Annotated in this window: 48 protein-coding genes and 1 tRNA gene (1 of these 49 running past the window's edge); 27 read left to right on the forward strand and 22 right to left on the reverse strand. The window is 65.1% G+C overall.

Annotation, left to right across the window (positions count from 1 at the left end):
* The 7 genes from ACN0T5_RS02300 to ACN0T5_RS02330 form a co-directional block, all read right to left on the reverse strand.
* Positions 1–988 (reverse strand): BMP family protein (locus ACN0T5_RS02300; RefSeq protein WP_417767001.1); only part of this gene is annotated, 988 nt, incomplete at its 3' end.
* 368 nt (positions 989–1,356) lie between these two features.
* Entirely contained in the window at positions 1,357–2,949 is a 1,593-nt protein-coding gene (murJ, locus tag ACN0T5_RS02305) for a murein biosynthesis integral membrane protein MurJ (protein WP_417767002.1), read from the reverse strand.
* 52 nt (positions 2,950–3,001) lie between these two features.
* Positions 3,002–5,833, reverse strand: coding sequence for a [protein-PII] uridylyltransferase (locus tag ACN0T5_RS02310; protein ID WP_417767003.1), 2,832 nt, complete (start codon positions 5,831–5,833; stop codon positions 3,002–3,004).
* A 165-nt stretch (positions 5,834–5,998) separates the two neighbouring features.
* Positions 5,999–6,370 carry a helix-turn-helix domain-containing protein gene (locus ACN0T5_RS02315; RefSeq protein ID WP_417767004.1) on the reverse strand — a complete coding sequence of 124 codons (372 nt, stop codon included), beginning with the start codon at positions 6,368–6,370 and terminating at the stop codon, positions 5,999–6,001.
* Positions 6,367–6,957, reverse strand: a complete 591-nt coding sequence (locus ACN0T5_RS02320; RefSeq protein WP_417767005.1) for a Smr/MutS family protein — start codon at positions 6,955–6,957, stop codon at positions 6,367–6,369. Before ACN0T5_RS02320 ends, ACN0T5_RS02315 begins: the two co-directional genes overlap by 4 nt.
* The gene (locus ACN0T5_RS02325) at positions 6,954–8,057 is read right to left on the reverse strand and encodes a murein transglycosylase A (protein WP_417767006.1); all 1,104 of its coding nucleotides are present in this window, start codon (positions 8,055–8,057) and stop codon (positions 6,954–6,956) included. The genes ACN0T5_RS02320 and ACN0T5_RS02325 overlap by 4 nt, the downstream gene beginning before the upstream one ends.
* Positions 8,058–8,142: 85 nt before the next feature.
* Positions 8,143–8,859, reverse strand: coding sequence for a Tim44/TimA family putative adaptor protein (locus ACN0T5_RS02330; RefSeq protein WP_417767007.1), 717 nt, complete (start codon positions 8,857–8,859; stop codon positions 8,143–8,145).
* A 323-nt stretch (positions 8,860–9,182) separates the two neighbouring features.
* Between ACN0T5_RS02330 and ACN0T5_RS02335 the strand changes: the two genes are divergently transcribed.
* The 3 genes from ACN0T5_RS02335 (at position 9,183) to polA (ending at position 14,056) form a co-directional block, all read left to right on the forward strand.
* Positions 9,183–9,740 carry an FxsA family protein gene (locus tag ACN0T5_RS02335; protein ID WP_417767008.1) on the forward strand — a complete coding sequence of 186 codons (558 nt, stop codon included), beginning with the start codon at positions 9,183–9,185 and terminating at the stop codon, positions 9,738–9,740.
* 134 nt (positions 9,741–9,874) lie between these two features.
* Positions 9,875–10,972, forward strand: coding sequence for an acyltransferase family protein (locus tag ACN0T5_RS02340; protein ID WP_417767009.1), 1,098 nt, complete (start codon positions 9,875–9,877; stop codon positions 10,970–10,972).
* Between the two features lie 81 nt (positions 10,973–11,053).
* Positions 11,054–14,056, forward strand: coding sequence for a DNA polymerase I (gene polA, locus ACN0T5_RS02345; RefSeq protein ID WP_417767010.1), 3,003 nt, complete (start codon positions 11,054–11,056; stop codon positions 14,054–14,056).
* A 51-nt stretch (positions 14,057–14,107) separates the two neighbouring features.
* On the opposite strand, the gene ACN0T5_RS02350 is transcribed toward polA, so the two are convergent.
* Positions 14,108–14,566, reverse strand: a complete 459-nt coding sequence (locus ACN0T5_RS02350) for a MarR family winged helix-turn-helix transcriptional regulator (RefSeq protein WP_417767011.1) — start codon at positions 14,564–14,566, stop codon at positions 14,108–14,110.
* A 108-nt stretch (positions 14,567–14,674) separates the two neighbouring features.
* On the opposite strand from ACN0T5_RS02350, the gene hmgA reads away from it, so the two are divergent.
* The 7 genes from hmgA to ACN0T5_RS02385 all read left to right on the forward strand — a co-directional run bounded on the left by hmgA (position 14,675) and on the right by ACN0T5_RS02385 (position 21,163).
* Positions 14,675–15,997 (forward strand): homogentisate 1,2-dioxygenase, encoded by a 1,323-nt coding sequence (gene hmgA / locus ACN0T5_RS02355; protein WP_417767012.1) that lies wholly within the window; start codon positions 14,675–14,677, stop codon positions 15,995–15,997.
* Complete coding sequence (locus tag ACN0T5_RS02360) at positions 15,994–17,004, forward strand: fumarylacetoacetate hydrolase family protein (protein ID WP_417767013.1); 1,011 nt, start codon at positions 15,994–15,996, stop codon at positions 17,002–17,004. The genes hmgA and ACN0T5_RS02360 overlap by 4 nt, the downstream gene beginning before the upstream one ends.
* Positions 16,997–17,539: a hypothetical protein gene (locus tag ACN0T5_RS02365; RefSeq protein WP_417767014.1), complete on the forward strand. Its 543-nt coding sequence runs from the start codon at positions 16,997–16,999 to the stop codon at positions 17,537–17,539. Before ACN0T5_RS02360 ends, ACN0T5_RS02365 begins: the two co-directional genes overlap by 8 nt.
* Before the next feature lie 73 nt (positions 17,540–17,612).
* Positions 17,613–18,572, forward strand: coding sequence for an MBL fold metallo-hydrolase (locus ACN0T5_RS02370; protein ID WP_417767015.1), 960 nt, complete (start codon positions 17,613–17,615; stop codon positions 18,570–18,572).
* Between the two features lie 62 nt (positions 18,573–18,634).
* Positions 18,635–20,263 carry an FAD-dependent oxidoreductase gene (locus ACN0T5_RS02375; protein WP_417767016.1) on the forward strand — a complete coding sequence of 543 codons (1,629 nt, stop codon included), beginning with the start codon at positions 18,635–18,637 and terminating at the stop codon, positions 20,261–20,263.
* Positions 20,264–20,273: 10 nt separating this feature from the next.
* A complete protein-coding gene (locus ACN0T5_RS02380; protein ID WP_417767017.1) occupies positions 20,274–20,495 on the forward strand; it encodes a DUF2783 domain-containing protein in 222 nt (73 codons plus the stop codon).
* 107 nt (positions 20,496–20,602) lie between these two features.
* On the forward strand, positions 20,603–21,163 hold the full coding sequence (locus tag ACN0T5_RS02385; RefSeq protein ID WP_417767018.1) for a VOC family protein: 561 nt from the start codon (positions 20,603–20,605) through the stop codon (positions 21,161–21,163).
* 82 nt (positions 21,164–21,245) lie between these two features.
* Here ACN0T5_RS02385 and ACN0T5_RS02390 read toward each other — a convergent pair whose 3' ends face one another.
* Entirely contained in the window at positions 21,246–23,990 is a 2,745-nt protein-coding gene (locus ACN0T5_RS02390; RefSeq protein WP_417767019.1) for a M10 family metallopeptidase C-terminal domain-containing protein, read from the reverse strand.
* A gap of 55 nt (positions 23,991–24,045) precedes the next feature.
* Complete coding sequence (locus ACN0T5_RS02395) at positions 24,046–24,558, reverse strand: hypothetical protein (RefSeq protein WP_417767020.1); 513 nt, start codon at positions 24,556–24,558, stop codon at positions 24,046–24,048.
* Between the two features lie 325 nt (positions 24,559–24,883).
* Here ACN0T5_RS02395 and ACN0T5_RS02400 point away from each other — a divergent pair, with 325 nt between their 5' ends.
* Together ACN0T5_RS02400 and ACN0T5_RS02405 are read left to right on the forward strand one after the other, a co-directional pair.
* On the forward strand, positions 24,884–25,258 hold the full coding sequence (locus ACN0T5_RS02400) for a DUF6152 family protein (protein ID WP_417767021.1): 375 nt from the start codon (positions 24,884–24,886) through the stop codon (positions 25,256–25,258).
* Positions 25,259–25,287: 29 nt separating this feature from the next.
* On the forward strand, positions 25,288–25,791 hold the full coding sequence (locus ACN0T5_RS02405; protein WP_417767022.1) for a DUF2214 domain-containing protein: 504 nt from the start codon (positions 25,288–25,290) through the stop codon (positions 25,789–25,791).
* 35 nt (positions 25,792–25,826) lie between these two features.
* Here ACN0T5_RS02405 and ACN0T5_RS02410 read toward each other — a convergent pair whose 3' ends face one another.
* Positions 25,827–26,852: an amino acid ABC transporter substrate-binding protein gene (locus tag ACN0T5_RS02410; protein ID WP_417767023.1), complete on the reverse strand. Its 1,026-nt coding sequence runs from the start codon at positions 26,850–26,852 to the stop codon at positions 25,827–25,829.
* A 79-nt stretch (positions 26,853–26,931) separates the two neighbouring features.
* Positions 26,932–27,927: a N(4)-(beta-N-acetylglucosaminyl)-L-asparaginase gene (locus ACN0T5_RS02415; protein WP_417767024.1), complete on the reverse strand. Its 996-nt coding sequence runs from the start codon at positions 27,925–27,927 to the stop codon at positions 26,932–26,934.
* A 235-nt stretch (positions 27,928–28,162) separates the two neighbouring features.
* On the opposite strand from ACN0T5_RS02415, the gene ACN0T5_RS02420 reads away from it, so the two are divergent.
* Positions 28,163–28,864: a GntR family transcriptional regulator gene (locus ACN0T5_RS02420; RefSeq protein WP_417767025.1), complete on the forward strand. Its 702-nt coding sequence runs from the start codon at positions 28,163–28,165 to the stop codon at positions 28,862–28,864.
* Between the two features lie 16 nt (positions 28,865–28,880).
* Here the strand turns inward: ACN0T5_RS02420 and chrA are convergent, their stop codons facing one another.
* Together chrA and ACN0T5_RS02430 are read right to left on the reverse strand one after the other, a co-directional pair.
* Entirely contained in the window at positions 28,881–30,098 is a 1,218-nt protein-coding gene (gene chrA / locus ACN0T5_RS02425) for a chromate efflux transporter (protein ID WP_417767026.1), read from the reverse strand.
* 326 nt (positions 30,099–30,424) lie between these two features.
* Positions 30,425–30,790 (reverse strand): winged helix-turn-helix transcriptional regulator, encoded by a 366-nt coding sequence (locus ACN0T5_RS02430; protein WP_417767027.1) that lies wholly within the window; start codon positions 30,788–30,790, stop codon positions 30,425–30,427.
* A 161-nt stretch (positions 30,791–30,951) separates the two neighbouring features.
* Here ACN0T5_RS02430 and ACN0T5_RS02435 point away from each other — a divergent pair, with 161 nt between their 5' ends.
* From ACN0T5_RS02435 to ACN0T5_RS02465, 7 genes are all read left to right on the forward strand, one after another.
* On the forward strand, positions 30,952–31,275 hold the full coding sequence (locus ACN0T5_RS02435; protein ID WP_417767028.1) for a putative quinol monooxygenase: 324 nt from the start codon (positions 30,952–30,954) through the stop codon (positions 31,273–31,275).
* 543 nt (positions 31,276–31,818) lie between these two features.
* Positions 31,819–35,232 carry a type I restriction-modification system endonuclease gene (hsdR, locus tag ACN0T5_RS02440; protein ID WP_417767029.1) on the forward strand — a complete coding sequence of 1,138 codons (3,414 nt, stop codon included), beginning with the start codon at positions 31,819–31,821 and terminating at the stop codon, positions 35,230–35,232.
* A 66-nt stretch (positions 35,233–35,298) separates the two neighbouring features.
* A complete protein-coding gene (locus ACN0T5_RS02445; RefSeq protein ID WP_417767030.1) occupies positions 35,299–36,843 on the forward strand; it encodes an N-6 DNA methylase in 1,545 nt (514 codons plus the stop codon).
* A complete protein-coding gene (locus ACN0T5_RS02450; protein WP_417767031.1) occupies positions 36,840–37,763 on the forward strand; it encodes a GIY-YIG nuclease family protein in 924 nt (307 codons plus the stop codon). Before ACN0T5_RS02445 ends, ACN0T5_RS02450 begins: the two co-directional genes overlap by 4 nt.
* Complete coding sequence (locus ACN0T5_RS02455) at positions 37,760–39,097, forward strand: restriction endonuclease subunit S (protein ID WP_417767032.1); 1,338 nt, start codon at positions 37,760–37,762, stop codon at positions 39,095–39,097. The genes ACN0T5_RS02450 and ACN0T5_RS02455 overlap by 4 nt, the downstream gene beginning before the upstream one ends.
* Positions 39,094–39,441 (forward strand): hypothetical protein, encoded by a 348-nt coding sequence (locus ACN0T5_RS02460; RefSeq protein ID WP_417767033.1) that lies wholly within the window; start codon positions 39,094–39,096, stop codon positions 39,439–39,441. The genes ACN0T5_RS02455 and ACN0T5_RS02460 overlap by 4 nt, the downstream gene beginning before the upstream one ends.
* On the forward strand, positions 39,438–39,938 hold the full coding sequence (locus ACN0T5_RS02465) for a hypothetical protein (RefSeq protein WP_417767034.1): 501 nt from the start codon (positions 39,438–39,440) through the stop codon (positions 39,936–39,938). Before ACN0T5_RS02460 ends, ACN0T5_RS02465 begins: the two co-directional genes overlap by 4 nt.
* Positions 39,939–40,231: 293 nt before the next feature.
* Here the strand turns inward: ACN0T5_RS02465 and ACN0T5_RS02470 are convergent.
* From ACN0T5_RS02470 to ACN0T5_RS02485, 4 genes are all read right to left on the reverse strand, one after another.
* Positions 40,232–40,308: transfer RNA gene (locus ACN0T5_RS02470), tRNA-Arg, on the reverse strand.
* 188 nt (positions 40,309–40,496) lie between these two features.
* Positions 40,497–41,711 (reverse strand): tryptophan synthase subunit beta, encoded by a 1,215-nt coding sequence (gene trpB / locus ACN0T5_RS02475; RefSeq protein ID WP_417767035.1) that lies wholly within the window; start codon positions 41,709–41,711, stop codon positions 40,497–40,499.
* Positions 41,708–42,400 (reverse strand): phosphoribosylanthranilate isomerase, encoded by a 693-nt coding sequence (locus tag ACN0T5_RS02480; RefSeq protein ID WP_417767036.1) that lies wholly within the window; start codon positions 42,398–42,400, stop codon positions 41,708–41,710. The genes trpB and ACN0T5_RS02480 overlap by 4 nt, the downstream gene beginning before the upstream one ends.
* A 14-nt stretch (positions 42,401–42,414) precedes the next feature.
* Positions 42,415–44,697, reverse strand: coding sequence for an NADP-dependent malic enzyme (locus ACN0T5_RS02485; protein ID WP_417767037.1), 2,283 nt, complete (start codon positions 44,695–44,697; stop codon positions 42,415–42,417).
* A gap of 208 nt (positions 44,698–44,905) precedes the next feature.
* Here ACN0T5_RS02485 and mutS point away from each other — a divergent pair, with 208 nt between their 5' ends.
* Entirely contained in the window at positions 44,906–47,638 is a 2,733-nt protein-coding gene (gene mutS, locus ACN0T5_RS02490; RefSeq protein ID WP_417767038.1) for a DNA mismatch repair protein MutS, read from the forward strand.
* A 65-nt stretch (positions 47,639–47,703) separates the two neighbouring features.
* Here mutS and ACN0T5_RS02495 read toward each other — a convergent pair whose 3' ends face one another.
* Complete coding sequence (locus ACN0T5_RS02495) at positions 47,704–48,591, reverse strand: methylated-DNA--[protein]-cysteine S-methyltransferase (protein WP_417767153.1); 888 nt, start codon at positions 48,589–48,591, stop codon at positions 47,704–47,706.
* A gap of 220 nt (positions 48,592–48,811) precedes the next feature.
* Between ACN0T5_RS02495 and ACN0T5_RS02500 the strand changes: the two genes are divergently transcribed.
* On the forward strand, positions 48,812–50,902 hold the full coding sequence (locus ACN0T5_RS02500; protein WP_417767039.1) for a hypothetical protein: 2,091 nt from the start codon (positions 48,812–48,814) through the stop codon (positions 50,900–50,902).
* Between the two features lie 34 nt (positions 50,903–50,936).
* Here ACN0T5_RS02500 and ACN0T5_RS02505 read toward each other — a convergent pair whose 3' ends face one another.
* Entirely contained in the window at positions 50,937–51,491 is a 555-nt protein-coding gene (locus ACN0T5_RS02505; RefSeq protein WP_417767040.1) for a DUF2244 domain-containing protein, read from the reverse strand.
* 22 nt (positions 51,492–51,513) lie between these two features.
* Here ACN0T5_RS02505 and nth point away from each other — a divergent pair, with 22 nt between their 5' ends.
* Positions 51,514–52,269 (forward strand): endonuclease III, encoded by a 756-nt coding sequence (nth, locus tag ACN0T5_RS02510; protein ID WP_417767041.1) that lies wholly within the window; start codon positions 51,514–51,516, stop codon positions 52,267–52,269.
* An 85-nt stretch (positions 52,270–52,354) separates the two neighbouring features.
* Here nth and irrA read toward each other — a convergent pair whose 3' ends face one another.
* On the reverse strand, positions 52,355–52,765 hold the full coding sequence (irrA, locus tag ACN0T5_RS02515; protein WP_417767042.1) for an iron response transcriptional regulator IrrA: 411 nt from the start codon (positions 52,763–52,765) through the stop codon (positions 52,355–52,357).
* A 431-nt stretch (positions 52,766–53,196) separates the two neighbouring features.
* Between irrA and fabA the strand changes: the two genes are divergently transcribed.
* The 3 genes from fabA (at position 53,197) to fabI (ending at position 55,937) form a co-directional block, all read left to right on the forward strand.
* Positions 53,197–53,697, forward strand: coding sequence for a 3-hydroxyacyl-[acyl-carrier-protein] dehydratase FabA (gene fabA, locus ACN0T5_RS02520; RefSeq protein WP_417767043.1), 501 nt, complete (start codon positions 53,197–53,199; stop codon positions 53,695–53,697).
* A gap of 184 nt (positions 53,698–53,881) precedes the next feature.
* The gene (fabB, locus tag ACN0T5_RS02525; RefSeq protein WP_417767044.1) at positions 53,882–55,105 is read left to right on the forward strand and encodes a beta-ketoacyl-ACP synthase I; all 1,224 of its coding nucleotides are present in this window, start codon (positions 53,882–53,884) and stop codon (positions 55,103–55,105) included.
* 10 nt (positions 55,106–55,115) lie between these two features.
* Positions 55,116–55,937 (forward strand): enoyl-ACP reductase FabI, encoded by an 822-nt coding sequence (gene fabI, locus ACN0T5_RS02530; RefSeq protein ID WP_417767045.1) that lies wholly within the window; start codon positions 55,116–55,118, stop codon positions 55,935–55,937.
* Between the two features lie 68 nt (positions 55,938–56,005).
* Here fabI and ACN0T5_RS02535 read toward each other — a convergent pair whose 3' ends face one another.
* Positions 56,006–56,572, reverse strand: coding sequence for an SH3 domain-containing protein (locus tag ACN0T5_RS02535; RefSeq protein WP_417767046.1), 567 nt, complete (start codon positions 56,570–56,572; stop codon positions 56,006–56,008).
* A 348-nt stretch (positions 56,573–56,920) separates the two neighbouring features.
* Here ACN0T5_RS02535 and ACN0T5_RS02540 point away from each other — a divergent pair, with 348 nt between their 5' ends.
* On the forward strand, positions 56,921–57,476 hold the 5' portion of the coding sequence (locus tag ACN0T5_RS02540) for a 2-hydroxyacid dehydrogenase (RefSeq protein ID WP_417767047.1). Its footprint extends 431 nt past the window's final position; the window shows 556 of its 987 coding nt (coding positions 1–556); the start codon lies at positions 56,921–56,923; the stop codon falls past the right edge of the window.

The raw sequence follows: 57,476 nt of genomic DNA on the forward strand, positions 1-57,476 counted from the left end.
GCTCGGCGTCGTTGACATTGACGCGGAACAGGCCGTCGAGGATTTCCTTCTCGGTCGCGCGCGCGGCCTTGAGCGCCTCTGGATCGGCAAGCGTCTCGTCAACGACGAAGCTGCCGCCACCATAGGACATGAAGGAAAACTGGCCGTAGTCGGAAGGTTCGAACGCATCGCCGGCGACCGCCTCGATCACCCGGTCGATGGTCGGCTCCATGTGCCACAAGGCGCTGGCCAGGATGGTGCCGGGATAATCGCCGGAGGTGTCGATGACGTTGCCGATCGCCAGGATGCCCTTCTCCTTGGCCGCATCGGAGACGCCGAAGCGCTCGGCGTAGAGAATGTCGGCACCCTTGTCGATCATCGCGAAGGCGGATTCCTTGGCCTTGGGCGGATCGTACCAGGAGTTGATGAAGGTCACGAGGAACTTGACGTCCGGGTTGACCGACAGCGCACCCTCCATGAAGGCGTTCATCAGGCGGTTGACCTCGGGAATGGCGTAGCCGCCGACCATGCCGATGACATTGGACTTGGTCGCCTTGCCGGCGATCATGCCGGTCAGGTAGCTCGGCTCGTGGATCCAGTTGTCGAAGACGGCGAAATTCGGCTTGGCCGGACCGAACGAGGAGCCCATCAGGAAGGCGGTGTCGGGATATTCGGCCGCCACGTTGCGCGCCGCCCGCTCGACGGCGAAAGCCTCGCCGACGACCAGGTCCATGCCGGCCTCGGCATATTCGCGCATGACGCGCTCATAGTCGGTGTTGGCGACATTTTCCGAATAGGTATAGGTGACGTCGCCGCGCGCCTCGGCCGTCTTGAGAGCCTGATGGATACGGCCGACCCATTGCTGCTCGACCGGGACCGTGTAGATCGCCGCCACCTTCAGCGGCTTGTCCTTGGCTGCCGCCGGCAGACCGCCGGCAACGAGCGCGATGGACGCGGCCAGGCCGAGAACGGCGCGGCGCGTCCAGGCAAAATGCTCATTGAATGTCATGTGACTCCCCCTGGCAGGTACGACGCCGCGCGGCTTTTTGCGGGCAGGGCCGGAGCCAAGGTGGCGGCCGACCCCGCTTGTACGCGGCTCTCTTGTCCGGAACACCCGGCCATGCGGGCCGGACGCCCGCCGCACCCGGTGCGAACCAAATTGGATCATATTCCGGGCACGCCTACAATGCAGGCAGGTCTCCGCACCTGCCTGTTTTTGAACAAATGGACAAAATTTGATCGTCTGGTCAAAAATTGAGCCGACAAAACAGGCGGCATCCGGCAGCCGCAGATTGCGGGGCTCCGGCGGCACAGCCGGAAGGGCTTCTCGCCTTCCGGCATCCCTTCCGGCATCCCAAAGGGTCGGCGTGTGACCTGTCAGTCCTGTGGCGCGGCGGGCGGCGGAGCAGAACGGCCACGCGCCCGGGCACGGGCGAGATAGCCCCGCAAGTCGACCGCGCCGGTGACCTGCACGAAGAAGGCGAACAGCGCCATTCCGGCTGCCACAAGAGCGGCAAGCGCGGCAAAGCGCGCCAGCATCGAGGCGCCGAAAAGGAACGGCTCAAGCAGCAGCGCGCCCGCGTAAAGGCCCGCACCCATCAACAGGCTGGCGAGCGCGAGCAGCGGCAGGCGGCGGCGGATGCCCGCATCGATGCGGAAGTGGCCGCGCCTCCACAGCACAAACCCGAGCAGGCCGGAGTTCACCCAGCCGGCAAGCGTCGTGGCCAGCGCGATGCCGACATGGCCGAGGAACGGGGCAAGGGCGAGTGCACCGGCGACATTGACCAGCATGCCGATGCCGGCGAACCACATCGGCGTTGCCGTGTCCTCGCGGGCGAAGAAGCCGGGAGAGAACACCTTGTTGAGCACGAAGGCCGGCAGGCCCGCCGCATAGGCGACAAGCGCCGCCGTGGTGGCGGCACTGGCCTCGGGTCCGAACTCGCCGCGCTGGTAGAGCACGGAGACGATCGCCTGCGGCACGATCACCAGTGCGACCGTCGCCGGCAGGGTGAGGGCGAGGGCAAACTCCATTGCCCGGTTGAGCGTGTGGTTTGCCTGTCCAGTGGCGCCCGCGCGCAGCGACCGCGAGAGGTCCGGCAACAACACCACGCCGATCGCGATCCCGACCACTCCGAGCGGCAGCTGGTAGATGCGATCTGCATAGTAGAGATAGGAAACGGCACCGGCCTGGGAGGAGGCGATCACCGTGCCGACGACGATGTTGATCTGGGTGATGCCGCCGGCGACGATACCCGGAACGCCAAGCTTCCACAGGCGGCGAACACCGGGTGTCATGCGCGGCCGACGCAGGCGAAGCGGGAATCCCATGCGGCGGACCGCGACAACCAGCAGGGCCAATTGGCCGATACCCCCGAGCGTGACGCCAAGCGTCATGACGACGCCGAGGCGTGTGTCAGGCTCCAGACCCGCCTGCCATATCCCGGCCAGCACCGCGATCATCACCAGATTGAGCACCACCGGCGCAAAGGCGGAGGCAGCGAAGCGCCGATACGTGTTCAGGATTCCGCCAAGCAGGGCGACGAGCGACATGCACATCAGATAGGGGAAAGTGATGCGCGACAGCAGCACCGTCAGGTCGAATTTCTCCGGATCGGCGGCAAAGCCCGGCGCAAGGACAAAAACCAGGGCCGGCATGGCCACCATGGCAACACCGGTCAGCGCCAGCAGCGTCCAGAACAACGCCGCGAAGACCTCTCCGGCGAAGCGCCGGGCGCCCTCATCGCCCCCCTCTTCCAGCGCCCGGGCGAAAAGCGGCACGAAGGCGGAATTGAAGGCGCCCTCCGCCAGCAGGCGGCGGAACAGGTTGGGCAGGCGGAAGGCGACGAAGAAGGCATCCGCCACGGGCCCGGCACCGACAAAGGCGGCGATCATCACGTCCCGGCAGAACCCGAGAACGCGACTGGTCATGGTGGCGCCGCCGACGGTGGCGAAATTGCGCAGAAGGCTCATCGAACGATCCAGGATAGCGGGAGACGAGACCGGTCGCGGCCGGCAGACCGGTTCATGCAGCGCCGGCGCGGCGCGGACGTCGACGGGCCGGTTCATCGGCCAGGTCGCCCTCGACCGCCTCGCGCAGGCGATCGCGGATCGCGCCCTGGCGTCCGATATTGCCGATCTTCTGCCCGGTCAGATCGGTGACGTAGAAGACATCGACCGCCCGCTCTCCGAACGTGGCGACATGAGCGGAATTGATATTCAGGTTGAGTGCCGAAATCGCCCGGGTCAGGTCGTAGAGGAGGCCGGGCCGGTCGAGGCCGGAAATCTCCAGAACCGTGTAGCGGTTCGACCAGGAATTGTTGACCAGAACCTCGGCCTCGACGCGGAATGCCCTGACCCGCCCGCGCGAGGCGGCCTTGCGGGCGACGCTGTCGGGCAGTTGCTCCTGGCCGCGCAGCGCCTTCTCGATCAGCCGGCAGACGCGCTCGCCGCGACGGATCTCGTCCTCGTCGCCGGGCAACTCACGCGAGATGAAGATCGTGTCGAGGGCGAATCCGTCCGTCGTCGTGTCGATCTGCGCGTCGACAATGTTGGCGCCGGCCACGAAACAGGCCCCGGCGATCGTGGAAAGCAGACGCGGGTGGTCGGCCGCCAGCACGGTGATCTCCGTCACCTCCTCGAAGGCATGGGTGACGACGCGCGAGGAAAAGCCGGTTCCGGCGGCATCCGCCGCACGAATCATTTCGGCATCGGCAATCTTCCGGTCGAGCGGCACACGCAACCAGTAGGCGGGATAGTGGCGCTCCAGATAGGCCGCCCGCGTGGCCGCGTCCCAGGAGGAGAGCGCCTCGCCAAGCTCGGTCTTGGCGGCCTCGACGCGCAGATTGTGCGGCAGCAGCGAATGGCCGCCGGTCAGCACCGGTTCGCATTCGTAGTAGAGCGTGCGCAGCAGCTGCCCCTTCCAGCCGTTGAAGACGTTTGGCCCGACGGCGCGAATGTCCGCCACGGTGAGGATCAGGAGAAGCTTCAAGCGCTCAAGGCTCTGCACCTTGCGGGCGAAATCCTCGATCGTCTTGCGGTCGGCCAGGTCGCGCGACTGGGCGATCGTGCTCATCTCGAGATGATGCTCGACCAGCCAGGCAACCGTGTCGGTCTCCGACGCGCTCAGGCCGAAACGCGGACACAGACGCCGGGCGATGCGCGCGCCGGCAATGGAATGGTCCTCCGGCCGCCCCTTGGCGATGTCATGCAGGAACATGGCGACGAAGAGGACCCGGCGGTTCTGAATCGTCTTGACGATGTCGGTGGACAGCGGATGGTCCTCGCCCGCCTCGCCGCGCTCGATCTCGCCGAGCACGCCGACGGACCGGATGAGGTGCTCGTCGACCGTGTAATGGTGGTACATGGAGAACTGCATCATCGCCACGACCTTGCCGAAATCCGGCACGAACCGGCCGAGCACGCCGGTCTCGTTCATCTTGCGCAGCACCGTTTCGGGATCGTTGCGCGAGGTCAGGACCTGCAGGAACAGACGGTTGGCTTCCGCGTCCTCGCGCAATGACGCGGTGATCAGCTTGAGAGACCTGCGCACCAGCTTCAGCATCTCGGGATGAAGCATGACCGCGTGGCGGTCGGCGATGGCGAAGAGGCGGATCAGGTTGACCGGATCCTTCTCGAACACCGTGTCGGAGGCCGTGTTGAGGCGGCCGCGATCGATGACGAAATCGGCGGTCCCGGTCGACAGCTTGCGCTTGCGGGCGCGCGCCGCGATCCGGTCGATCAGCTTGGAGAACGGCTGCGGCGCCTTGGCGTGCTGTTCCTCGAGCGCGGCGCAAAAGATGCGCGTCAGGTCGCCGACATCCTTGGCGACAAGGAAATAGTGCTTCATGAAGCGCTCGACATCCTTCATGCCGGGATGCTGGGTGTAGCCGAGCCGGATGGCGATCTCCCGCTGCACGTCGAAGGACAGGCGTTCCTCCGCGCGTCCCGTCAGGAAATGCAGGTGGCAGCGCACGGCCCAGAGGAAGTCCTCGCCCTTGCGAAACCGCTGGATGTCGGCGCGGCTGAAGACGCCGGCCTTGACGAGGCCGCTGGTCGAACGCACGCGATAGAAATATTTCGAGATCCAGAACAGCGTGTTGAGGTCGCGCAAGCCTCCCTTGGCTTCCTTGACGTTCGGCTCGACCAGATAGCGCGAGGTGCCCTGCCGCGTGTGGCGCGCATCGCGCTCGGCAAGCTTGGCGGCGATGAACTCCGGTCCGCTTCCGGCCACCACGCTCGTGTCGAACCGCTCGATCAGTTCCTCGGTGAGCGCGGCCTCGCCCCATACGTGGCGCGCCTCGAGGATCGCCGTGCGAATGGTCATGTCGGATCGCGACAGGCGGAGGCACTCGTCGATGTTGCGGGTGGCATGGCCGACCTTCAGGCCCAGGTCCCAGAGCATGTAGAGCATGTACTCGACAATCTGCTCGCCCCAGGGGGTCTGCTTGTAGGGCAGCAGGAACAGAAGATCGACATCCGAGCCCGGCGCCAGCGTGCCGCGCCCGTAGCCGCCCACGGCGACGATCGACATGCGTTCGCCGGCGGACGGGTTTTTCACCCGGTAGACGTGATGGATGGCGAAATCGAAGATGACGCGCAGGATCTCGTCCTGCACATGGCTGAGACGCTGGGCGCAGAGCATGCCGCCGCCATCGGCGAAGAGTCGCTCCTCGACCTGCTCGCGCGCCGACTGCATCGCCGACTTCAGCTCGGCAAGCACCTGGTTGCGAATAGCCAGGTCGGACCCGTCGCCGTCGCTGGCCGCGGTCAGCGCCGTCAACCGGTGACGCAGCGCATCCGCATCGATCAGGCCGGCGAAAGACTCCGATGGCCGGGATGCGTTCCTCAAGGTCATGATACGCGCGCTGTCCTTCTCGCTTGCGGGCCACCGCCGATCGGGAGGGCGGACCGCAGCGGGTCCGCAACCGGTCCTTCATGCCGCCGCCCGCGGACCCTACGCCCGCCACCCGTTCCGCTCAAGGGGCAGATCGCCGGAGATGCCGCAGCGGCACCGTGTCGTCTACACGCCATCGCGAGCGGCAGCCGCGCGGACCTGATGCAGGAGATGCGCCAGGCTCTCGCGCGACAGTCCGGAAATCTTCACCGCCAGCACATTGGCAAGCTCGGTTGCCTCCGGATCGAGGCCGCCCGTGTCGATCGTGACCTTCGGGTCGGAATATTCGGCCAGCCTCTGAAGCTCCTCCGCCTCGTCCCAGATGACGTTGAAAAAGGCAATGATGCGCTGGACCATGAACCATGTCGGCCGGCCGCGGCGGCCGTGTTCCAGGGCGGAAAGATAGGCGGGCGACACCGACAGGGCCTCCGCCATCTGCGACAGGGTCACGCCGCGCTTCTTGCGCAGTTCTCGGATCTTCGCGCCGAAGGGCGTCATGGCGTCCCCCATCTCCCGGCCCTGCGGATCCTCACATAGAGCGCGCCGTCGCCACCATGCGCCGCATGGGCCTGTTCATAGCCGACGACGAGCGCGCGGAACTCCGGAAAGGACAGCCATTGCGGCACGACGCGCCGCAGGATGCCGCGCCCCTCGGCCGCCGGACTGCCGCCCGCCCCGCCCTTGCCGGTGATGACAAGCACCAGCGTCGCGCCCTGGGCCTGGGCGCGAACCATGAATCCGCGCAAGCGCACATGCGCCTCGGCCTGCGTCAGTCCGTGCAGGTCGATCCGCGCATCGATGGCCCGGGTACCGCGCGCCACCTTGCGGCGCTGGCGCGGCTCCAGGGGAGACAGCGGCGGCGGCGACGGCTGGCGGAGCGCGGTGACGGTGGGCGGGGGCACGGCCAGAACCGAGGCGGGACGCGACGGGGCCGGCTCCGGTGTCCTGGCGACCTCCGACGCGGCATCGTCCTTTGCGGAAGACCGGCGCGGCCGGACCAGCGGCTCCACATCGGCCGTCACCTGCGCCCACAGGCGGCGCTCGTCCGGCGAGGGCTGGCGCCCCTTGCGCCGGCCACTGCTCATCGCGGCGCCTCCCTGCCGGCACCGCGGGGCACCAGGACCACCATGTCGGCGCGGTGCTGAACGCTCCCGGCCCGCGCTCCCGCCTGCCGGCCCGAACCGAAGAAGATGTCGCCGCGCGCCGCGCCGATGATCGCCGAACCGGTGTCGTCGGCAACCATCAGCCTGCGAAAGGGCCGCGCGGGCCTGCCATCGCCGGCCGGCAGGTCGGCGCTGACGAAGACAGGCGTTCCATAGGCATGGAAGGCCGCATCGACGGCCAGGCTGCGGCCGGCGACGAGCGGCAGTCCGGCGGCCCCCACCGGACCGTCGTCCGGTCCGGCCTCCGTCACCTCGCGAAAGAAGATGTAGGAGCGGTTGCGTCGCAGGACGCCGTCGATCTCCGCGGGGTTTTCGGCGAGCCAGCCGCGCAGGACGTCCATGGTGACGGTGCCGGGCTCGGCGAGACCGCGCTCGATCATCACCCGGCCGATGGGCGAATAGGGGTGACCGGTCTTGCCGGCATAGCCGACCCGCAGGACGCCGCCCTCCTTCAGGCGGATACGGGCCGAGCCCTGCACATGAACGTAGAAGGCATCGACCGGATCGGTGAGCCAGACAAGCTCGAGCCCGTGCCCCGAAAGCGCGCCGTCCATGATCTCGCCCCGGTCGGGCGGCAGGACGAGGGCGCCGTCCGGGTCGCGCAAGGCAAAGGGCGCGTCGGAGGGCAGGTGCGCGGGGCGGTTGGCATCGTCCAGCGCGACGAGGTTTTCCGGCCGGCGCAGCAGCGGCGTGGCATGCACCGCGTCCCTGTGCCGGGAACCGGGATATTCCGGCTCGAAATAGCCGGTGACGAAACCGTCGGCGAGAACGCGGCGCGGCTCGAACATTGTCTCGAAGAACCGGCGCGCGGCCGCATCGGACCCGTCCGCCATGGCGCCCGCACCCGCGTGGCAGGCGTGCCGAAGAGCGGCGGGGGAGATGCCGAGGCGGCCGGCCGGTCGGCCGGCTTCCGGCAAGGCAACATCATCCCCGCAATGACGCAGGAAGGCGGCGAGCGCGGCGCGATGATCGTCCTGCGCCCAGCCGGGAAGATCGGAAAAGCTCAGCGGTGGCGACAGCATGGCGTTCCCCGCCGAGGCGACAGCCCCGCCGGGAAGGCTTGCCGCAAGGACAGCGGCAAGAACTGCTCGGCGCAGGCCACCCAAGTCACTCGACCGATTCGGTCGCGACCAGTCGCCAGTTGGGATCGCGCGAATTGGTATCGCGCGCGAAGGTCCAGATATCGGTGACTTCGCTGACGGCGTTCGGGTCGCCGTCGACGATCGCCCCGTCACGATCACGGGTGGCGGAGATCAGTTCGGAGCGGAACCTGACAGTCACCTGGGCCGTCGAGCCCTTCAGCGCCGCTTCGACGATGTCCGCCTTTTCGATCCCGACGAAGGTCGACTCGATGGTCTCGCCGCGCGATTCCCGGTCGGAAATGGCCGCGACAAAGCCTTCATAGACATCCTTCGACAGCAGGTTCTTGAGGGTCTTGCGGTCGCCGGCGGCAAAGGCGCTGACAATCATCTCATACGCGCCGCGCGCGCCCTGCAGGAAGCCCTGCGGGTCGAAGGAGCGGTCGACGGAGAGGATCTGGCGCAAGGCGTCGTTGAGGGCACTGCCCTCGGGGGCGACCTTGTCCAGCGTCGCGGAACTGGTGGCCGGTGCGGCCTCGCCCTGCGGCCCGCCCTGCCCGGGCAGCGGGATCACATTGTCATCGCCGGTCGCCGACGGACCGTTGCCATTCTCGCGCTCCTGCGAGGAATACGGATCGAACGGCGGCCGCTCGTGCCCGGTGCGCCGCCCGAGGACGCTGCGCAGGCGCAGGAAGATCACGACCGCCAGGACCAGGAAGATGATTGTGGTGACGTCGTCGAACATATGACTCGTTTCGCATCCGGCCGGTTAAGTAGAGGGCAGCCCACCCGGACCGCAGGCGACATCGTGCCACGGCGCGGCTGGCCGATCCCGCTCCACAGCGCTGCCACGGAACTGCCCATGGAACCTGTATGTAAGCTTCCTTGAACCAACATCCAGCCTTGAGCACAAGTGTCAGACGCGGATTTCGCCCTCCGATCACACATATTGCTCGCATTCGGGTCAATTGTTTCCTACCTGAAGGGTCGCAACCGCGCGGTTTTCGACACAACCAGGGTCGGGCCGGCGCGACATGTCAATCGCAAGAGCCGGTTCCGAACGACGCCATGCCCCTTGGACTGATCCTCCTTCTCGCCCTGATCGGCCTGCCGCTGATCGAGATCGCCGTCTTCGTCGAGGTCGGCTCCGAAATCGGCGCCGTGCCGACCATCCTGCTGACGGTGCTGACGGCGCTCGCCGGCACCGTGATGCTGCGGATGCAGGGCCTGTCGCTGCTGACCCGCATGCGTGCCGAGATGGACCGCGGCGAGGTGCCCGGCGAGGACATCGTCCAGGGCGCGCTGATCGTCGTCGCAAGCTTCCTGCTTCTGGTTCCCGGTTTCGTCACGGACGCGGTCGGCATCGCGCTGTTCATCCCGCCCCTGCGGTCCCTGATCGCACGGGCCGTGGTGCGCAACGCACGCGTCACGGTGGTTCGTCCCGGCCAACCGGGGGGGGCCCGGCGCGGTGACGGCGTGGTCGACCTGGACCCCGACGCCTGGTCCGACGTCAACCAGAACGGTCGCAACGGCAACGGCGACACGCCCTGGAACACCGGCGACCGCCTGACGGACGGCCGCGGCCCGAACGACGGAGCCGCACGCCCCGACGAGACCGGTCGCTAGGAACGCGCCGCACGACGACCGCCACGGCCGAACACCTGCCCTACACGTTCCCGTGTTCGGACAGCCGGTTAACGCCGGCTACACCCTCCGGCTGCATACTGTCGCCTTCCGGATGCAGGAAGGGAGCACGGAAGATGAGCACGGCTGGTTCGAACGCGGCGCATTCCCGTCAGGGGGCAGCGGCCGTCGATGCGGCGCCACGCCCGGGACGCGTGGACTGGGTCGACGCGGCCAAGGGCCTTTGCATCATCTTCGTCGTCATGATGCATTCCACGCTCGGCGTGCAGAACGCAGCCGGCGAAGAGGGATGGCTCGGCCTCGTGGTCGAATTCGCCCGGCCGTTCCGCATGCCCGACTTCTTCATGATTTCCGGCCTCTTCCTGGCACTCGTGATCGACCGGCCGTGGCGGACCTATCTCGACCGCAAGCTGGTGCATTTCGCCTATTTCTACGTGCTCTGGCTGACCATCCAGTTCGCCGTGAAGGCGCCCTCGATGGCCGGCGAGATCGGCTGGGCCGGCGTCGCCGGGCAGTATCTGCTCGCCTATGTGCAGCCGTTCGGCACGCTGTGGTTCATCTACATGCTGCCGGTGATGTTCGTGATCACCAAGCTCCTGCACGATCGCGGCGTGCCGTGGCAGGTCGTGCTGACCGTCGCGGCCTTGCTGCAGATCGCGCCGATCTCGACCGGATCGGTGCTGATCGACGAATTCTGCTCGCGCTACGTCTATTTCCACGCCGGCTATGTTTTCGCCGCGCACGCCTTCGCCATCGCCGCCTGGACACGGACCCATGCGAGGGTCGGAGTCCTCGGCCTTGCCGCATGGGCCGTGGTCAACGGCGCCTTCGTGTTTTCCGGGCTCGCCGACCTGCCGGTTGTCAGCCTTTTGCTCGGCACCGCCGGCGCGCTGGCCATCATCCTCGTATCGGCCCTGCTGACGCAGGCGAAGCTTGCCGGCGCGCTTGCCTATTGCGGCGCCAACTCGATCACCATCTATCTGGCCTTCTTCTTTCCCATGGCCGCGACACGCATCATCCTGCTGAAGACCGGCGTGATCGGCGATGTCGGAACGGTCGCGGCAATCGTCACCGCGGCCGGCGTCATCGCCCCGCTGGTGCTGCTGTGGCTGATCACACGCTTCGATTTCGGCTGGTTCCTGTTCCGACGCCCGGCATGGGCGCGGCTGGAACCCGAGCCCCCGCGCCGGCCGGTGGCGCAGGCGGCGGAGTAAGACGCCCCAAGAGCCCACAAAGGGGTCCATAAAGCGGTCTGGGGCGCACAAGCGGGCTTTTCTCGCGCGTACATCGCGGGCATGATCCGCGCCATGTCGAACGAAGCCGCCTCCGCCCTCACCGCCGACGACCATCTCATCCTGGTCGACGGTTCCACCTTCATCTTCCGCGCCTATCACGCGCTGCCGCCGCTCACCCGCAAGTCGGACGGGCTGCCGGTCGGAGCGGTGTCCGGCTTCTGCAACATGCTGTGGAAGCTGCTGCAGGAAGGGCTGACGCCGGAGAAGGGCGACGAACCGACACACATGGCGGTGATCTTCGACCATTCGGCGAAGACGTTCCGAAACGAGATCTACCCCGAGTACAAGGCCCAGCGCCCGGAGCCGCCGGAAGACCTGATCCCGCAATTCGGCCTGATCCGCGAGGCAACGCGGGCCTTCAACGTTCATTGCATCGAGCAGGAAGGCTTCGAGGCCGACGACCTTATCGCCACCTATGCGCGATCGGCCGCGGCGAACGGCGCGCGCGTCACAATCGTGTCGGGCGACAAGGACCTGATGCAGCTGATCGGGCCGCGCGTCGGCATGATCGACACGATGAAGAACAAGATCTTCGGCGAGGCCGAGGTGTTTGAGAAATTCGGCGTCGGCCCGGACAAGGTGATCGAGGTGCAGTCGCTGGCCGGCGACAGCGTCGACAACGTGCCGGGCGTACCGGGCATCGGCCTGAAGACGGCGGCGCTCCTGATCAACGAGTTCGGCGACCTGGAAGCCCTCCTCGCCAAGGCCGACACGATCAAGCAGACCAAGCGCCGGGAGAACCTCATAGAATTTGCCGACCAGGCGCGTGTCTCAAAGAAACTGGTGACACTCAAGGACGACGTGCCGGTCGAACTGCCGGCGGAGGCGCTCGTCGTCACCGAACTGGACGGATCGCGGACGATCGCCTTCCTCAAGGCGATGGAATTCACCACGCTGACCCGGCGCATCGCGGAGACGACGGCAACCGACGCGGACGCGGTCGCACCGGCGGACCTCACCATACGCGGCTGGCACGAGCCGGACGGCAAGGGCCGGATGATGGCTGGCGGACCGGCGGCCGGTGGCGCAAGCAAGGCGGCAACGGCCGCTCCCGCCTCGTCTCCCGCGACCACGGCAACGCCCCCAGGCAGCGGCGGATGGACTGCCGAGACCGTTGCCACGGCGGCGGCAGAAGCCGCGACCGCCGTGCCGATCGACGCCTCGACCTATGAAACCGTACGCGACATCGACCGGCTGAAGGCCTGGGTGGCCGAGGCGAGGGAGGTCGGCCACGTGGCGGTCGACACGGAAACGACCTCACTCGACGCAATGCAGGCCGAGCTTGTCGGTGTGTCGCTGGCGACACGGCCGGGCCATGCCTGCTACATCCCGCTTGCCCATGTGGACGGCGAGGGCGACCTGCTCGGCGGCGGCGGCCTGATCGAGGGGCAGATCCCGCGCGACGAGGCGATGGCGATCCTGAAGCCGCTGCTGGAAGATCCGGGCGTCCTGAAGATCGCGCAGAACCTCAAATACGACTGGCTGGTGCTGAAGCGCCACGACATCGAGGTCGCGCCGTTCGACGACACGATGCTGCTGTCCTACACGCTCGACGCCGGCAAGGGCGGCAACGGCATGGACGCGCTGGCCGAGCGCTGGCTCGGCCACACGCCGATCCCCTTCAAGGAGGTGGCCGGCTCCGGCAAGTCGATGATCACCTTCGACAAGGTGCCGATCGACAAGGCGGCCGCCTATGCGGCGGAGGATGCGGATGTCACGCTGCGCCTGTGGCAGGTGTTGAAGCCGCGGCTCGCGGCGGAGCGCAAGGCCACCGTCTACGAGCGGCTGGAACGGCCGATGGTGCCGGTGCTGGCGCGCATGGAGATGCGCGGCATCTCCATCGACCGGCAGATGCTGTCGCGGCTTTCCGGCGACTTCGCGCAAGGCATGGCGGCGCTGGAAAGCGAGATCCACGAACTGGCCGGCGAGAGCTTCAACATCGGTTCGCCGAAACAACTCGGCGACATCCTGTTCGGCAAGATGGGCCTGCCCGGCGGCAAGAAAACCAAGACCGGCGCCTGGTCGACCTCGGTCTCGGTGCTCGACGACCTCGCCGCCGAGGGCCACGACCTGCCGGCGCGGATCGTCGACTGGCGCCAGCTCGCCAAGCTGAAATCCACCTATTCCGACGCGTTGCCCGGCTATGTGAACCCGGAAACGGGCCGCGTCCACACGTCCTACGCGCTGGCGGCGACAACCACCGGACGACTCTCCTCGTCCGAGCCGAACCTGCAGAACATTCCCGTGCGCACCGAGGCGGGACGCAAGATCCGCAAGGCGTTCATCGCCGACAAGGGCCACAAACTGGTCTCGGCCGACTACAGCCAGATCGAGCTCAGGGTGCTCGCCCACATGGCCGATATCGGCCAGCTGAAGCAGGCCTTCGCCGAGGGGCTCGACATTCACGCGATGACCGCATCGGAGATGTTCGGCGTGCCGATCGAGGGCATGGACCCGATGGTGCGGCGCCGCGCCAAGGCGATCAATTTCGGCATCATCTACGGCATCTCGGCCTTTGGCCTGGCGGCCCAGCTGGGCATCCCGCGCGGCGAGGCGGCGGAGTATATCTCCACCTATTTCAAGCGCTTCCCGGGCATTCGCGACTACATGGAAGAGACGAAGAAATTCGTCCATGCCAATGGCTACGTGACGACGATCTTCGGCCGGCATGCCCATTATCCGGAGGTCAACACCTCCAATCCGAACCATCGTGCCTTCTACGAGCGCGCCGCGATCAACGCGCCGATCCAGGGTTCGGCCGCCGACATCCTGCGCCGGGCGATGATCCGCATGGAAGACCGGCTTTCCGCCTCGAAGCTTGCCGCGCGCATGCTGCTGCAGGTGCATGACGAGTTGATCTTCGAAGTGCCGGAGGGCGAGATCGATGCAACGATCGCGCTGGTGCGCGAAGTGATGGAGGGCGCGGCGGAACCGGCGGTGACCCTCACCGTGCCGCTGCATGTGGACGCACGCGCCGCCGACAACTGGGACGAGGCGCATTGAGGCGCTGAGACCGCGGGCCGCGATCCGGCGTCGCGCCGACCTGTCGCGATCTCACTCGTCCTCCGCCGCCTCCAGCGAGACGAAGCGCGCCTCCACGGCGGCAAGGCCTGCCTCGAGCGCGGCGGCGGCGTCCGCGCCGATCTCCTCGCGCAAGGCCGCCTGGAAATCGCGGGCCATGGCGGCAAGCTCCGCATAGACCGCGGCTCCCGACGAAGACAGTTCCAGATGCTCGATGCGCCGGTCGGCGACATCCGCCCGGCGTGACAGCCAGCCGCGCTTTTCCAGCGCCGCCACCGCCCGGCTGACCTTGGTCTTGTGCATGGTCGAGCGGCGCGAGATTTCCGTCGCCGTGGTCCGTCCCGTTTCCCCCAGAATGGCAAAGGTGCGCCATTCCGGCCGGCTGATACCGTAGGCGGTCCGGTAGCGCGCGGCGAAGCGGCGGCTGACGAGCTCGGAGGCGCGCACCAGCCTGTAGGGCAGGAACTCCTCCAGCGGCAGCGAAGCTTTCATCCGGAACCTCGGTCGATATCGGGCTATCGCGAAGAATGACACGTTGATAGTTTCCGACAAAACAGTTACACATGCAACTATCAACTGTCTGGATCAGGAGGATCGGACATGACGCTTTCCTACATGCCGGGCTTCGGCAACGATTTCGAGACGGAATCGCTGCCGGGCGCCCTGCCGCAAGGGCAGAATTCGCCGCAGCGCGCTCCCTACGGGCTCTATGCCGAGCAGCTGTCCGGCTCGCCCTTCACCGCGCCGCGCGGCACCAACGAGCGCTCCTGGCTCTATCGCATCCGGCCTTCGGTCAAGCATTCGGGACGGTTCTCGCCGCTCGCCCTGCCGGACTGGAAAAGCGCGCCCAATATCGGCGACCACACGCTGCCGCTCGGCCAGTTGCGCTGGGACCCGGTGCCGGTTCCGGCCGAGCCCACCAGCTTCCTTGCCGGCATGCGGACAATGACGACCGCCGGCGACGTGCACACCCAGACGGGCATGGCGACGCATGTCTATGTCGCCAATGCCGACATGGTCGACGAGTATTTCTTCAACGCCGATGGCGAGCTGCTGATCGTGCCGCAGGACGGCGGCATCCGGGTGGCGACCGAACTCGGCACGATGGATGTCGTGCCGAAGGAGATCTGCGTGATCCCGCGCGGCATGATCTTCCGCGTCACCTTGCTGGACGACACGGCGCGCGGCTATGTCTGCGAGAATTACGGCGCCAAGTTCACCCTGCCCGATCGCGGTCCGATCGGCGCCAACTGCCTTGCCAATCCGCGCGACTTCAAGACGCCGGTCGCATGGTTCGAGGACAAGGAAGGTCCGTGCCGCCTGGTGGTCAAGTGGTGCGGCGGGTTCCACGAGACGAAGCTTCAGGCCTCGCCGCTCGACGTGGTCGCCTGGCACGGCAATTACGCGCCCTACAAATACGACCTGACGACGTATTCGCCGGTCGGCGCGATCCTGTTCGACCATCCCGACCCGTCGATCTTCACGGTGCTGACCGCGCCCTCGGGAGAGGAGGGGACGGCCAATATCGACTTCGTCATCTTCCCCGAGCGCTGGATGGTGGCCGAGCATTCCTTCCGCCCGCCCTGGTATCATCGCAACATCATGTCCGAGTTCATGGGTCTGATCTACGGCCGCTACGACGCCAAGGAGGAAGGCTTCGTGCCCGGCGGCATGAGCCTGCACAACATGATGCTGCCGCACGGGCCCGACGCGACCGGTTTCGAGAAGGCTTCGACGAGCGAGTTGAAACCGGAAAAGCTGACCGGCACGATGGCCTTCATGTTCGAGACGCGCTTCCCGCAGCATCTGACCCGCTACGCTGCCGAACTCGACACACTTCAGGACAACTACCTCGACTGCTGGTCGGAGCTGAAGAAGCGCTTCGACGGCACGATCGGCGGCAACTGGGACCAGGTGAAATGAAACTCGCAACACTCCGCGACGGCAGCCGCGACGGCAAACTGGTGCTCGTCAATCGCGCGCTGACCCGTTGCACCGAGGCCAGCCATATAGCGCCGACCCTGCAGGCGGCGCTCGACAACTGGGACCGCGTCCTGCCGAAGCTCGAAACGCTCGCCGAAAGCCTCGAGCACGATGCCGTGCCGTCCCTGCGCTTTCACGAGCATGACGCGCTTTCGCCGCTGCCGCGCGCGTATCAGTGGGCGGACGGCTCGGCCTATGTCAATCACGTGGAGCTGGTGCGCAAGGCGCGCGGCGCCGAGATGCCGTCAAGCTTCTGGACCGATCCGCTGATGTATCAGGGCGGTTCCGACAGCTTCCTCGCTCCGCGCGCACCGATCCGCATGGCGGACGAGGCCTATGGCATCGACATGGAAGGCGAGATCGCCGTCGTCACCGGCGACGTGCCGATGGGCGCGACCCGCGAGGAGGCAGCGGCCGCGATCCGTCTCGTCATGCTGGTCAATGACGTGTCGCTGCGCGGACTGATCCCCGCCGAACTCGGCAAGGGCTTCGGCTTCTTTCAGTCCAAGCCCTCCTCCACCTTCTCGCCGGTCGCGGTGACGCCGGACGAGCTGGGCGATGCATGGGACGGCTGCAAGCTCCATCTGCCGCTTCATGTCGACCTCAACGGCAAGCCGTTCGGCCGCGCCAATGCCGGCATCGACATGACCTTCGATTTCCCGACGCTTGTCGCCCATGCGGCGAAGACGCGACCGCTTGGCGCCGGCACGATCGTCGGGTCGGGCACGGTCTCCAACAAGCTTGACGGCGGCCCCGGCAAGCCGGTCACCGAGGGCGGCGTCGGCTATTCCTGCATCGCCGAGATCCGCATGATCGAGACGATCGAGGCCGGCGCGGCGAAGACGCCGTTCATGCGCTTCGGCGACACGGTGCGCATCGAGATGCTCGATGCGGCCGGGCACTCGATCTTCGGTGCCATCGAGCAGATGGTCGAAAAGCATGGCTAGACGCTGCCCGGCCCCCATTCGTTCCGCGCTGCTGCTGGTCGCCGCGGCGGTGACCGGCGCTTCGCCCGCCCTTGCAGACCCCGTCGATCCGGTGGCCGAGGTGATGCAGGTGACCGAGGGCAACTGGGCCGATGACGGCACGCCCTATGAGGAAATCTTCACCGACGAGCGGCTGCAACGCCTGTTCAGCGCCGATTTCGTCGCCCGATACCGGGCGGCATCCGCCTTTCCCGCGTATGACGGGAGCACATCGCCGTTCGGCTATGACGTGATCGTCAATGCCCAGGACGGCTGTCCGCTGCAAGGGCTGGCGATCAAGGCGGGACGCGCGGCCGCCGGACGCACGCTGGTGACGGCGCGTTTCGTCTTCACCGCCTGCTTCGGCGATGCGCCGGAATTCCGGCAGGTTTCGGAAGTGCGCTTCGAGGTGGTGAAGGAAAGCGGCCGCGATGTCATCGACGACATCCTCACCGGATCGGACGCGGACGGCTACGCCTCTCTGAAAGCCGAACTCGACACGATCGCAAGGCAGTAGACGACGGACCGCGCGCCCCGGGCGACGGAGGGAAGAACCGTGCCCGGCGGCCCGGCAAGACAGGAGCGACACCATGGCCAAGGCCTTCGCCTCGCAGGGCGACATGAGCGAAAAGAAGATCTCCTTCACCGAGGTGGGCAGGGACCTGTGGGCCTTCACCGCCGAGGGCGATCCCAATACCGGCGTCATCATCGGCGATGACAGCGTGATGATCGTCGAAGCGCAGGCGACCCCCCGGCTTGCCGGCAAGGTGATCGAGAAGGTGCGCGAGGTCACCGACAAGCCGATCAGCCACCTGGTGCTGACCCACTACCACGCGGTGCGCGTGCTGGGCGCGGCCGCCTACCGCGCGCCAACGATCATCATGAGCGACAAGGCCCGCTCGATGGTGGCGGAACGCGGCGCCGAGGACCGGGAGTCCGAGTTCATGCGCTTCCCGCGTCTGTTCCAGGGCTATGACAATGTCGCGGACATTCCGCCGCTGACATGGCCGACCACCACCTTCACCGACAGGATGAGCGTCTTCCTCGGCAAGCGCCGGGTGGACCTGATGTTCCTTGGCCGGGCGCATACCGCCGGCGACATCGTCATCCATGTGCCGGACGAGAACGTCATGTTCACCGGCGACATCGTCGAATACCACTCCGCCTGTTATTGCGGCGACGGGCATTTCCGCGACTGGCCGGCAACGCTGGAGCGCATCCGCGGCTTCGACGTCGATGCCATCGCCCCCGGACGGGGCGACGCGCTCATCGGCAAGGAGATGGTCAACGCGGCGCTCGATGCCACCGCCGAGTTCGTCACCTCGACCTTCCGTCCGGTGGCGCAGGTGGCAACACGCGGCGGCACGCTGAAGGAGGCCTGGGACGCGGCGCGCGCCGCCTGCGATCCGAAGTTCTCCGATTACGCGATCTACGAGCATTGCCTGCCGTTCAACGTGGCGCGCGCCTATGACGAGGCGCAGGGCATCGATACGCCGCGCATCTGGACAGCCCAGCGCGACAAGGACATGTGGGACGCGCTGCAGGGGTGAGTTCCAGGCCGCCGGGCGGGCGTCGGTTCCGCGCCCGGTGGTCCCGCATTTCGGGAGGCCGCATGACAAAGATCTTCGAGACCCCGCTCTACCCCTACGCTCGCTCGGCCGACCAGAATGCGGAGCGCCCCGTGCGTCACGGCGTCGTCGTGCTCGGAGCGGGACCGGTGGGACTGGCCGCGGCGATCGACCTGGCGCAGCAGGGCATCGCCGTTCTCGTGCTCGACGAGAACGACAAGGTGAGCTGGGGTTCGCGGGCGATCTGCTTTGCCAAACGGCCGCTGGAAATCCTCGACCGGCTCGGCTGCGGGCAGAAGATGGTCGACAAGGGCGTCGTGTGGAACCTCGGCAAGGTGTTCTTCGACGAGCGCAAGGTCTACGACTTCAATCTCCTTCCCGAGGGCGGTCACAAGCGGCCGGCCTTCATCAACCTGCAGCAATATTATCTGGAGCAGTATCTGGTCGAGCGGGCGCTGGAGATCGGCCGCGACACCGGCCTCCTTGAGCTGCGCGGCGGCAACCGGGTGAGCGCCGTCGGGCCGCGCGGGGACGGTGTCGAGCTCACGGTGGAGACGCCCGACGATCCCTACCGGATCGAGGCTGACTGGTTGATCGCCTGCGACGGCGCCGGGTCACCGACCCGCAGCATGATGGGGCTCGATTTCCGGGGACGGGTGTTCGAGGACAATTTCCTCATTGCCGACGTCGTCATGAAGGCGAACTTCCCGACCGAGCGCTGGTTCTGGTTCGATCCCCCCTTCAACAAGGGCCAGTCGGCGCTGCTGCACCGTCAACCCGACGACGTCTGGCGCATCGACCTGCAGCTTGGCTGGGACATCGACCGGGAGGCGGAGAAAGACCCGGCCCGGGTGCGCGAGAAGCTCAGGGCCATGCTGGGCGACGATGTCGACTACACGCTCGAATGGGTGTCGATCTATACCTTCCAGTGCCGGCGCATGGAGAAGTTCCGTCACGGCCGGGTGATCTTTGCCGGCGACGCGGCGCATCAGGTCTCGCCCTTCGGCGCGCGCGGTGCCAATTCCGGCTTTCAGGACACCGACAACCTCGCCTGGAAGCTGAAGCTTGTCATCGACGGCAAGGCGCCGGAAAGCCTGCTCGACAGCTATGACGGGGAGCGGGTCCATGCCGCCGACGAGAACATCCTGAACTCGTCGCGCTCGACCGATTTCATCACACCGAAAAGCCATGCAAGCCGGGTCTTCCGCGATGCGGTGCTGGAACTGGCCGAGCACCACGCCTTCGCCCGGCCGCTGGTCAATTCCGGCCGCCTGTCACTGCCCGCCATCTATGACGGCTCGCCGCTGAACGGGCCGGATTGCGCGGCAATGCCGGCGCGCACCAGGCCCGGCGCCCCGGCAAGCGACGCGCCCGTTTCGGGCGGCTGGCTGATCGACCGGCTCGGCAATCGCTTCCAGCTTGTGACCATCGACGCGCAAGCGCCGGACAGGCTGGAGATCGACGGCATTGAAATCGGACGCGTCGCGCTTTCCGCCGCTGACGATCCGAGCGGCGCGCTCCGGGATCGCTATCTGGGCGCGGCTCGAAGCGCGGTCTACCTGATGCGGCCCGACCAGCATGTGGCAGCGCGCTGGCCGGTCTACGATGCCGGCGCCGTGGCACAGGCGCTGCGCCTTGCCACCGGCCGGCCGCGCGGCGAAGCACAGGGATGAGGAGCAGACAATGACAGGACCCGCCGACACCGGCTTGCGGCTTTCCCCCAATATCGCCGACCCGGACGGCTTCTATGCCGAACTGATCGCCCTGCACGAGGGGCTCTCGCGCGAGGAAAGCGAGGCGTTGAACGCCCGATTGGTGCTGGTGCTTGCCAACCATGTCGGCGATCGCGACGTCCTGCGCGCCGCATTTTCCGCCGCACGCAACCAGGACACCACCGGCGGCTGACCGACCTTCCGTCTTGCGCCGCGGCTGAGGGGCCTCGCGCGCGCGAAACGGCGCAGTTCGAACGCGGACGGGGCGTTCCGTTTCAACCACGAACGGGAGTGCCCGACATGACAGTCGAACCAATGCTTAAAATCGACCGGATTCATCACGTTGCCTATCGCTGCAAGGACGCGAAGGAGACGGTGAACTGGTATGTCGACAACCTGAACATGGGCTTCGTGCTGGCGATCGCGGAAGACAGCGTGCCCTCGACCCACGAGCCGGACCCTTACATGCATGTGTTCCTCGATGCGGGTGCAGGCAACGTGCTCGCCTTTTTCGAACTGCCGACCAGGCCGGAGATGGGCCGGGACCCCAACACGCCGGTCTGGGTCCAGCACATCGCCTTCAAGGTGAAGGACCGCGACACGCTGATCGCCTACAAGGAAAAGCTGGAGAGGAACGGCATCGAGGTGCTCGGCATCACCGACCACTCGATCTTTCATTCGATCTATTTCTTCGACCCGAACGGACATCGCGTCGAGCTGGCCTGCCCGGACCCGGCCGAGGAGGCGATGATGGAGAAGCTCGACGCGGTAAAATGGGACATGCTGGAGGAGTGGTCGAAAACCAAACGCGCTCCCCGGCACGCTGCCTGGCTCCACTCCAAGGAACTCGGCAAGGCCTGAGGCCCGTCCGGCGGAACGAGAACGGCGCGGGCAACCCGCGCCGTTTTCGTGTCAGATGTCACACCTGCAGGTGAAGCTTCGGTCAGATATGGGCGAAGTCGCCCGGTCCGAGCTGCAGCACATCGGGAATGGCGGCAAAGTCGAACCCGGTATCCAGCTGGCCGTCGAACGGATCCGCGGACGTGTCGCCCGCATCGTTGTCGAAGAAGAACGGGTCGCCGGGCCGATCCGCACCGTCCATGTCGGAATGAGCCATGTCGATGCCGTCGAAGACGAAGACATCGTCCCCGCCAAGTTCGGCCATCTTGACGACCGGCTCTTCCGCCGAGGTCGCCCGGCCTTCACTGAAGCCGTTCTGGATGTAGTGGATGGTGGCAGCCCGCAAGTCGCTGCCAAAGGCCGCCAGCAGATCGCTGTTTCCGGCTGCATTGAGATACGCGTTGGCGTCGAAGGTCGTGGTCCGTCCCTCGCCGAAACCGTAAAGAATGTAATGATGCGCACCGGCGGAGGCATCCGCGCCGAGACCTGCGATCAGATCGCCATGGGATGCAATGTAGGCGAGACCATCGAAATTGTCTGCTCGCCCCTCGTTGAAGCCATAGTTGAGAAAGTGCTCGGTGCCGGCCGCCGCATTGGCACCGATCCCGGAAATCAGGTCGGTATAGGAGGCGATGTATTCGAGCGCATTGAAGGCATCGTCGGAGCGTCCTTCCGCGGCACCGTTCTGGATGAAGTGGATGGCTGCCGCATCCCGATCAAGTCCGAACGACGCCCTCAGGTCCGCATAGGCACCGAGATAGAGGCGCGCGTCGAAATTGACCGTCCGACCCTCGCCAAAGCCATAGTTGATGAAGTGCAGCGTGCCTGCTTCCTCATTGGTGCCGAGCCCGCTTCGCAGATCGGCAAAGGACGCGATATATTCCAGACCGCTGAACGTGACCTGCCGCCCTTCGGCATACCCGTAGGAGACATAGTGCTGCGCGCCGCCATTGGCGTTGGTGCCATAGATGCCGATAAGGTCTGTGTTGGAAGCGATGTAGTCCAAGCCGCTGAAGGTGATCTGCCGACCCTCGCCATAGCCGGTGGTCACGTAGTGCGAGGCCGCGCCGTTGACGCTGGCACCGATGCCGGCGATCAGGTCCGTGTGGGACGCGAGATACCCCCAGGCGTCGAAGTTGATCTGGCGGCCCTCGGCAATGCCGTAATTGGCGTAGTGGGTGAAGAGTTCGCGCACATCGGCGCCGAGCCCGGTCAGCAGATCGACATTCGATGCCGAATACATGAGGATCGACCAGTCCGAGGCGGAGACGGCGCCCGAGACCGAACCGTCGTTGAACACGATGTGCTCGATGTCGAAGAAGACGTCATTGCCCTGCGATGTCGCATAGACAATCGCCTCGGCGAAGCGATAGGTCCCGGTGATCGACGACTGGGCGGCATCAATGACGGCCGTGTCCCAACCGCCATTGCCGTCGATCAGGTTGTGGGCGCTGTTGCCATAGATCGTGTCATTGCCCGACCCGCCGATCGCGTTCTCGATGATCGTACCGCGGGCGATCGACAGGTTGCCGATGAGACCGGCGACATTGGAGATCGCTTCGGCCCGCAGGTCGATCAGCTGGTCGGCCGTCTGGGTGCCGAAATCGAGCGTGTCGAAGCCGCCATTGTCATAGATGGTCAGCGCCACCGCATTCGGAGACGACAGCAAGGTGTCGAGATAGCCGCCGGCATTGGAGTTCTCGCCATAGGTCGTGTTGCCGGTGCGTATCGTCGTGGGCGTGCCGTAGAGGTTCTGGATCGCGATGATGTCGGCGATCATCGGCGTCGTGATATAGGCATAGCTCGCGGCGATCGACGTGTTCTCGGTCTGATCGAAATAGGACATGACCGTGGCCTGCCACGAGTCATTGGCATAGTGGTTGTCGACGCCGTAGGTTGCCGTGCTGTTGTAGTGGCCGCCATGACCGAGACCGAGCGCATGGCCGATCTCGTGGATATAGGTCTGGAAGGAATAGCTGTCGATCGTCGTGCCGCTGTTCGCCAGCCATGCCGTCGAGACGTTGACGCGGGATTCGAGGATCGTGTTGCCGCTGGTCGTCGAGCTGTTGGAGGCGCCCGACCCGTTGTCGTCGAAGAGGATCTCGCCGCCGCTCGTGACGAAATTGAAGTTGATGCCGGTGACGTTGGTCCAGGCAAGCAGGGCATTGGTCGCCAGGAACTGGCCATCGGCCGTCAACGCGGTGATATTGACATCGATCGCATTGTCACCGCCCACATTGAAGGAGCGCTGCGAACGGGATGTGTCGTTCCAGTAACCGTCAGTCAGATAAAGGGCGATCTGGTCATGCGTGAAGACCGGCGGTGGCAGTGTCTCGGAGATCGTCAAGTTGTACGTACCGGTATACTGGTCGTTGTAAGCCCCAGCCGCAAGATAATAGATTCCGTTCGTCGGAATTGTGTAGTTTAGCGCCGAGTTTACACCCGGTCCACCATCATCGTTGCTCGCGATCAGCAAACCGTCGGTATTGTAGAGGCGCAGGTAGGGGTCGTAGAGCGGCGAGGCGCCGGCACCATCCAGCGTGATCTGGTAGGTGCTCCCGGCGGTCAATGTAATCGCAACCCAGTCGCGATCGCCAACGGAGCCCAGGTTTCCGGAAAACGTGTCGCCGACGCCCATCGCATAGGGCGTGGTCCTGCCGGCCGGCGCGTCCCCGGTCTCTGTCACCGTCGCCATATCCGGACCCGGCTCAGCCGGCGGGGCATCGCAGTCGAAACCGTTGACTTCCTTGGCCACTTCCGGCCCGACCATCGCGCAAAGCTCGCACATAATCCCGCTCTCCCGTCAAAACCGCCAAGTCATCGCCACGTCCGGCCGCGCCCGCTCAAAACGGCAAGGGCGTCATCTTCACAAGCGTTTCGGCCAGATGCACGGCATCGCTTTCCGTCACATCACGGTCGTTGACCGAGACTTCGATTTCCGGACCGGTCTGTCGTGCAGCGCCATCCAGTTGCCAGACGAGGCGCGCAAGAAGAAAGGTCGGCTCGATCCGCAGCCATTCGATATCGACCGCAAGATAAGCTTTTCCTTCCGCTTCGTCACCCTTTGCGAGAACTTCGGTTTGCCGGCCGGCCGACCTGCGCTCCAGCCCCGCCTTGAGGGCGCGGCATGCGGCGCCTTTCCAGTTCTCACTCGCAGCATTGCAGGACACGACGATCAGTCGAGCCGGGTGTCCCGCCTGGGCCGTCCGAGATCCCGAGATTTCCGCCATTGTTCCGGCCCCCGCCCCCACGGTTGTTAGCTTTGCAACCGGCAGAGCCCCTGCCGGCAAAGACATCATCAGTGCCATTGCAAAAGACATCGGGAGCACCGTCAGGTTGCCCTGGGTCACCGCCACACTCGCTGCAGTTTCCAATCGTCCCGCAACCCGGACCGCCGAAGCCAAATCGTCTGTATCAATATCTCCACCCTGCCGGGCGACCGTAACACTCTCGTGACAAAACCCAATCCTGCCCGCTTCCCCGGAACCAGGGAAACTCGGACAATTCATCACTGGCAGGATCGACGTATCCGCCGTCCCAGTCAAGGTTGGGAGGGAAACCGCTCGCCGGATACCCTGCGTCGCGGCTTGACCGGCACGGTTCCCCGACTAGCTTTCAGGGGAAGACGTCCGTCGCCGGTGACGCGGTCGCTGCGGCCGGTCGAACAAGGGGGTTTCCGTCATGGGCCGTTCACGCATGCTCACCGGGCTTTTCGCCCTCTTCCTCCTTGCCGGCATCGGCCTTGAGGCCGATGCCCATCACGGCTGGCGCTGGACCAGCGGCAAGAACATCGAGCTGACCGGTATCATCCGCGAGGCACGCCTCGGCAATCCTCACGGGGTGCTGAAGGTCGACGCCGAAGGCGAGATGTGGACGGTGGAGGTCGGCCAGCCATGGCGCAACACCCGCGCCGGGCTGAAGGAGGGCGACCTCGCTCCCGGCGTCGAGGCGGCCTTCATCGGCGAGCCGTCGGCCGACATCGGCGACCGGTTGATGAAGGCGGAGCGGATCGTCATCGCAACCCGGACCTACAACCTCTATCCCGACCGGGACTGACGGCGAATGAAGAGGGAGGGCCGGATGCAATGGAAACGCTGACGGCGTTCCTCCAGACCCTGCCCGTGTCGGAATGGATGCGCGTTTCGCGCTGGGGATACGCGTTGGTCAACACGGCGCATGTCGCAGGCCTGGCGGTTCTGGTCGGCTCGATCCTGCCGCTTGACCTGCGGCTTCTGGGCGTCTGGCGGCAGGCCGCGCCCCTGGCTCCGCTCGTCCGGGTTCTGGTGCCATGCGCCGCATGCGGCCTCATGCTCGCCCTGTCATCGGGGCTGATGCTGTTTCTCGCCGCGCCGGCGGACTACGCGGCGGCACCGCTGTTTCTCGCCAAGATGGCGCTGGTCTCGCTCGGCACCGTATCAGCGCTGCTGACGCATGCATCGGCGGCAACAAGGCGGCAACCCGGTGCGGACATGGCAGCAACGCTTGCCGGGCTTTCCCCATCGCGGCTGAGGCTCGCCGGGGCGGTGTCGCTCATTGCATGGGGCGGCGCGCTCATCTGCGGCCGCCTTCTCGCCTTTGTCGCAGACTGAAGGGGCGGGCGGGTCGCTCCGCCCGCCCCGACAGATCAGCGGATCGGCGGGGCGAACTGGATGCCGCCCTGCGACCAGAGTGCGTTGACCCCCCGCGGAAGCTGCATCGGGCTGCCGCTGCCGAGGTTCCGGTCGAAGGACTCGCCGTAATTGCCGACATGACGAACGATGCGGGCAACCCAGTCGTTGGTCAGGCCGAGGTTCTTGCCGAACTCGCCCTCGAGACCGAGAAGCCGGCGGATCTCCGGATTGTCGGTGGACCCGGCAATCTCGTCGACATTGGCCCGGGTGAGGCCGAGCTCCTCCGCGTTGACCATCGCGAAGACGGTCCAGCGGACGATGTCGAACCACGTGTCGTCGCCCTGGCGGACATAGGGGCCGAGCGGCTCCTTGGAGATGACGCCGGGCAGCAGCATGTGCGTATCCGGCTCGGCCATCTTGAGACGGTAGGAGACAAGCTGCGACATGTCCGTCGTCAGCGCGTCGCAGCGCCCGCTTTCATAGGCCTTCACCGTGTCGTCGATGCTCTGGAAGGTGACGAGCTGGTAATCCATCCCGTTGACGCGGAAATAATCGGCGAGGTTCAACTCGTTCGTGGTGCCCTGCACGGTGCAGATCGAGGCGCCGTTCAGCTCCGTGATCGTCTCGACGCCGAGCGAGCGGCGCACCTGGAACCCCTGGCCGTCATAATAATTGACGGCCGTGAAATCGAGGCCGATCCCGGCGTCCCGGCCAAGCGTCCAGGTCGTGGTACGCGGCAGGACGTCGATCTCGCCGGTCTGCAAGGCAACAAGACGGTCCTTGCTCGACAGCGGCACGAAATCCGCCTTCTCGGGATCATCGAAGATGGCGGCCGCCAGCGCCCGGCAGACGTCCACATCAAGGCCTGTCCATACGCCCTTGTCATCGGCCATGCTGAAACCGGCAATGCCGGTGCTGGTGCCACAGACGAGCCGCCCGCGCTCCTTGACGATGTCGAGCGTACCCTTCGCCAGGGCCGCATTTCCAAGCAGCAGCGTTCCCGCCACCGCGACCGCCAGCCTGATGCCAGTTGATGCCATTCCATGTCCTCCGGTTGGTGTTGTTTTCAGCTTCACAGGACGGCGGCGCGTTCCCCCGCCGCCGTTGCAGGCAGGAGCGCTACAGGTTCATGACCTCATAGCGGACATGCGCCGTCGGTTTCGGTGCCGGATCGTCGCTGATGACGACGATCTCCGCCGGATGCGCCCGGGGAGCGGGATCGCCCTCGCACCAGAGCCAGTAGTGGTTCTCCGGCAGGCCGTTGACGGCGACCACCTTGTGATTTCCCTGCGCATCGATGGCGTGGATCGTGACGCGCCCGACAAGGCCGCCGACGAGGCGACGCATGTCGCCGACCGCCTCATGGACCGCCTCTTCGACGGAAAGACCCATCTTCATGTAGAGGACGACGGCGCGCGAGGTGCCGGCCCGGATGCTCATCTCGCCAACGCCGGTGCAGGCACAGGCGCCATGGCGGCTGTCCGCATAGGAGCCGGCTCCGATGATCGGGCTGTCGCCCAGCCGGCCCGGATATTTCCAGCCCCAGCCGGACGTGCTTGTCGCGGCGGCAATGTCGCGATTGCGGTCCTGGCCGAGAAACACGGTCGTGTCGCGACCGAGTTCCGGATCGATCGCCTGACGGCAGAGTTCGCGCATCGGGACATCCGGCCATTTGCGGCGATCGACCTCGCCCACCTCGGTCTCGAACCAGCGACGCCAGGCGTTTTCCGCATGCGGCATCAGCAGCTCGCCGGCCTCCGCGCCAATCTCGGCGGCGAACCGGCGGGCGCCCTCGCCGACCAGAAGTTCGTGCGGCAACTGCTCCATGACCTGCCGGGCGACGCTGACCGGATGAAGAAAGCCGGTGAGGGCCCCGACCGAACCGGTCCGGAACGTTGTGCCGTCCATCACGGAGGCGTCGAGCTCGACCTCGCCGAGAAGGTTCGGCCAGCCACCACGACCCACCGTGCGCACGCTCTCGTCCGCCTCGACCAGACGCAGGCCCGCCTCGAGCGCATCGAGTGCGGACCGGCCGTCGGCCAGCAGCCCGGCGGATGCCGGGATGCCGCAGGCACCCTCATTGTTGGACAAGACGATCATGTTGGTGTGGCCCACGCTTCAGGTTTCATATTTTGCATATTGTATCCAATTACTCTTGCCGCACTCAACCCGATATCTGCTCGCAGGTCAACAGGGTTGCGGAGTTCTCTCTTTCGCACAAACGCGAGACCGGCGAGTTCCCGAGAAAATTGGATACAATATTTTCGGAGGCGAATGGCTGCTATGATCCCGTCCGATGACCGGGTATTCCTGCCCGTTGGACACACCGGACACGAGACACGACCTGCCGATGACATCGACAAACGCATCAGAGGCCGACGCGACCCTGCGCCGCAAGACGACAAGCGCGCAGGTCGTCGACCTGCTGCGCGAGCGCATCCTGGGCGGCACCCTGCCCGAGGGAACACAGTTGCGGCAGGAAAAGCTGGCGGCGGAACTGGGTGTCAGTCGCGTGCCCGTGCGCGAGGCCCTGCACCAGCTGGAAGCCGAGGGGCTGGTGACCCTGGTGTCGCACAAGGGTGCTGTGGTCTCCGGTCTCTCCATCGATGACCTGGAGGAAACCTACGAGATCCGCGCACAGCTCGAATCCTGGTTGCTCGAGCAGGCAATGCCGCTTCTGGGCGAAAAGGACTACGCACGGGCGGAGGCCCTGGTCAGCCAGATGGAGAGCGACCCCAGGGACGAGAGCTGGTCGGAGCTGAACTGGCGCTTTCACGCGACTCTCTACACGCCGGCAAACCGGCCGCGCACGCTGGAACTGGTGCACAAGCTCTACCGCAATGCCTATCGGCATTTTCCGTTGCCGATCCGGTTGACCGGCGGCCGCGAGCGGATGAACCGGGAACACCGGATGCTGATCGAGCTGTGCCGGAAGGGCGACGCCAGCGGTGCCCGGGAACACCTGACGACGCATATCCTGCTTGGTGCCCGGACGCTGATTTCACGCCTGAAGGCGCTGCGCCAGCAAGAAGCGGTGAAGGGCGGAACTTGAGCGCGAGGTCGAGCCTCTAAACGGAAAGCGCGAGGCCTGCTCCGCCAATCCCGGCAATGAGCACCACTTTCCAGGGCGCAAGCTTCCATGCCATGAGCAGGACAAAGCACAGCAGCGCCAGGGTAAAGTCACGCATGTCGCCAATGGCGCTGGTGAAAACGGGCGAGTAGAGCGCAGCGCCGAGGATACCGACCACGGCTGCGTTCGCGCCCTGCATCAGGGACTGCGCCGGAGCCATCGCCCGGAACCTGTCCCAGAACGGCAGAACACCAACCAGGATCAGGAACCCGGGCAGGAATACGGCGAGCAACGCGATCGCCGCCCCGGCCATTCCGTTGGGCTCGCTCCCCAGCACCGCCCCAAGATATGCGGCGAACGTGAAGAGCGGGCCGGGTACGGCCTGTGCCGCGCCATAGCCGGCAAGAAACGCACCCGGGGAAACCCATCCTGTGGCGACGGTCTCGGCCTGAAGAAGCGGCAGAACGACATGTCCGCCGCCGAACACCAGTGCCCCCGCACGGTAGAAGCTGTCGAAAACGGCAAGCACCTGCGATCCGCCCGCGACAACCGGCAACAGCACCAGCAGGGCCGCGAAAACGACAAGGGACAAACCCGCCAGCCACCGGCTGACCGGCATGGTCACATGGCCACTCACCTGCTGTTTCGTGCCGCGCGCAAGGGCCAGTCCCGCCACCGCGCCGAACGCGATGGCCCCGACCATCCCGAAAGCTCCGGGCACGAGTGCAAGGATGGCCACGGCTCCCACGGCAATGGTGGCGCGCTCGCGGTCCGGACAGAGGTTCTTCGCCATGCCCCATACCGCCTGCGCCACGATGGCAACAGCGACAATCTTGAGGCCATGCAGGACGCCGGCGCCGACCGGACCCGAGACATGCGAAGCCGTCATCGCCAGGGCCAGCAAGATCAGCGCGGACGGCAACGTGAAGGCGACAAAGGCGGCAAGCGCGCCCGGCCAGCCGGCCCGCATCATCCCCAGCGCGAAACCGACCTGGCTGGATGCGGGACCGGGCAGGAACTGGCAGAGCGCAACAAGGTCCGCGTAGGACTGATCGGACAGCCAGCGCCGCCGCGTCACCAACTCGTCACGGAAATATCCAAGGTGTGCGATCGGCCCGCCAAAGGATGTCAGCCCCAGTTTGAGGAACGCCCTGAAAACCTCGCCAGATGTGCCTTGCGGGGCGCCTGTCGTCTCGGTGGCGGTTGTGTCGGTCATCCGGATTTGCGGCCTCTTTCGACAATTCTCCGCCGGACTGGCGCCGCAGCCAAACCCTTGCGGTCTTGTGCGGTGGTCGGGAAACACTTTCGTGACATTCGAACCTGCCTGGATGCGGCTTTGGTCAGACGGTCATCACGCTGCGGGCCGGAATACCTTCATGACGGCGCGTGCTAGTGAACTTTCAGGCCCGTCAGCCGGCCCCGCAACCACCGAGGCTGAACCGCAGCTTCCGACCCCATCTGTGCCACCCAATTTCCATATCGGCGCTCCCAAAAGCTGCCGTTGAGCAGGCCGATAACGTGCATTCTTGAACCGTGCTTCCTCTATGACCCGTTTTGGGCGGCCACCAAGCCACGGGCGGTCACGGCCTTTTCAACAACCAACATGTGCTCCGTACCCCAAACGCATAGGGGCGCGAGAGCCTCGGCAAGGCTCTTGCCCAGAGGGGTCAGCGCGTACTCGACTTTGGGAGGGATGTCCTTGAAGTCGTGTCGGGCAACCAGGCCATCGGCGACCATCTCTTTCAGATGCTGGACAAGCATCTTGTCGGTCACATTTCCGACAGCACGCCTCAATTCGCCGTAGCGGTGAGTGCCATGGGCCAAGTGGTAGATTATCAACGGCTTCCACTTGCCGCCCGAGATGGCCAGAACGGCATCCAGTCCGCAGGAGAAGGGAGGTCTCGGCATTCTTCGGTGCCCCTGTATGGTACTTACCAAAAGGTGCATACTGGTGGAATGAAAAGCAATAGCATATTTCTCCAACAGCAGTCCCCCGGGATTGAAGTGTCAGAGCTGAAGGCTCGGTAGCAAGACGCCGGTCAGCCTTGAGCTGGCTTATGGAGAAAACGATGAACAGTTCGGCCGATACCTACTTGAGCATAGTGGGCACCTACAGGGTTGACACTGCAGATGCGGCGGCTTTCGCCAGCATTGCAGCGGATTCAGTTCCTGCAACGGTAAACAAGCCAGGATGCCTCTATTACATCGCCTCCCGGGACGTGAACGAGCCGGGGGTGTTTCACCTGGCAGAAGGATGGGCCGACAAGGCAGCACTCGATGCTCACACCAGCAGCCCGGATTTCCACGCCATGCTGGAAAAGGCGATGAAGCTGCGCATCCTGAGCCGGGAGATCTACATCTCTCACTCGCAAGGCCGCACACTCGCGCCGTAAGCGGCACAGGGAACCGATCCGGCATTTGCAGCGGGGCCGGGTTCGACCTGTCGAGGCGGGCCAGCAACTGTGTGCAATGTGACGAACCACCATGCAGGAGCAGGCAGCCGGACACGCGCAGAAGCATCGGGCACCCGTGCTGGCGCAGTTCCACGCGGTAGCATTTCCTCGTAGTCCAGCATGGTGTTGCCGCTGATCCCGTCGTAGAAAACCGTGATCCGGCGTCCGGAAAGCAGTTCCAGGGGGCGCAAGCCCGTTCCTGGTCGGGCGTCGGGTCGCTGATGGGCGAAAGGTTCTCTTCGATAGGCCCCATCTCAAGGACGAGGGAGCTGATTGAGATAATACTCATTTTATTTCAGATACCTGGAACTCCATTCAGACCCCTTTGATGGGAAGACTTGTGGAATGAAGTTGCCTGAAGGCCGTTGTTGGAGCGGCATTGACGAAAGAGCCGCTACACCGCGTCAGAAGTTGAAGAACCAGATTGACACCACCTCTGCTGGGCGGTGAAGATAAACCGTTGCTTTCAAATGGTTCTCGCCCATGTCATCGACGAATTTCGATCACCTGAAACCATTGAGCCCGGAGCTTCACAAGCTGGGTGCTCTCGCCGAGCGGTTCTTCTCCCAGGACGCGAACACCTCCCTGATCAAGAGCCGCCAGTTTGCGGAGTTGATGGTTAGGGAAGTGGCGGCGATCTCCGGGCGCCATGACCCTGCGCTTCGGGAAACCACGAACGATCTTCTTCGCCGCCTGACCGCCCAACAGGTGCTTCCCCGCGAGGTGTCCGACGTCTTTCACGCTGTCCGCAGACAGGGCAACCGGGCCACCCACGAGTTCAGCGGCACGCCCGGCGAGGCCTTGTCCGCACTGAAGTTCTGCCGATCTCTTGGCGTCTGGTACAGGCGCACCTACGGCCGGGATCCGGACTTCAGGCCCGGCCCCTTCGTTCCGCCGAAGAGTTCCTCCGACCTCGACGAAGAGACCCGGGCGAAGATTGCCGAGTATCAGCAGCGTGTCATTGCGGCCGAAGCTTCGCTGGAAAGGGCCCGCGCCTCCGCAGACGACCTCGCCAAAGCCAAGGAAGCCGCCGAGGAACTGGCCCGCCAAGCTGCCCAGGACAGCGCGGAATGGGCACGGACCGCGCTGGAGCAGGAAGCCACGGCAGCGGAGCTGGCGTCCAAGCTGGCCAATCTGCAAGAACAAGCCGAAGCGCAACCCGAACAGGTCCGGCAGGGTTTCAGAGACGCAGCCTGGCAAGCAGCAAGCAAGCTGGAACTTGACGAGGACGACACCCGCCTCCTCATCGATGTGCAGCTCATCGCCATGGGCTGGGAAGCCGACAGCCAGGAACTGACCCATGCGAAGGGCGCGCGTCCGGAAAAGGGACGCAACCTTGCGATTGCCGAATGGCCGGCCGACAGGGGGCGGGCGGATTATGCGCTGTTCATCGGCGAGACCTGTGTCGGCGTGATCGAGGCCAAACGGGAGACGGCGGACGTCCCCGGCGTGCTGGCACAGGCCCAGAGCTACGCCGCCACATTGAAACTGGAGCCGGAAAACATTGCTGAAGGCGGCCCCTGGCAACACGGGCTGGATGCTCCATTCCGGGTGCCCTTCGCGTTCGCGACCAACGGCCGCCCGTTCGTCCAGCAATGGAAAACCAAGTCAGGCATCTGGCATTGCGACCTGCGACATCCCAACAACCACCCCTCCGCGATGCGGCAGTGGTTTGCCCCGCAGGACTTGCGGTCGAAGCTGGAAATCGATCTGGACGCGGCTGCCGGGGGCATGGGGGAAAAGACGTTCGGCAAGGGCGTTCTGCGCCCCTATCAGGAAGAGGCCATCGACGCCATCGAGGACGCGATCGGCTCGGGGCAGCGGGAAATCCTGATCTCCATGGCGACCGGGACGGGCAAGACCCGCACCGCCATCGCGCTCATGTACCGGCTGCTGAAGCACAAGCGCTTCAACCGCATCCTGTTCCTGGTCGACCGCAAGGCGCTGGGCAAGCAGACGCAGGACGCACTGCAGACGACCAGCCTGGAAGGGCTGCTCAACTTCGCGCAGGTCTACGGCGTCGCCGGTCTCGACGACCGGCTCCCGGACAAGAACACCAAGGTTCATGTGGCGACGGTGCAGTCGCTCGTCTCCCGGATCGACAGCACGGACGAGGATGTCGGCAAGCGGCCGACCCCGGGGATGTACGATTGCATCATCGTCGACGAGGCCCATCGCGGCTACACGCTCGATGCGGAGTTGAGCGAACGCGACATCGTCTTCCGCTCGCTGGAGGAGTACCAGTCGGCCTATCGTCAGGTGCTTGACTACTTCGACGCGGCGAAGATCGCGCTGACGGCGACACCGGCGCTCCACACCCGCGAGATCTTCGGCCACCCGGTCTATCACTACGGCTACCGCCAGGCGGTGATCGAGGGTTACCTGATCGATCACCTGCCGCCGAAGCGCATCACCACGGCTCTCGCCGAGGCGGGCATTCATTTCGAGGGCGGCGAGGAGGTCGAGATCATCGACCGCCGGACCGGCACCATCGACCTGTTCGAGCTGCCCGATGATGTGAAGCTCGACTACGACCTCGCCACCTTCAACAAGCGTGTCTATTCGGAAAGCTTCAACCGGACGGTCTGCCAGGCGCTCGCGCGGGAGATCCCGCCGGACGCCCCCGGCAAGACGCTGATCTTCGCCGCCCGCGACGACCATGCCGACGATGTGGTCAGGATCCTGACGGCCGAGCTTGTCGACGAGTATGGCGAAAGCTCCGTGCCGAACGGCATGGTGCAGAAGATCACCGGCCGAACCGACCACACCCAGGACTGGATCCTGAAGTTCAGGAACGACCCCCTGCCGAAATACGTGGTGACGGTGGATCTTCTGACCACCGGCGTGGACGTTCCGACCATCTGCAATCTGGTGTTCCTGCGCCGGGTGAGAAGCCGCATTCTGTATGACCAGATGATCGGCCGGGCGACGCGCCTCTGCCCGGAGATCGACAAGCGGCACTTCCGGATCTTCGACGCCGTCGACCTCTACGCGGAACTGCAGGAGATGTCCGACATGCGTCCGGTGGTGGTCAGGCCGGATATCTCCCTGAAGCAGCTGGTATCCGACTTCATCAGCGCACCGGAGGAGGACAAGGCCTGGGTCGCGGGACAGGTGATCGTCAAGATGCGTTCGCTCGCCAGCCGGATCGATGACGAAACCCGCGAGAGCTTCGCCAATCACACCGGGCAGTCCCCGGAAGCGGTGCTGGAACAGCTCTCGACCCGTCCCGCCACGGACCTGGCCGCGTGGCTCGACGATCACCCGCGCGCTGCCGAGATCCTCGAACGCAAGCCGGTGCGGCGGGACGGCTCGAAAGACGGTGTCGTCATCTCCACCCATGAAGACGAGTTGCTCAGGATCGAGGAGATCTTTGGCCGGAACACCACGCCGGAGGACTACATCGAGGGCTTCGAGCGCTATGTTCGGGAGAACATGAACCGGGTGCCGGCGCTGATCGCCGTTACTCAGAAGCCGCGAAACCTGACCCGCAAGGAGCTGTCCGAGCTGGCCGCCCTTCTGGACGAGGAGAACTACTCCGAAGCCATGCTCCGCGCCGCCTATGGCAAGGCGCGCAATGCCGACATCGCCGCCCACATCATCGGCTTCGTCCGTCAGGCGGCGCTGGGCGATCCGCTGGTGCCCTATGCCGAGCGGGTCGATGCGGCCATCGGGAAGATCGAAAGCTCCCGCGACTGGAGCAAGCACCAGAAAGACTGGCTGCGCCGCATCGGCCGGGCGCTGAAGGACAAGCCGGTGGCCGATCCCACCCTGCTCGACCAGGGCGTTTTTGCCGACAAGGGCGGCTACACCCGCATCTCGCAGGAGTTCGGCGACGATCTCGGCACCATCCTGCAGCAATTCAACGAGGCGATCTGGGGCACGCCAGCCGCCTGATCTGGTCAACGCACGGCCTTGCCGCTATCCCTCTTGCCAGCCCGTCCTTCAGGAAACGACACCGACATGAACGCCAATGCCATCGTCCAGAAACTCTGGCGCCTCTGCGCCGTCCTCCGGAAAGACGGGATCACCTACCAGCAGTATGTGACGGAGCTGACCTATCTGCTCTTCCTGAAGATGATGAAGGAGCGGGGGCGGGAAACAGGCGCGATCCCGGTCAGCTGCCGCTGGAGCGAACTGGCACGGGTCAACGGCCTCGAGCAGCTGGAAATGTATCGCGCGTCCCTGGTGGCGCTGGGCAGCACAAGTTCCCGCATCGGAGCAAATGACAGGCTTGTCCTGAAGCCGACGGATACTGCCGGGCGAGAAGAACGGGAACGCTACGCCGATGCCAGGCCGATCCCGGAAATGGTCCAGGCGATCTTCGACAATGCCTCCACCTTCATCCGCGAGCCGCAGAACCTGACGACGCTGGTCGCCGCCATTGACGATCTCGACTGGTTTTCCGAGGAGCGCGACCAGTTCGGCGATCTCTACGAGGGCCTTCTCCAGAAGAACGCGGAAGAGACCAAGCGCGGCGCCGGGCAGTATTTCACCCCGCGCGTCCTGATCGAGGTGCTGGTGCGGCTGATGCAGCCGAGGCCCGGCGAAGTGATCCAGGATCCGGCGTCGGGCACCGGCGGCTTCCTGATCGCCGCCGACCGCTACATGAAGGCCGACACCGACGGCTATTTCGACTTGCCGGACAGCGGCGCCTGGCAAAAGGCCAATGCGTTTCACGGCATGGAGAATGTCGCCGGAACCTACCGCCTTCTCCTCATGAACCTTTATCTCCACGACCTGGCGCCCGAACATGTGGCCATGGGCGACACCCTGTCGGACAAGGGCACGCGGCTCGGCAAGGCCGACCTGATCCTGACCAATCCGCCGTTCGGCCCGGCGGGCGGGGCGCCGACCCGCGACGACCTGACGGTGACGGCCTCCGTCTCCTCCTACCAGCTTCCCTTCGTCGAGCACTGCATCCGCTCGCTGAAGCCCGGCGGCCGGGCGGCCATCGTCGTGCCGGACAACGTGCTGTTCGAGGACGGGCGCGGCAAGGCGCTGCGGCAGATGATGATGGACTGGTGCGACCTGCACACCATCCTGCGCCTGCCCACCGGCATCTTCTACGCCCAAGGGGTGAAGACCAACGTCATCTTCCTGACCAGGGGCAAGACCGAGACCGGCAACACCGACGAGGTCTGGGTCTATGACCTGCGCGCCCAGATGCCGAAATTCGGCAAGACCAACCAGCTGACCGACGCCCATTTCACCGACTTCGAACAAGCCTTCGGCACCGACCCGAACGGTGCAGAACGCGGAAAGGACGAGGGCGAGGAGGGGCGCTGGCGCTGCTTCACCCGCGAGGAAATCGCTGCTCGCGGCGACAATCTCGACATTTCCTGGCTGCGCGAGGCGGAGGAGGAGGCGGAAGAGGGCCTCACGGAGCCGGATGACATCGCAGCGGCGATCCTGGGGCACCTGCAAGCGGCCATGGTGGAAATCGAGGCGCTGAGCGCGGAGCTGGAAGAGACTGCACCGGTCGACGCGCCGGAGGCGGCGCGATGAGTACTGGAGAAACCTTCGGGCGCACAATTCAGCTCTTTCTGGTGGATGGCAAACCCACCGGGCTGCGAAAGGCCACTATCCATGGCTGGACAGGGATGCTCTTCGTCAGCGGCACTTCTGCCTTTGGCGAGCTGACGGCTCGCGAAGAAGTGGACCGCACCGGAGTCTATGTACTGGCCGGACCAGATCCGGATCGAGCTGGACTTACGAGGGTCTATATCGGCTCCGGCAATTCCGTTGCGGAGCGGATTCGCCAGAGCGCTGTAAACCGTGAGTTCTGGGAAACGGCGATTGCGGTAACCACCAGTGATGATGATCTATCCAAAGGACATGCTGAGTATCTAGAGGCCAGACTGATAGAACTCACCAGCCAGTCAGGCCGAGTTTCATTGGATAATGGCACTCATCCGCAAACAAATCGCCGCCGCCTACCAGAAGCGGACCGCGCGAACATGGAGCAGTTTCTAGCGAACTTGAAAATCGTCCTGCCAGTCATTGGCCTGGAAATGCTCAAGCCGCAACCTAAAGCCGTCAGTGAAACACAGAAACCTGTTGCAGAGCGAACCAGTGGCGAAGTGCAATTTGAAGTCCGGCACAAGAGCGGGATAGCGGCAACAGCGGTTGAGGAAGACGGTGAATTTGTTGTGTTGGAAGGGTCTGGGGCCGTTTCTGATGCCGGTTATTCTCACAACAGTTACTCCGGCTTGAAGGAAAAGTTGATCGAGGATGGCACGCTGATTCCGGCAGAAACAGGTTTGAAGTTCTCCAAACCGTGGTCGTTTTCAAGCCCGTCCGCTGCCGCCTCCGTTGTGCTGGATCGCAACAGCAATGGGCGAATAGAATGGAAGGTGAAGGGGAGCAAACAAACCTATCATGACTGGCAACAGGCGGAAGCAGCACGGCAGGAGGTCGCGGAATGAGCGAGCTGCCGAAAGGTTGGGTTGAGGGCGAATTAAATTACGTATGTGATCTCATTACAGATGGTACCCATCATTCTCCATCCAACGGTCAAATAGGTGAGTTCAAGTACGTCACGGCTAAAAACATTAAGCGACATGGCCTCGACCTGACCAACATCTCTTTTGTTGACCGTGAAACTCATCAGACGATCTATAAGCGTTGCCCGGTTAGAAAAGGCGACGTTCTCTACATCAAGGATGGGGCGACCACAGGTTTGGCTATCGTCAATCCGCTTAGCGAAGAGTTCTCTATGCTCTCAAGCGTGGCCCTAATTCGCCCTGCAGAATTACTCGATGCTCATTTCTTGAAATGCCAGTTGAATTCACCGGAACTCTTCGCCCGAATGACCGGCGACATGACCGGTTCTGCTATACGTAGATTGACGCTCACGACGATTGGCCGACAGAAAGTTTGCGTCCCACCCCTGGCCGAGCAGAAGCGCATTGTCGCCAAGCTGGACGCCCTGAGCGCCCGCTCCACCCGCGCTCGGGACGCGCTCGCCCGCATCGACACCCTCGTCAAACGCTACAAGCAAGCCGTGCTCTCCAAGGCGTTCTTGGGGGAGCTGACGAAGGAGACCCACGTCGACCGTGCTTCTATCGGGGATGTAGCCGCAAAAGTCACCAAAGGCACTAGTCCTAAGTGGCAGGGGTTTGAGTATCAGAACGAGGGTGTTCGTTTCATTAGAAGCCAAAACATTGGTTGGGGGCATTTACGACTTGAGGACGAGGCCTTTCTGGCTCCGGAGTTCAATCTCAAGCAAACCAATTCGGTCATCGAAGAAAACGACGTTCTTTTGAACATTGTCGGAGCATCGATTGGCCGTACAACGGTAGCGAGCGAATCCATCTCAGGAGCCAACTGCAACCAGGCTGTTTCGGTCATAAAACTGGCGCGCAGGGATCCGGTGTCCGCCAACTACCTCTGTTGGTGGTTGCAAACAGATGAAGCACAGGCGGCCATTACTGCAGGAGCCGTAGATGTAGCTCGGGCGAATTTCTCATTGGCCCAGATAAAAAAGCTATCGTTGCCTTGGCCCCCTGTTTCAAAACAAAAAGAAATCGTCCGCCGCATAGAGAGCGCCTTCGCAAAAATCGACAGGCTGGCGGCGGAGGCGAAGCGGGCGCTGGCGCTGACGGACAGGCTGGACGAGGCCATCCTCGCCAAGGCTTTCCGGGGCGAGCTTGTGCCGCAGGACCCGGCTGACGAGCCCGCCTCCGTGCTGCTGGAGCGCATCAGGGCCGAGCGCGCCGCCGCCCCCAGGGCGAAACGGGGGCGGAGGGCGACCGCATGACGGTATTCGAAAGCACGCTGACGGAAGGCAATCTCCGGAACGGTCACATCTACATCACATCGTTGCGGCCCAGCCTTCCTGCCGATGTTTTCGGGGGCAGCACAAAGGACAATCCCGCGCCGAGCGCGATCCGTCTGGAGTTCGGCAGTCTGGTTGCTGACACGGACGTCCCGACAGACAGGAACGGGCGTCCGAGACTGTTTTTCCGGGACAGACGTTTCGTTCGCGGGTTTTTCGACCGAACAGGTGCGGCTCCGGGCGATACCGTCCTGTTCGAGCAGGTATCTGCGTATCATTTCCGCCTGGCCCTTCGCACTTTCTCGGGGAGGACCATCACGCCGTGAAAGCCGTTCAGGACTGGAACGACGACGAGCTGGAAAACCTGATTGCAAACTATTGGGCGAGCGGAAAAGCCGACGATCCATACTATCTGGATCTCCTGGCGGAGCGCGGTCGCCGGAAGGGCAAGGGGCTCGACTTCGACACCACGAGGCGTGCCGTGCTGGCGGCGGCCAGGGAGGGCAGGTTCATCTCCTACGGCGAGCTGTCGGATGCGAGTGGCGTTGAATGGTCGAAAGTGCGCTACGCCATGAACCGGCACCTTCAGGAACTGATCGAGTTTTGCCACCGCAAGGATTGGCCGTTGATCAGTGCCATTGTCGTAACCAAGGGCAACCTCGAAACCGGCGCGATGGATGAAGGCACGCTCAATGGCTTCGTCGCCGGATGCAAGACGGTCGGCCATGTTGTCGCGGATCCTGAAGCGTTTCTCCGCGAACAACAGGAGAAGGTGTTCAAGTGGGCGGCGGATCTCAAGACGGCCGAGACAGCTCCCCGCTGAGGCAATCCGCCCACTGGAAGCCCTTGCATGCATCAACATCCCGACGTCTTCCCGGTCCAGGGCAGACCTCTGTCTGCTCGGCCCAGAGCTCTGCGTCGGCTCTCTTGAGGAAAGTCTTCGTGATGGGCGCCCGGCCCTGACGGCGGATCCGGGCTTGCCAGCTCTGGCCGCGTTTTCGGATGGACGTCATTCTCGTCTCCGTCACTGTGTCACCAGCGTGACAGACCGATCCGGATTGGCTTTCTGGGGGCGTCTTCTGATCTTCCAAGTCGTTGAAACACTCTGGAAAATCGTGGCGCACCCGACAGGATTCGAACCTGTGACCTCTGCCTTCGGAGGGCAGCGCTCTATCCAGCTGAGCTACGGGTGCTTCGGGGCGGGAACCGCCCTGAGCGGCCGCATGTTGCGGCACTTGGCGAACGGATAGCCGATCCGCTGCCGCGAGGCAACGGTTTTGTCCGGCCCCCGAAGGGCTACGGTCTCGACAGGCCGCCGATGCACAGGCCCTGTGAAACAGTCGGGCCGGATCGGCAACCACCACCGGCCGGGCCGGCTTTTTCAGAGATCGAAGCCGAGAATCTTGCCGACGGTGAAGACGTCCTTGTCGCCGCGCCCGCACAGGTTCATGACGATGACCTGCTCCTTGCCCATGGTCGGGGCAAGCTTCATCACATGCGCGAGCGCATGGGCCGGCTCGAGCGCGGGGATGATGCCCTCGACACGGGTCAGCAGCTTGAAGGCTTCCAGCGCCTCGTTGTCGGTTGCCGGAACATACGAAACCCGGCCCGTGTCCTTCAGCCAGGAATGTTCCGGCCCGATGCCGGGATAATCGAGGCCGGCGGAGATCGAGTGGCCCTCGAGGATCTGGCCGTCGTCATCCTGCAGCAGATAGGTGCGGTTGCCATGCAGAACGCCCGGCTTGCCGGCACTGAGCGAGGCGCAATGCTCGTCGCCCTCCAGCCCGTGGCCGCCGGCCTCGACGCCATAGATGGAAACCTCCGGATCATCGAGGAAAGGATGGAACAGGCCGATGGCATTGGAGCCGCCGCCGACAGCGGCAACGATCGCGTCGGGCAACCTGCCTTCCGCCGCCATCACCTGTTCCCGGGTCTCCTTGCCGATCACGGCCTGAAAGTCGCGCACCATCTCCGGATAGGGATGGGGGCCGGCGGCCGTGCCGATCAGATAATAGGTGTCCGCGACATTGGTGACCCAGTCGCGCAGCGCCTCGTTCATCGCGTCCTTCAGCGTGCCCGCGCCCGCCGTGACCGGCACGATCTCGGCGCCAAGCAGCTTCATGCGGAAGACGTTGGGCTTCTGCCGCTCCACATCGGTGGCGCCCATGTAGACGACGCAGGGCAGGCCAAAACGGGCGCAGACAGTGGCGGTGGCGACGCCGTGCTGGCCGGCTCCGGTCTCGGCGATGATGCGGGTCTTGCCCATGCGCCTGGCCAGCAGGATCTGGCCCAGGCAATTGTTGATCTTGTGGCTGCCGGTGTGGTTGAGCTCGTCGCGCTTGAAATAGATCTTCGCGCCGCCCAGCTCCTCCGTCAGCCGCTCGGCGAAATAGAGCGGCGAGGGGCGGCCGGTGTAGTGGGTGTTGAGGTCGTCGATCTCGGCCTGGTAGGCGGGGTCCGCCTTGGCGGCCTTGTAGGCCTGCTCGAGATCGAGGATCAGCGGCATCAAGGTCTCGGCGACATAGCGGCCGCCGAAAATGCCGAAATGGCCGCGCTCATCCGGGCCGGAGCGGAAAGTGTTGTGCTGGATCGTCATGCGTTCCGTCCCTGTTCGGCGGCGTCCGGCGCCGCTCCCGGCACCGCCCGGCGTGCAGCCGCGACGAACGCCCTGATGAGTTCCGTGTCCTTGACGCCCCGCGCGCGTTCCACGCCCGAGGAGACGTCGACGTCGCGGATGCCGCCGATGCGGATCGCCTCGCCGACCGTCGAAGCGTCAAGCCCACCGGAAAGCATGAGCGGAACGCCAAGGTCAAGACCCTTGAGGATCCGCCAGTCGAAGCTGACGCCATTGCCGCCCGGCAGAACCGCCCCCTTCGGCGGCTTGGCATCGAAAAGCAGCCGGTCCACATGGGGAACATAGGGCACGGCGGCGGCAAGGTCACCGGCGGACGAAACGCCCAGCGCCTTCATGATGCGGAGGCCGTGCCGCGCTTTCAGCTCGGCGCAGCGCGTCGGGCTCTCGTGCCCGTGCAACTGCAGCCAGTGCGGCCGCACGGCCGAAATGATCGCGTCCACAAGAGCATCGTCCGCATCGACGGTGAGCACGACGGTTTCCGCCCGGCCCCGCGCACGCTTCGCAAGGCCGGCTGCCGTCTCCAGCGAAACGTTGCGCGGGCTCTTTTCGAAGAAGACGAGGCCGATCATGTCGGCCCCGGCGTCGAGCGCGGCATCCAGCGTCTCTTCGGTCGACAGACCGCAGATCTTGACGAGGCCGCGCGCGTCCATGCCGTTTGTCCTTCTCACGTCACGTTGTAGGCGGCGATGGCCGCCATGTTGACGATGTCGCTGTCCTTGGCGCCGATCGGCAGGATCTGCACCGCCTTGTCGAGGCCGACAAGCAGCGGGCCGATCACCGTCGAGCCGCCGAGCTCCTGCAGCATCTTGGTGGAGATCGAGGCCGAGTGGAACGCCGGCATGACCAGCACGTTGGCCGGTCCGGTCAGGCGGCAGAAGGGATAGGCCGCCATCTTGTCCATGTTGAGCGCCACATCGGCCCCCATCTCGCCGTCATACTCGAAGTCAACCCGGCGGCGGTCGAGGATCTTCACCGCCTCGATGACCTTCTCCGACCGCTCGCCGCGCGGATGGCCGAAGGTCGAATAGGCAAGCATGGCGATGCGCGGCTCGTAGCCCAGGCGGCGGGCGACATGAGCCGCCTCTTCGGCGATGTCGGCCAGTTCCTCGGAGGTCGGCATGTCGATGACCGCAGTGTCGGCAACCAGCACCGTGCGGCCCCGGCACAGAGCCAGCGACACGCCGATCACCCTGTGGCCGGGCTTGGCGTCGATCACGCTGCGCACCGTGTCGAGGGCGACCGAATAGTTGCGGGTGAGGCCGGTGACCATGGCATCGGCATCGCCCCGCGCCACCATGATGGCGCCCCAGTAATTGCGGTCGTTGTTGACGAGACGCTGGCAGTCGCGCAGCAGGTAGCCGCGCCGCTGCAACCTTGCATAGAGGTATTCCGCATAATCGGCATTGCGGGTGGAAAGCCGTGCGTTGAGCACCGAGATGCCGCCACGCTCCAGATCGACACCCGCGGCAGCCGCGACCTCGCGCACCTCGTCCTCCCGGCCGATCAGGATCGCCTCGCCGAGCCCTTGCGCAACGAAGCTTGCCGCCGCACGGATCACCGGTTCCTCCTCGCCCTCGGCGAAGACGACGCGCTTGGGCTGCTGGCGCACCTTGGAGAAGATCCGCTGCAACGTGCCGGCGACCGGATCGCGGCGGGCGGAGAGCTGGTGGCGATAGGCCTCCATGTCGACGATCGGCCGGCGGGCAACGCCGGTGTCCATTGCCGCCTGGGCGACCGCCGGGGGGATTGCCGAGATCAGGCGCGGATCGAAGGGCACCGGAATGATGTATTCGGGACCGAATTTCGGCCGGTTGCCGCGATAGGCGGCGGCGACTTCGTCCGGCACCTCCTCGCGGGCAAGTTCGGCCAGCGCCCAGGCGCAGGCGACCTTCATCTCGTCATTGATGGTGGTGGCCTGCACGTCGAGCGCACCGCGGAAGATGTAGGGGAAACCAAGGACGTTGTTGACCTGGTTCGGGTAGTCGGAGCGCCCCGTGGCGACGATGGCGTCGTCGCGCACCGCATGCGCCTCCTCGGGGGTGATCTCCGGATCCGGGTTGGCCATGGCGAAGATGACCGGGTTGGGCGCCATGACGCGCAGCATGTCCTCGGTCAGCGCGCCCTTGACGGAGACGCCGAAGAAGACGTCCGCCCCCTTCATCGCGTCATAGAGGCTGCGGGCAGGGGTCTCCACCGCATGGGCCGACTTCCACTGGTTCATGCCCTCGGAGCGGCCCTTGTAGATGACGCCCTTGGTGTCGCACAGGATGACGTTTTCGTGCGGCACGCCCAGCGCCTTGACCAACTCGATGCAGGCGATGCCGGCCGCGCCGGCGCCGTTGCAGACGATGCGTGTCGTCGCCAGCTCGCGGCCCGTCAGGTGCAGTGCGTTGATCAGGCCGGCGGCGGCAATGATCGCCGTGCCGTGCTGGTCGTCGTGGAAGACCGGAATGTCCATCAGCTCGCGCAGGCGCTGCTCGATGATGAAGCAGTCCGGCGCCTTGATGTCCTCAAGGTTGATGCCGCCGAAGGAGGGGCCCAGATAGCGGACGGAATTGACGAAGGCATCGACATCCTCGGTGTCGATCTCCAGGTCGATCGAATCGACATCGGCGAAGCGCTTGAACAGCACCGCCTTGCCCTCCATCACCGGCTTGGAGGCGAGCGCGCCGAGATTGCCAAGGCCGAGGATCGCCGTGCCGTTGGTGATCACCGCGACGAGATTGCCGCGCGTCGTGTAGTCGAAGGCACGCGAGGGATCCTCGGCAATCGCCCTGACGGGAACGGCAACGCCGGGCGAATAGGCGAGCGACAGGTCGCGCTGGGTCGCCATCGGCTTGGTCGGCGTTATCTCCAGCTTGCCGGGCCGGCCCTGCTGGTGGAACTGCAATGCCTCCTGCTCGGTAAAGCTGACACTGCTCTTGCCCGATTTGTCCGTCGTCGGCATTCCGCCCCTCCACTTCGATCTTGCCGCCGACCTCCGACGGACGCAGACCTTATCCCCGGAAAATACACCACTCAACCCGAACGGAGGAGCGCATGCGGTGAAAGCTCTTATTCCATCTGATAAATCACCGATGCTGCCTGCCGGCGGAAAGCGGCCCCGTCATTTTCGGGTTTTCCGCGAGCGCCGGCCGAACTAGGGTCCAGACTGCATGGCCGACGATATCCAGACCCAAGACACCAGCAGCGCGCCGAAGACGCCCGCACCGGACCTCGCCGGCATGACGCCGATGATGGCGCAGTATATCGAGATCAAGACGGCCAATCCGGACTGCCTGCTGTTCTACCGCATGGGCGACTTCTACGAGCTGTTCTTCCACGACGCGGAGGAGGCCTCTCGGGCGCTCGGCATCACGCTGACCAAGCGCGGCAAGCATCTGGGCGAGGACATCCCGATGTGCGGCGTGCCGGTGCATGCGGCCGACGACTATCTGCAGAAACTGATCGCGCTCGGTTTCCGCGTCGCGGTCTGCGAACAGACCGAGGATCCGGCGGAGGCGAAGAAACGCGGCTCCAAGTCGGTGGTGCGGCGCGAGGTGGTGCGCCTTGTCACGCCCGGCACGCTGACCGAGGACCGGCTGCTGGAGGCGAACCGCAACAACTATCTCCTGACGCTTGCGCGCGCCCGCACCGGATCGCTCGACGGAGACACCGCCTACGGGCTCGCCTGGGTGGATATTTCCACCGGCGCCTTCCGCATCGCGACAAGCGACGCGCGCGGACTTTCAGGCGATCTTGCCCGCATCGACCCGCGCGAGGTGATTGTCGCTGACAGCCTGCTCGAGGACACGGATTTGCGCCGGCTGATCGAGGAGTGCGGCGCAGCGCTGTCGCCCGTGCCGCGCAGCCTGTTCGACAGCGCGACAGCACCGGAAAGGCTGGCCCGCTACTACGGCGTTGCGACGCCCGAGGCATTCGGCGCCTTCTCGCGGCTCGAGCTGACGGCAGCGGCGGCGGCCATCGCCTATGTCGAACGCACCCAGTATGGCGAGCGGCCGCCGCTCGACCCGCCGGCTGCGGAAGGCGCAAGCGCGCGCATGCTGATCGACCCGGCGACACGCGCCAACCTGGAGCTGATGCGCACCCTGTCCGGCGAGCGCGCCGGTTCCCTGCTCTCGGTCATCGATCGCACGGTCTCGGGACCCGGCTCGCGCCTGCTCGCCGCACGGCTGGGCGGTCCGCTGACCGATATCGAGGAAATCCGCCTGCGCCAGGATGCCGTCGAGCGGCTCGCCGGGGACACTTATCTGCGCGAGAGGCTGCGCGAGAAGCTCAAGTCCGTGCCGGACATGGCCCGCGCCCTGTCGCGCATCGCCATGCAGCGCGGCGGCCCACGCGACCTTGTGGCGATCGCGACCGGCCTTACCGCTGCCGGCGAAATAGCCGCACTGTTCGCAGAGCCGGGAGCGGAGGGCGCCGAAATCGGAGAGGCGCTGGCGGGGATCGCCGCGGCGCCGGTGGAACTTGCCCGGGAGCTTGACGTCGCGCTTGTCGACGATCCGCCGCTGCTTGCCCGCGATGGCGGCTTCGTGGCGGAGGGTTACCTCCCCGATCTCGACGAATTGCGCCGGCTGCGCGACGACAGCCGCAAGGTCATCGCCCAACTGCAGGGCGGACTGATCGAGGAGCTCGCGATCCGGGCCCTGAAGATCAAGCACAACAACGTGCTCGGCTGGTTCATCGAGGTGCCGGCCACCCATGCCGAGAAACTGACCGCCGATCCGGGGCGCTTCATCCACCGCCAGACCATGGCCGGCGCGATGCGCTTCACCACCACCGAACTGGCGGAGCTGGAAAGCCGCATCGCCAATGCCGCCGGTCGTTCGCTGGCGCTGGAGAGCGAGGTCTTCCGGCGCCTGTGCGCGGATGCCGTGGCGGCCGGCGCGGCGATCAAGGGGGCCGCCGACGGACTTGCCGTGCTGGATGTCGCCGCCGGCCTTGCCCATCTGGCGGACGAGGAGAACCATTGCCGGCCTCTGGTCGACGACAGCCTCGCCTTCTTCATCGAGGGCGGTCGCCATCCGGTCGTCGAGGCCGCGTTGAAGCGGGACGGCGGCGGATTTGTCGCCAACGATGCCGATCTGGGACCCGGCGAGGGGGATGAAGGCGGCCGGATCTGGCTGATCACCGGCCCCAACATGGCGGGCAAGTCGACCTTCCTGCGCCAGAACGCGCTGATCGCGATCCTGGCCCAGACCGGCGCCTTCGTGCCGGCGACGTCCGCCCGTATCGGCGTGGTCGACCGGCTGTTCTCGCGTGTCGGGGCCGCTGACGATCTCGCCCGCGGCCGCTCGACCTTCATGGTGGAGATGGTCGAGACGGCGGCGATCCTCAACCAGGCCGGACCACGCTCGCTGGTGATCCTCGACGAGATCGGCCGTGGCACCTCGACCTTCGACGGACTGTCGATTGCCTGGGCGGCGATCGAGCATCTGCACGAAGCAAACCGGTCCCGCGCGCTCTTTGCAACGCATTATCACGAGTTGACCGCGCTGTCGGCCCGCCTCGACCGACTGGCCAATGCCACCGTCAAGGTCAAGGAGTGGCAGGGCGACGTCGTGTTCCTGCACGAAATCGTGGCCGGAGCCGCCGACCGCTCCTATGGCATCCAGGTGGCGAAGCTCGCCGGCCTGCCGGCTGCGGTGATCGAGCGCGCGCGCGCCGTCCTGGCACAGCTGGAAGAACAGGATCGCAGGGCGCCAGGCGAGCAGCTTATTGACGACCTGCCGCTGTTCGCAGCGCTGTCAGCCCCGACCCGCCCCGCGACGACGGCGGCGTCCGATCCGGTTCTCGACGCGCTTGATGCACTCGATCCGGACGACCTGACGCCGCGCGCGGCGCTGGAAGCGCTCTATGCGCTCAAGCGGCAACGCGCCGGAAACTGATCCGGCAGCAAACGGTCACGGAAATCCCCCAAAAGGCGCTGTCAGGGGGACCGGCCTCATCGGCCTTACAGGTTTTCCAGAACGGGACCGGCCAGACCCGCTTCCCAGCCGAGGATCGCACGCTTGCGCGTCAGGCCCCAGTGATAGCCGCAAAGCTTGCCGTTGCTGCCGAGCACCCGGTGGCAAGGCACCACGAAGGAAACCGGGTTGCGACCGACGGCGCGTCCCACGGCGCGCGCCGCGCGCGGCTTGCCAAGACGCTCGGCAATGGCCTGATAGGTGGTGGCGCGGCCAAGCGGGATGCGCAGCAGCGTCTCCCAGACGCGGATCTCGAAATCCGTGCCGATCAGCACGACCCGCAGCGGCGTGTCGGCTGCCCAGGCATCGGGACTGAAGATCCGCTCCGCCAATGGCGCGGTGCGTGCCAGATCCTCCGCATAGGTTGCTCTCGGCCAGCGCTCCATCATGTCGTCGAGCGCGGCGCGCTCCTCGCCCGGATCGGCAAAGGCAAGGCCGGCAAGGCCGTGTTCGGTCGCCATCACCAGCGCCATGCCGAAAGGCGAGGGATGGAAGCCCCAGGAAATCACGGCCCCCTCGCCCTTGGCGCGATAGATGCCCGGGGTCATCGCCTCGTGGGTGACGAAGAGATCGTGAAGCCGGGCCGGGCCGGACAGGCCCACCTCGTAGCTTGCGTCGAGCACGGTCGCCGACTGGCGCAGCAGGGCACGGGCATGGTCGAGCGTGATCGCCTGCAGGAACTGCTTCGGCGTGATCCCCGCCCAGCGCGAGAAGACCCGCTGCAACTGGATCGGTTCCAGCCCGAGATCCCCGGCAAGTGCCTCCAGGCTCGGCTGGTCCCGCCAGCCCTCGGTGATCGTCTGCAACGTGCGACGCACGGTTTCATAGTCGCGGGCAGCCTCACGCGGCGACAGCGCGGCACGCGGTGCCATCATCGGTGCGGCGATATCCTGCATCACGGTCATCGCGACGCTCTCCTCTTGCAGTCCTTGCAAACTCTCCACATAGCCTAGAGCCGTGCCGGTCGTCGCACCACCCGATTTGCGACATGCCATCAGGCCCGAACGCCGTCTTGCTTCGGCCAAAAACCCGGGCCACTCTGCGGCCCTCAGGCACATCATCAGGTTGCACGCACGCGAGATGGATACCAACGACATGCAAGAGCGCTCCCTGCCGGCCCGCCCGACACGCCCCCTGGCCAATCCCGGACGCTCGGTTTTCGCAAGGGCCCTGGCACTGGCGGTGACAGCAACGGCACTGGCATTGTCCGGAGTGCCCGCAAGCGCCGATGTCCGCATCGTTTCCCTGAAAAGCGACAACCCCGCGATCGCCATAACATCGGCCACCAGCGGGGGCACCGCGCTCAAGTCCGTCGGCAAGTCGGACACAAGCCTGTTCGTGGAGGCCGGTGCGGCGGGCAAGGACTTTGCCTGCCAGCAGACGCTGGCGATCACGCTGTCCAACGGCCGGTCGCTGTCCCGCTCCTATGACCTTTGCGCGGCGAACTACACGCTGACAGTGGAGACGGCCGCCGCAACCCGCCCGGCACCTCCGAAGACCGCGCCAGCGGAGACCGTTTCGTCCTCTCCCGCACAGGCGAAAAAGACGGGCTCCGGCCGCATCGAACGCAAGCTGGTGATGATCCAGACGGATGATGACACCGCGATCCGCGAGGTCTTCATCGATGACCGGCCCGCGCAGGTGCGCCGCCGCTCCCAGGCCCGCGTGTTCGTCGAGGTCGAAGGCAACGACAAGAATGACGGGCAGATCGACTGCCGCCGGCCGATGCGGCTCGTGCTCGCAGACGGGCGTATCCTGCAGGACACCGTCGATATCTGCGGCGACTGGAAGGTGACGATGAGCACCAAGGCCGCAGCCAAGCAACAGGCGGGCGGAGGCAATGTGCGCCGGGCAGTGCCCTCGACAGCCGGCCCCGCCGCCCCGCCACTTGCAGGCGGCGTCCGCCGACCGACGACGTCGGGCGGCGCGGACGGATCGGACACGTCCGGCAACCTGCGCGGCAGCCGCGACGAGACCGCCCGCACGGATCCGGCGCGCCGCGAGGAAAAACGAACGGGCGAGGAGACGGAAGAGCGAACGGAGACGGCTGAAAATGCCCGGGACGAGGCTCCTGCCGGCGGCCGTTCCTCCGCTCCCCATGACGCTCTCGCCCTGCCGCTTTTCGACAGGCGCGAATGGTATGTTTCTCCCGGTCAGGGCGACACGTTGAGGCTGGTCTACGGCATCCGGGAAACGGACGACCGGGGCTTCCTGGCGACCTGCGAGCGGGGGTCCAACCAGATCGAGACGAGCCTTTTGCCGGGTGAGCTTCGCCTTGCCGAGAACGCGCCCGTCGACGTTGCCCTTTCCGCCCGCGACATTACCCGTCGCTATACCGGGCGCGGGTCCTCGGCCAACAATGAAAGCGGCCGGTCGATGCCGCTGGTGCGACTTGCCGCCGACGATCCGATCTGGTCGGGGCTTGCGCGCGGCGAAGCGCTGACGGTGGCGCTGCAGGGAAGCTGGCGCTACCGGGTGTCGCTGTCGGGCAGCGCCGGCCCGGTGCGCGCGTTCCAACAGGCTTGCGCCACGCCCGCGCCCGCTGTCGCCGACACCCCCGGCCCGACGCGCGGACTGCCTGTCGCCGGCGCGGATCCCCAGGGACCGACCTGCGCCGACGAAGGTTTCATCACCTCTGTGCCGAGCGACCTGCCGGCCACCATGGTCTTCGAGAACCGCCGCCAGCGGCCCATCGTCGTTCACTGGATCAATTTCGACGGATTGCGCGAGACTGACGCCAGAGTGCCGCCGGGAGGCCGGATGGTGCAGCAGACGCTGGCGGGCCACCCCTGGCTGGTCTCGACCTCCTCGGGGCGCTGTCTCGGCATGTATCTGGCGCGCGGGCGCAGTCGCACGGTCACCATAACGTCGGGCCAGGGCGGCAACGCGCCGGTCGCCAGCGGGCCGATAGCGCCCCCGCCTCCCGCACCCTTCGTCCCGGGCGGCGATCTTGTCGAGCTGTCCTATGACTGCGACAGCGGCGCCTACCTGTCGGTCACCATCGACAACGACCGGCAAGTGGCGATCGTCCGCGAGCAAGGCCTCTCGCCCGTGACGCTCGCCGACCGGTCCGGCGGCGGTGTCGATCTCTATTATGCCGATCGCGGATATGTGCTCAGCGGTTCGGGCAACCGCGTCAACTGGCAGCGTCCGGGCTCTCCGCCGCAATACTGCCGGGTCTTCTAGGCCTGGACGGAAGAGCGCAAAGGGTTTTGCCGGATCACTCGGCGGAGGCCACTGCAGGTCCTGGCCCGCCCGATTGCGCCAGGGCAAGCGCCGAGCGGAGCGCACCGGCGAAGCTGGTGCGATCTTCCGGATTCAGAAAGCCGCCGATATCGATGGCCCGGTTGCGTGCCGTCAGCGTGATGCGCGTAACGCCTTCATCCTCTTCCTCGCGCAGGTGCAGCCGCGCCCAGAACGGGTTGCAGGTGAAAAGCTGCTCGCGGCCGGAGGCCCGCACCTTGCGGATACGGATTTCGGTACGCGACACCTGAACCTCCTCGAAGGCCCGCGCCGCCTTGTAGTTCCAGCGGAACGCAAAGAAGACCAGCAGGATGTCGAGCCCGAGGAACCCGAAAACCGGCCAGGCTCCAAGCGACAGGAACACCAGACCCGCCAGCAGGCAGATGCCGCAGATGAACAGCATGAGAACACGGAAGCCGGCGGGACCGAGCGAACGGTAGGGAGTGAGGAGCGCGGCAAAGAACGGCGCGTCCCCGTCCGCAAGGGTCTGCGCGGTCTCGAACCGCTCGGATTTCGGATTGCCGGGCATCATGGACGAAGATTATAGAGGGGGAATGAGCGAGAACCAGCCGAAATCAGCGACCAAACGCAAGCCCGCCGCTGCCCGCAGGGCGAAAACCGCAAAGGTCTCGGGCGCGACGCGCCGGCCGGCGCGGCCGCGCTACACCAAGGCCGAGTTTCACGCGATCTTCGCCCGCTTCCACGCCGCCAATCCGGAGCCGAAAGGCGAGCTTCACTACGTGAACCCCTACACGCTGCTGGTCGCGGTGGCACTGTCCGCGCAAGCCACGGATGTCGGCGTCAACAAGGCGACCCGGCCGCTTTTCGAGATTGCCGACACGCCGGAAAAAATGGTGGCCCTGGGCGAGGACCGGCTGCGCGACGCAATCAAGACGATCGGTCTCTACCGGAACAAGGCGAAGAACGTCATCGCCCTCTCGGAGATCCTGATCAACCGGTTCGGCGGCGAGGTGCCGCAGGACCGCGAGGCGCTGGAAACCCTGCCCGGCGTCGGCCGCAAGACGGCCAACGTGGTGCTCAACATCGCCTTCGGCATGCCGACCATCGCCGTCGACACCCATCTTTTCCGCCTCGGCAACCGTATCGGTGTCGCCCCCGGCAAGACGCCCCTGGAAGTGGAGAAGGCGCTGGAGAAGGTGGTCCCGCCCGAGTTCCTGCTGCACGCCCATCACTGGCTGATCCTGCATGGACGCTACATCTGCAAGGCCCGCCGGCCGGAATGCGAGAAATGCCTGATCGCGGACCTGTGCAAGAGCCCGGAAAACTCCCGGCGCGCGGACAAGGCCTGATAGATCCGATGTTTCGAAAAGACGGTCTGCACCCGGCGCGGGAACGCGCGCGGGGCACTGGCCGGCGGTTGTCACCGGCGGGACGTCAACCCTTGCGGCGGAGCCGGATCACGACATCGACACGCACGATTTCCATGCCTTCCGGCGCTTCCGGCAGGCGCGCCATCGACACGCCGGAGCCGGGGATGTCGACGACGCGGTTGTCGCCCTCGATGAAGAAATGGTGGTGATCGTCCGTATTGGTGTCGAAATAGGTCTTCGTGCCCTCGACCGCGACCTCGCGCAGCAGCCCCGCTTCGGTGAACTGGTGCAGCGTGTTGTAAACGGTCGCCAGGGACACCGGCACGTCGGCGGCCTCGGCCTCCTCGTGCAGAAGCTCGGCCGAGACATGGCGGTTCCCGCGCGAATACAGCAGTTCTGCTAGCGCAACGCGCTGACGGGTCGGGCGCAAACCGGCCGTTCTCAGCATGTCCTGAACTTCGCGCTGTCGCTGCATCTCTCTCACGTTTGACCGCTCACCTTGGCTCTATCGTATCGTGGCATCTTTGACATGGCGGTTCCCGCGCCACCGGTCAATCCCGGCCATGCACGCCGGCGGCAACGCCGCAGCCGGATCACCTTCTTCGCAGTTTTCTGCCATGAACCGCGCCCTCCTTGCAAGTCCTGCGGGCCCTTCAGGCAAATGTCAAAATGCGACCCACAGCAACGCGCCGTGAGTATTATAGCAGGAAAGTCTGCGGCAAACTGCGGCGGAGCACCCGAATGCACGGCGAAAACGCATGATTGCAACGACTTCTCGGGCTTTCGAAGCGGAAGGTGCTATGTTAGTAAGCGCGGTCAGAACCAGACCCCGGACCGACACATGGCCGCTTGAAGCCAGGGCCGGTAGACGGGGCATCTTGAAAAACCTGCGGGAATGGGAAGAACGTGCGGCAATCCAGCTACTCCTACGAAGAATTGCTCACCTGCGGACGCGGCGAGCTGTTTGGTCCCGGAAACGCGCAATTGCCGCTTCCTCCCATGCTCATGTTCGACCGGATCACCGAGATCTCGGAAGATGGCGGTGAGCATGGCATGGGCTGCGTTCGCGCCGAATTCGACATTCGGTCCGACCTCTGGTTCTTTGCCTGTCATTTCCAGGGCGACCCGGTGATGCCCGGTTGCCTCGGCCTCGACGCCCTGTGGCAGATGACCGGCTTCTTCCTTGGCTGGCTCGGCGAGCCGGGACGCGGTCGCGCCATTTCCACAGGCGAGATCAAGTTCTCGAAGATGGTGACGCCCGACGTGAAGCTGGTCGAATACGGCGTCGACATCCGCAAGCTGCGGCGCGGGCGGCTGGTGCTCGGCGTTGCCGACGGCTGGCTGAAGGCGGATGGCGAAAAGATCTACCAGGCCAAGGACCTGAAGGTCGGCCTGTTCCAGGCCTGACACCGGATCCGGCAACGCCGAGCGGACCGGCGCGCGATCGCCACGATTGATCGCCGGAACGTTGACGCCTATGTGGTGGGGACACGGTCCTGCAACTCCGCGGGGCAGCGCGACCCTTGGGCGCGGAAATCTTGACACCGAGACGACGCCTGGAGCGTCGTGCGAACCTATACGGGAGACCGCGATGAGGCGGGTGGTAATCACCGGACTGGGCATCATTTCGTCGATCGGAAATTCGGCGCAGGAAGTCCTTGCGAGCCTGCGCGAGGGAAAGTCCGGCATTTCCGCGGCCCCCGACTATGTGGAGCACGGTTTCCGCAGTCAGGTGCACGGCATGCCGAACATCGACCTGGCCGCCGAGATCGACAAGCGCCAGCTCCGCTTCATGGGTGACGGTGCGGCCTACAACTATCTCGCCATGCAGCAGGCGATCGCCGACAGCGGGCTGGAGGACAGCGACGTCTCCAATCCGCGCACCGGCATCGTCATGGGCTCCGGCGGACCGTCGACCAAGAACATCTTCCAGGCGCACAAGACGGTGATCGAAAAGGGGTCCCCGAAGCGGATGGGACCGTTCATGGTCACCCGCGGCATGAGTTCGACCAACTCCGCCTGCCTGGCGACTCCCTTCAAGATCAAGGGCATCAACTACTCCATCACCTCGGCCTGTTCGACTTCGGCCCACTGCATCGGTGCCGGTACCGAGCAGATCCAGTGGGGCAAGCAGGACGTCGTCTTCGCGGGCGGCGGCGAGGAACTGGACTGGACGCTGTCCTGCCTGTTCGACGCGATGGGCGCGATGTCCTCCAAATACAACGACACGCCGACCACGGCCTCGCGTGCCTATGACGTGTCCCGCGACGGCTTCGTGATTGCCGGCGGCGGCGGCGTGGTGGTCCTCGAGGAGCTTGAGCACGCCAAGGCGCGCGGTGCCAAGATCTACGCCGAAGTGACCGGCTATGCCGCCAATTCCGACGGCTATGACATGGTCGCTCCGTCGGGCGAGGGCGGCGAACGCTGCATGCGGCTGGCGATCGAGACGCTCGGCGACCGCAAGGTCAACTATGTCAACACCCACGGCACCTCGACTCCGGTCGGGGATGTCGGCGAGATCCAGGCGATCCGCCGGGTTTTCGGCGACGACCAGCCCGTCGCGTCCTCGACGAAATCGCTCACGGGCCACAGCCTGGGGGCGACCGGCGTGCACGAGGCGATCTACTGTCTTCTGATGCTGCAGAACGACTTCATCACCGCATCCGCGAACATCACCGAACTTGATCCAGCGCTCAGCCCCGACGAGATCGCGATGCAGCGGATCGACAATGCCGGTCTCGACACGGTGCTATCCAACAGTTTCGGTTTCGGAGGCACCAACGCCTCCCTCGCGCTGTCGCGCTATCACGGCTGAGGGGGCCAGAATGTCGGGATTGATGAAAGGCAAGCGCGGCCTTGTCATGGGCGTCGCGAACAACCACTCGATCGCCTGGGGTATTGCCAAGGCGCTGGCCGCCCAGGGCGCGGACTTGGCTTTCACCTACCAGGGCGATGCGTTTGGCCGGCGCGTCAAGCCGCTGGCCGACAGCGTCGGAGCAAAGCTTCTGATCCCGTGCGATGTCGAGGACGTGGCGAGTGTGGACACGGTTTTCGAGACCCTGAAAGCCGAGTGGGGCTCGATCGACTTTCTGGTGCATGCCATTGCCTTTTCCGACAAGTCGGAACTGCGCGGACGCTATGCCGACACGACCCGCGAGAACTTCACCCGCACCATGCTGATTTCCTGTTTTTCCTTCACGGAGATCGCCAAGCGCGCGGCAAACCTGATGTCGGACGGCGGCGCCATGGTGACGCTCACCTATGGCGGATCGAACCGGGTCATGCCGAATTACAACGTGATGGGCGTGGCCAAGGCGGCGCTTGAATCTTCGGTTCGCTATCTGGCGATGGACTTCGGTTCGCAGAACATCCGCGTCAATGCCATCTCGGCCGGTCCGGTGCGCACGCTCGCCGGATCGGGTGTCTCGGATGCGCGGGTGATGTTCAACTACCAGAAGCAGCATTCTCCGCTCGGACGGACGGTGACCATCGACGAAGTGGGCGGATCCGCCCTCTACCTTCTCTCCGATCTGTCATCCGGCGTTACCGGCGAGGTGCATTTCGTCGACAGCGGCTACAGCACGGTCTCGATGCCGCGTCTCGACGCACTCAAGGCACAGGAAGCGCAGGTCCAAGAGGACGTCTGAACGGCGATCCCGCCCGAGCGGGCGGCAGATCCGGGAAAAGAAAGGCCGGCCTCATCGGGCCGGCTTTTTCATTCGACCGTTTCGTCGGGATAGACGCCGAACAGTCGGGTCTGGTCGATCCAGCCGGAAAACCCGCTGCCGCTGACCCGGCACCAGCCCTCGCGGCAGGAGCCGACGTTGACCAGCACATTGGGGGCGAGTTCAGCGGACAGTCTTGCATCCGAGCGCGGATCCGAGCGCAGCGGCGTCGTGCCGGTTTTCTCCCAGGGCGTCACCAGGGCCGTACGGCGGCCGCTCAGGAGCGAATGGAAAACCCAGCCTTCCTCGCCCTGCCAGTCGCGAATGCGTCGCCAGTTCTCGAATTCCTGAACGATTTCGACGGGGAGGCCCGAGCGCAGATAGGTCCAGCCGATGCGGTGCTCGAGGGTCGGTCCGACGCGCACATTGACGCGGTCCGACTTGAGACTGACGAAGCGGGGGACAGGGAACCCGCTCGGCCCGAGCGTGACGCTCTGGGCAAGGGCCATGGAACCGGACGCAAACCATGCACCGCCAACCAGTACGGCAATCAGACACAGGCTGCGGACAAGCTTGCTGCAAGGGCCTGTGTTTCTCGGTGCCGTGCGCATGGTCATTCCGGTCAATTCCCTTCTCAAGGACGCTGTCGCATGTGGTCCCCGCGGCCGGGCACAGGGAACGCCGAAGCAGACTGCCGAACGGTGCAGGGCCCAAGGCCGATGCACCGCGACGCCGGTCCTCCGTCCATTCTGAAACGCTGCAAGCGAAACCCTGCGAATCGCTCTTTTTCAAGGCAATTCGAGGGCCGGTGCCGGATTGCGGGAAATCAATCGGCTCCGATCCCTTGTTTTGAACGGACCATCTGGTAAGGAGAACGGGAGCGTCGAACCGGCTTTTCGGAGACGATGCAGTTTGGGACAAGCAGGGTTAAGGAGCCCTCAACAGAGCGCGAAAAGGCGAGGAGCATGCCCAGGAAAAAGCCGCTGGTCGTCGTGACACGCAAGCTGCCGGATGTTGTCGAAACCCGGATGCGCGAGCTGTTCGAAACCCGTCTCAACGAAGCCGACCGGCCATTGAGCCAGGCGGAGCTGGTGGAAGCGGTGAAGACGGCGGACGTCGTCGTCCCGACCGTCACCGACCGCATCGATTCCGCCGTGCTCTCGCAGGCCGGCCCCAATCTCAAGCTGATCGCCAATTTCGGAAATGGCGTCGACAATATCGATGTCATCACCGCCAACAATCGCGGCATCACGGTCACCAACACGCCCGGTGTCCTGACCGAAGACACGGCGGACATGACAATGGCGCTGATCCTCGGCGTGCCGCGACGCATGGCCGAAGGCATCAAGGTGCTGGAACATGGCGAGTGGGGCGGCTGGTCGCCCACCTGGATGCTCGGCCACCGAATCTGGGGCAAGCGTCTGGGCATCATCGGCATGGGCCGGATCGGTCAGGCGGTGGCCCGCCGGGCCAAGGCCTTCGGCATGTCGATCCATTATCACAACCGGCGGCGGGTTGCGG

Source organism: Stappia sp. (genome assembly GCF_048261845.1).
Classification (GTDB): domain Bacteria; phylum Pseudomonadota; class Alphaproteobacteria; order Rhizobiales; family Stappiaceae; genus Stappia.

Coding starts and splice junctions, on each gene's coding strand:
- murJ (WP_417767002.1), bottom strand. CDS start 2,949: ATGAGCCTTCTGCGCAATTTCGCCACCGTCGGCGGCGCCACCATGACC.
- ACN0T5_RS02310 (WP_417767003.1), bottom strand. CDS start 5,833: ATGACCTTGAGGAACGCATCCCGGCCATCGGAGTCTTTCGCCGGCCTG.
- ACN0T5_RS02315 (WP_417767004.1), bottom strand. CDS start 6,370: ATGACGCCCTTCGGCGCGAAGATCCGAGAACTGCGCAAGAAGCGCGGC.
- ACN0T5_RS02320 (WP_417767005.1), bottom strand. CDS start 6,957: ATGAGCAGTGGCCGGCGCAAGGGGCGCCAGCCCTCGCCGGACGAGCGC.
- ACN0T5_RS02325 (WP_417767006.1), bottom strand. CDS start 8,057: ATGCTGTCGCCACCGCTGAGCTTTTCCGATCTTCCCGGCTGGGCGCAG.
- ACN0T5_RS02330 (WP_417767007.1), bottom strand. CDS start 8,859: ATGTTCGACGACGTCACCACAATCATCTTCCTGGTCCTGGCGGTCGTG.
- ACN0T5_RS02335 (WP_417767008.1), top strand. CDS start 9,183: ATGCCCCTTGGACTGATCCTCCTTCTCGCCCTGATCGGCCTGCCGCTG.
- ACN0T5_RS02340 (WP_417767009.1), top strand. CDS start 9,875: ATGAGCACGGCTGGTTCGAACGCGGCGCATTCCCGTCAGGGGGCAGCG.
- polA (WP_417767010.1), top strand. CDS start 11,054: ATGATCCGCGCCATGTCGAACGAAGCCGCCTCCGCCCTCACCGCCGAC.
- ACN0T5_RS02350 (WP_417767011.1), bottom strand. CDS start 14,566: ATGAAAGCTTCGCTGCCGCTGGAGGAGTTCCTGCCCTACAGGCTGGTG.
- hmgA (WP_417767012.1), top strand. CDS start 14,675: ATGACGCTTTCCTACATGCCGGGCTTCGGCAACGATTTCGAGACGGAA.
- ACN0T5_RS02360 (WP_417767013.1), top strand. CDS start 15,994: ATGAAACTCGCAACACTCCGCGACGGCAGCCGCGACGGCAAACTGGTG.
- ACN0T5_RS02365 (WP_417767014.1), top strand. CDS start 16,997: ATGGCTAGACGCTGCCCGGCCCCCATTCGTTCCGCGCTGCTGCTGGTC.
- ACN0T5_RS02370 (WP_417767015.1), top strand. CDS start 17,613: ATGGCCAAGGCCTTCGCCTCGCAGGGCGACATGAGCGAAAAGAAGATC.
- ACN0T5_RS02375 (WP_417767016.1), top strand. CDS start 18,635: ATGACAAAGATCTTCGAGACCCCGCTCTACCCCTACGCTCGCTCGGCC.
- ACN0T5_RS02380 (WP_417767017.1), top strand. CDS start 20,274: ATGACAGGACCCGCCGACACCGGCTTGCGGCTTTCCCCCAATATCGCC.
- ACN0T5_RS02385 (WP_417767018.1), top strand. CDS start 20,603: ATGACAGTCGAACCAATGCTTAAAATCGACCGGATTCATCACGTTGCC.
- ACN0T5_RS02390 (WP_417767019.1), bottom strand. CDS start 23,990: ATGTGCGAGCTTTGCGCGATGGTCGGGCCGGAAGTGGCCAAGGAAGTC.
- ACN0T5_RS02400 (WP_417767021.1), top strand. CDS start 24,884: ATGGGCCGTTCACGCATGCTCACCGGGCTTTTCGCCCTCTTCCTCCTT.
- ACN0T5_RS02405 (WP_417767022.1), top strand. CDS start 25,288: ATGGAAACGCTGACGGCGTTCCTCCAGACCCTGCCCGTGTCGGAATGG.
- ACN0T5_RS02410 (WP_417767023.1), bottom strand. CDS start 26,852: ATGGCATCAACTGGCATCAGGCTGGCGGTCGCGGTGGCGGGAACGCTG.
- ACN0T5_RS02420 (WP_417767025.1), top strand. CDS start 28,163: ATGACATCGACAAACGCATCAGAGGCCGACGCGACCCTGCGCCGCAAG.
- chrA (WP_417767026.1), bottom strand. CDS start 30,098: ATGACCGACACAACCGCCACCGAGACGACAGGCGCCCCGCAAGGCACA.
- ACN0T5_RS02430 (WP_417767027.1), bottom strand. CDS start 30,790: ATGCCGAGACCTCCCTTCTCCTGCGGACTGGATGCCGTTCTGGCCATC.
- ACN0T5_RS02435 (WP_417767028.1), top strand. CDS start 30,952: ATGAACAGTTCGGCCGATACCTACTTGAGCATAGTGGGCACCTACAGG.
- hsdR (WP_417767029.1), top strand. CDS start 31,819: ATGTCATCGACGAATTTCGATCACCTGAAACCATTGAGCCCGGAGCTT.
- ACN0T5_RS02445 (WP_417767030.1), top strand. CDS start 35,299: ATGAACGCCAATGCCATCGTCCAGAAACTCTGGCGCCTCTGCGCCGTC.
- ACN0T5_RS02450 (WP_417767031.1), top strand. CDS start 36,840: ATGAGTACTGGAGAAACCTTCGGGCGCACAATTCAGCTCTTTCTGGTG.
- ACN0T5_RS02455 (WP_417767032.1), top strand. CDS start 37,760: ATGAGCGAGCTGCCGAAAGGTTGGGTTGAGGGCGAATTAAATTACGTA.
- ACN0T5_RS02460 (WP_417767033.1), top strand. CDS start 39,094: ATGACGGTATTCGAAAGCACGCTGACGGAAGGCAATCTCCGGAACGGT.
- trpB (WP_417767035.1), bottom strand. CDS start 41,711: ATGACGATCCAGCACAACACTTTCCGCTCCGGCCCGGATGAGCGCGGC.
- ACN0T5_RS02480 (WP_417767036.1), bottom strand. CDS start 42,400: ATGGACGCGCGCGGCCTCGTCAAGATCTGCGGTCTGTCGACCGAAGAG.
- ACN0T5_RS02485 (WP_417767037.1), bottom strand. CDS start 44,697: ATGCCGACGACGGACAAATCGGGCAAGAGCAGTGTCAGCTTTACCGAG.
- mutS (WP_417767038.1), top strand. CDS start 44,906: ATGGCCGACGATATCCAGACCCAAGACACCAGCAGCGCGCCGAAGACG.
- ACN0T5_RS02495 (WP_417767153.1), bottom strand. CDS start 48,591: ATGATGGCACCGCGTGCCGCGCTGTCGCCGCGTGAGGCTGCCCGCGAC.
- ACN0T5_RS02500 (WP_417767039.1), top strand. CDS start 48,812: ATGCAAGAGCGCTCCCTGCCGGCCCGCCCGACACGCCCCCTGGCCAAT.
- ACN0T5_RS02505 (WP_417767040.1), bottom strand. CDS start 51,491: ATGATGCCCGGCAATCCGAAATCCGAGCGGTTCGAGACCGCGCAGACC.
- nth (WP_417767041.1), top strand. CDS start 51,514: ATGAGCGAGAACCAGCCGAAATCAGCGACCAAACGCAAGCCCGCCGCT.
- irrA (WP_417767042.1), bottom strand. CDS start 52,765: ATGCAGCGACAGCGCGAAGTTCAGGACATGCTGAGAACGGCCGGTTTG.
- fabB (WP_417767044.1), top strand. CDS start 53,882: ATGAGGCGGGTGGTAATCACCGGACTGGGCATCATTTCGTCGATCGGA.
- fabI (WP_417767045.1), top strand. CDS start 55,116: ATGTCGGGATTGATGAAAGGCAAGCGCGGCCTTGTCATGGGCGTCGCG.
- ACN0T5_RS02535 (WP_417767046.1), bottom strand. CDS start 56,572: ATGACCATGCGCACGGCACCGAGAAACACAGGCCCTTGCAGCAAGCTT.